This window comes from Marinovum sp. (assembly GCF_034669705.1).
Taxonomy (GTDB): domain Bacteria; phylum Pseudomonadota; class Alphaproteobacteria; order Rhodobacterales; family Rhodobacteraceae; genus Marinovum.
Genome location: NZ_JAXMOR010000011.1, coordinates 1 through 53,479, shown reverse-complemented (window position 1 = coordinate 53,479; position 53,479 = coordinate 1). Strand labels below are relative to the sequence as shown.

The window sequence follows — 53,479 nt, the reverse complement described above, 5'->3', positions numbered from 1 at the left end:
ACTGGCGCTCCTTCATGGCCGAGGCCTTCGGCCGGCAGATCGCCGAGCAGGGCGGCGCCGGCATCGCCGCCAGCCTGCGCGGCGCGCTCGAGGCCTATGCCGATGCCAAGGCCGGGGAGCGCAGGGGATGAGCGATCTGACACCGACCCGCGCCGCCCTCTTGATGGATCAGCTTGCCCGGTTGCTGCGCGACGAGATCGCCGCCATCGGACAGGGGCAGTTGGCGCGGGTCGAAGAACTCTATCCGCGCAAGGCAGAGCTTCTGGGCGAAATTGAGGCAGGCTTCGGGCAGCCGGAAAAATTTCTGCCCGGCTCCGATCCGGCGGCGGTGTCGCTGCGTGCCAAACTCGAGGAATTGCGCGGTCTGATACAGACGGACCTGCAACTTTTGCAGCGCATGACCGAAGCAACAGGGGCCGTTGCGAAGGAAATTGACCGAATTCGCGACCGTCAGAGCCTTCGCGGCCTCTATGATCGGGAGGGCGCGACAAAAACCCCGGATGTGTCGCAACCGCAACGTTTGGATCAATCCATTTAGGACAAACGCTTTTTTTCCCTTCTGCTTCGCGAGGCCCATGTTAGCCATGGTTCACGGCAAGACCGTTTTCGTCAGAAAGACGAAGACCAACGATAGAAATCGGAGCAGTAAAAAATGTCTTCAATCAATACCAACAGCAGCGCAATGGCTGCACTCTCGACCCTGCGCAGCATCAACGACAACCTGAACACCACCCAGAACCGGATCTCTTCGGGCCTGAACGTGGAGTCCGGCAAGGACAATGCGGCGTACTTCCAGATCTCGGAAACCATGAAGAGCGACAGCTCGGTCTATTCCGCGATCAACGAAGGCCTGACCGTGACCAAAAGCTCGGTCGCCACCGCCCGTCTCGGCGCCGAAACGGTCCAGGATCTGGCGCAGGAATTCCTCGACAAGGTGGCCTTTGCCCAAGGTGCGACCAGCGGCCTCGACGAGATCGAGGATGACCTTCTGGAACTGGTCAAGTCGATGGAAACCACCCTCAGCCAGTCGACCTTCAACGGCGACGACATGCTGGCGGCCGGCGACTACCCTCCGACGGCAGGCTCGATCGCAGGCGCAACCGGCGTGCTGACCTCGGCCGGTGCCACAACCGGAAACGACCGCAACGTCGTGACCGGCGTCACCCGGGCCGGCGGCACATATGCCACCACCGAGATCGTCGTCAGCGATTACGACATTGCCAACGTCGTGTCGGACTTCAAGACCATCGCCACAGCTTTCGCGACCAACGCGGGTGACGCGACCAATGGCGAGGCCTTCTTGGGCGGGGCCTTGGCTTCGACCGAGGGCGTCCTGACCAAGATCACTGACGTCGCAACCAAGCTCGGCCAGTCCGAGCGGTCGATTGAGACCCAGCAGACCTTCCTGAAGGCCGTGGTCGACAACATCGACGCGTCGGTCGGATCGATGATCGATGCCAACATGGAAGAGGAAGCCGCGCGTCTGCAGGCCCTTCAGGTTCAGCAGCAGCTGGCGACCCAGTCGCTGTCGATTGCCAACCAGGCACCGCAGAACATCCTGTCGCTGTTCCGTTAAGGGCGATAGCGGCCCCGCGTTCAGGGGCCGTGGTTCTGATACCGGAGGGGCGCCCATCGGGCGCCCCCCCTTCGCCGGAGTGACGGACAAGCCGCGCCCGGCCAAAAGAAAACCCCGCAACGTCGGGGAAAGGGGCAGAGCAGAACATGAGTGTTACGGCATACAAGAACACGATCCGCGAGAGCGCGAGCCCGCGGCAGATCGAAGCGCGGGTCTTTGCCCGCATCACCGGCGCCATGAGCCAGCATCTCGACGCCTGGGCCACCGCCGACGGCAAGCCGGCACGCGTCCTGCTGCTGGCAGGGGGGCTGCGCGACGCCATCGCGGAGAACCGCCAACTCTGGATCCGGCTGCAGGGCGACCTGGCCAATCCCAACAACCAGCTTCCCGCGGGCCTCAAGGCCAGCCTGATCTCGCTCTCGGTCTGGGTCGACCGGACCTGTGGCGAGGTGCTGGGCGGGACCGGCAGCCTGCAGGCGCTGATCGACATCAACCAGAACATCCTGGGGGGCCTCTCGGGGCGGCGCCCGGCACCCACGGCATTGGAAACAAATGGCACTCAATCTCACGCTCAAGCCGTTTGAACGGGTCATCGTAAACGGCTGCATGCTGCGAAACGGCGGCCGCAAGAGCACGATCATCGTCGAGACGCGGGCCGACATCATCCGCGAGACCGATCTGCTCAAGCCAGACGCGGCGACCACGCCGGTCAAGGCGGTCTATTTCCTGATCCAGAGCGCGCTTGTCGACGCCGAGGGTCGGGACAAGGCCGCCAAGGCCGCGCAGCAGCGGCTGGCGGTGCTGGCCACAACCTTTTCGCCAGAGTTGCGCGGCCATGTCTTCACGGCCGCCAACAACGTCAGCCTCGGCGAGTATTTCACCGCCCTGCGCGACCTGCGCCCCCTGCTGGCGCGCGAGGCGGAAGTCCTTGCGGCTCCGGCGGAGGCGCCGGCATGATCTCGATCTCCGGCATGTCGGGCAACCTGGCCATGCGGCTGGTCGACGCCACCGAAAGCAAGGAACAGGTGCTGCTGCGCAGCCAGCCGCAGAATGCCCGAGAGATCGAGTACTTCCGCGAGAACATCGACAAGGTCGACACCGTCGATGACCTGATCGGGGACTACCGGCTCTACAGCTTCGTGATGAAGGCGCATGACCTCGAGGACCAGATCTTCGGCAAGGCGATGATGGAGAAGATCCTCAAGAGCAACATCGAGGAAGACGACGCGCTGGTGAACAAGCTGACCGACAGCCGGTTCAAGGAGCTCTACAACACCATGGGCTTTGGCACCGATGGCGTCGGCAACATCAACACCATGCTGGGCAACTGGAAAAACCGCATGGTCGACAAGTTCATCGACACCCAATACGTCAACGGCAAGGCCGACGAGAACGAAGCCGTCGGGATCGCTCTGGAATTTCGCCGCAAGGCCGCCGACGTCTCCTCCGCCTACGAGATCCTTGCGGATGCCGACATGGCGACCTTCGTGCGTACCGCGCTGGGCCTGCCGGCGGTGATTGCCGGGCTCGACATCGACCGCCAGGCCGCGCTGATCAATGAACGGCTCGATCTTGAGAGCCTGCAGGACCCCGAAGCCGTGGAAAAGCTGGTCACCCGCTACATGGCGATTTCGGATGCCACCTCTGACCTGACCACCAACAACGCGGCGCTGCAGATCCTGAGCAACAATGTCACCTCCGGCAGCTTCGTGCCGGTCACCATCGACATCACGGCGGTCACCGGCTTCAGCCCCTACAAGGCGCGCTGATCACAGCACCGTGTCGTCCTCTTCGTCGTTCATCGGCAGGCGGATCTGCTCGTCTTCGGCCAGGGTGCGGGCGTAGTCCAGCGCCAGTGCCTGGGCGGCGCTCACGTCGCGGCGGCGCACCGGGCCCATCGAGTTCATCTCTTCCGCCAGCATGTCGCGCGACCGCGCCGGAAGCGAGTCGAGGAAAGCCTCGCGGGTGCCCTGGCTGGCGCCTTTCAGCGCCGTCGGCACGGTGTTACCCGGCATGCCGCGCATCACCTTGGCGAGATCCATCGGTTCGAGGCGCGCGAGGTCCTCGAAGGTGAACATCTTGGCCTTGATCGCCTCGAAACTGTCGGGCACGGATGAGGTGAGGGCAGGGGCCATGGCATCAAAGGCCACACGGTCGAGCTTGTTGAACAGGTCGGCCATGCGCTGGTGCTGCTCGTTGGTGGTGGGCTGGGCGCCGGCATTCATGACGTCGGCCTGCAGCGATTCCTCGATCTGCGCCATCATGTGTTGCGGCACCGCCTCCATGCGGATCATTCGTTCGACCACCTGGTTCATCTTCTCCTCGCCAAGCAGCGGCAGCACCTTGGCCGCGACATCGGTCTTGACGTTCGACAGGATGGCCGCGGCGGTCTGCTCATGCTCGTTCTTGAGGTAGTTGGCGATCACGTTCTCGGACAGCGCGCCGAAGCGGGCCCAGAGATCGCGCTCCTTCAGCGGACCCCGGATGTCCTTGAGGATGCTGTCGACCTGTTCGCCGGGCAGCAGCGCGCGCAGCATGTTCTCGGCCACCGAGAACGACCCCACCACGCCGCCGCCATTGGTGATCTCCTCGACAAAATCCGACATCACCTGTTCCACCGCCTCGGACGAGATCGAGCCCAGCCCCGACATCGCCCGGGTGACCTCCTGAATCTCCTGGTCGTCGAGCCGGCTCAGCAGCGAGGAGCCGCGCTTCTCGCCAAGGCAGAGAAACAGGATCGCCGTCTTCTGCGGCCCGCTGAGCTTGCGCGGCCGGGGACGGGCCTCGGTGGTGGGCTTGCGCGTGAGATCTGCAACGGCCATTGATCTGCTCCCTGTATGACGTGTCAGCCGCCGGTGATGACCGGGACGTAGCTTTCCATGAGACTTCCGGCCAGCATGTACCAGCCGTCGATGAGAACGAAGAAGATCACCTTGAACGGCAAGGAGATCAGCACCGGCGGCAGCATCATCATGCCGGCGCTCATCAGCACCGAGGCGACGATCAGGTCGATCACCAGAAACGGCAGGTAGATCAGGAAACCGATGGTGAACGCGCGGCGCAGCTCCGAGATCATGAAGGCCGGCACCAGCGTGCGCCAGTCGGCCTCTTCGGCGGTCTCGGCCAGCGGCGGCAGCTCTTCGGCCTCTCGCCCCGAGATCTCGTGAAACAGCGCCAGATCCTTTTCGCGGGTGTTGACGAACATGAAGGCGCGGAACGGGTCACCGATCCGGCGCAGCGCCTGTTCCTCGCTAATGGCGTTGTTCATCAGCGGCTGCACCCCGTCGTCCCAGGCGTCCTGGAACACCGGCTGCATCACGAAGAAGGTCATGAACAGTGCCATCGAGCTCAGCACCATGTTGGGCGGGGTCTGGTTCAGCCCCAGCGCCGAGCGCAGCATCGAAAAGACGATCACGAAGCGGGTGAAGCTGGTCATGATCACCAGCAGGCCCGGCGCCAGCGACAGCACGGTGATCGCCGCCACCAGCTGTATGATCCGCCCCGAAAGGCTGGCGCGCTCGTCCGATCCGGCGGGCGCGTCGCTCAGCGCGTCACCGATGGCGCCAAGCAGGTCGCTGCCGGCCTGCTGCGCTCCGGCGGGGGCAGCGGCAAGGCCGATCAACAGCGCGGCACCAAGGCCAGCCGGAAGGGCCCGCCGCAGGGTCATGTGTCCGACACGTAATCCTTGACGATCTCTGTCAGCGAGACGCCCAGCCGGTCATCGGCCAGCTTGACCAGATCGCCGCGCGCCACCAGCCGGTCGCTGATCACCACCTCGACCGGCTGGCCGATGGCCTTGTCGAGTTCGATGATCGAGCCGCGCGAGAGCTTGAGCAGCTGGGCAATCGGCATCTTGGCGCGGCCCAGCACGATCTGCACGTCGAGCCCGACGTTGAGCATCGCGTCGATCCCGGTGCCGCCGCCGGCCGCGGCGGCCGCGGCGGCCTGTGCGGCGGTGCGCAGGGGTTCGGGTGCGTCGGTCTCGCCGGGCTTTTCCGCGGCGGTGGCCTCGGCGGTGGTGTCGGTCATTTCGTTCATGACGTCTCTCCTGTCAGTTTCTGCCCGAGCCTTTGCTCGATGTCGCGCCGGGCCATCCCCAGCGCCTCGAGGACGCGGGCGCAGATCTCGGCGAAGCTGTAGGACATCACCCCCTGATCCCAGGCCGCGCGCAGATCGCCGGGCCGCAGCGCCGGGTCGGGGCGCAGAGAGAGCCGGCCGCCAAAGCCCGCCTCGCGCGCCGCCGCTTCCAGTTCCGGCGCCGCCGCCTCAAGGCTTTCCGGCGGGAAATAGAGCGTCAGCTGCGCCGCCCCCAGCGCCATGCGCACCGCGCCAAGCGCCTCGCGACGGGCCTGCCCCTCGGCCAGCGCGGCGCTGACATCCGGGGCCAGCTGTTCAAAGACCGAGAGCACGAAATCCACCATCTGCGACTCGAGCGCCGCGTGATGTGCCTCGTTGTCGGCGAAAAGCGCCTGCAGCACCGGCACCACCGCCTCGGCCAGTTGCAGCCTGCGGGTGGTCTCGGAGCTCTGCGCCGTCTGCTGCGCCTCGGCCCGGCCCTGCTGGACACCGGCCTCATGGGCCGCGGCGCGCGCCTCGGCGAGCGCCTGTTCGAACTGCGCCAGCGGGATCATCGGCTCGTTGGCGGGCGCCGCGCCGCGCGGGCCGCCCTCGGCTTCGGCGTCGAAGTTGCGATCGAACAGGTAGCTCATGCGCTGCGTCCCTCTGCCAGCCAGCCGCGCAGCACCTTGACCGCATCCTCGGGCTCATGCTCGATCAGCTGGCCCACGGTGTTGATCCAGCCGCGCTGCACCCCGCCCTGGACCGAGGCCAGCGCCACGGTGTCATTCTCCGCGCCGGGCGGCAGCGGGTCGAGCACGGTGCCGCTGTGGAACACCGGTGGCTCACCGGTCTCGCCCGTCGAAGCCTTGCCGATCGCCGGCGTCTTGGCGCCCTCGGCGGCCAGCCGTGCGGCCTCCGACGTGCCGGGCAGGGCCTCTGTCGCGGCGCTGCCATCGGCCAGCGCCACCGGCTCGAGGATGCGGTTGAGCGCCGGGCGCACACCGAGAAACAGCACCGATCCGACCAGCGCCAGAGCAAAGCCGCCGCGCAGCGCCGTGCCGATGTTGTCGCTCAGCATCTGGGCAATGCCGCCGCCGGTGGGCTCGCCCACATCCATCGAGTAATCCATGAACCGCAGGCTCACCACCTCGACGCTGTCGCCGCGGCCGGCATCGAAGCCGATGGCGCTCTGTACCAGCGCCTCGAGCTGCGCCAGCTCGGCCGAGTCGCGCTCCTGGTAGTCGACCGCACCGCCGCCCTGCACGTTATAGATGCCGTTGACGAGCACCGCGACCGAGACCTTCTCGATCTCGCCGGGCTCCTGCACGATCTCGGATTTGATGCCGCCGATCTCGTAGTTGACCACCTCGTTGGTGCTGTTCGAGCTGTTCGAGGCGCCGCCGGGCACATCGGCGGCCAGCGCGGCGGGGATGTTGTCATTGACGCCGACCTCGCCGCTGGCGGCGCGCTGGTCCTCGCGGCTTTCCTCGCGGGTTTCGGTCGATCGGACGACGCGCTGTGCAGGATCGAAGGTCTGCTGGTGGATGATCCGCCGTTCGGTCGAGAGGTCGACGCTGACCTGCACCCGCGCATTGCCGGCGCCGACCCGGGCGGACAGGATCTGGGCGATGCGCTGCGAAAGCCGGTCCTCGATCTGGGCACGGGCCGATTGCAGCGAGGCCTCGCTGCCCGGCGCGCCATCCTCGGCAAGGATGGTCTCGCCGGAGGCCGAAAGCACCGTCACCTGCGCCGGCATCAGATCAGGCACCGCCGAGGCCACCAGAGCGCGGATCGCCTGCGCCTGACGGGTGGCAATCTGGCGCGAGCCGCGGACGATCACCGAGGCCGAGGGCCGGGCGCGCTCGCGGCTGAAGGGTTCGCGCTCGGGCAGCACCAGGTGGACCCGCGCCGCCTCGATGCCGTCGATGGTCTGGATCGAGCGGGCCAGCTCGCCCTCCATGGCGCGCATCCGGTTGACCCGCTGCATGAAGCTGTTCATGCCCAGCCCGGTGCCGCCGTCAAAGAGCTCCCACCCCGGGGTGCCGTCACCCGGCAGACCGGCGCTGGCCAGCGCCATGCGGGCGCGTGCCAGGTCCTCGGTCGGCACGCTGACCCCGGTGCCGGCGCCCTCGGCCAGGGCGGGAATGTCGGCCTGCTCGAGCGCCTCGATGATATTGCCGGCGTCGCCCGGCGAGAGGTCACGATAGAGCGACACGTACTCACGGGAGCCCAACACCGTCAGCCCGACGAAGACCGCCATCGCCAATCCCATCCCGACCGCGCCAAGCGCGATCAGCCGGGGCCGGCCCAATGATCTGAGGTTTTCGAGAATAGCCTGCACCTGGAAATCTGCCCGCATCCATTTCTACTGGAAACTAACCACATCTATTCTTGCCTATCAAGGTTATTGTGCCGTTTTATACTTGCTTTAACGGGCTTCATTTCGCATCATGGGCAAGAACCGGATGAACTCGAAAGCATTGATCCATGGTCGCGGCGCCCTCAGACCCACCGGCAGACATCTCCCCCAGCAAGGGCAAGCGGATGCTGCGCCTGCTCGCGCTGCTGCTTGCCTGCGTCATCGCGCTGGCGGGCGGGCTGGTGATCTCGGTCGGGCCAGAGCGGTTGATGGCCCTGCTGCCCTTTGGCGATGCGGCGCCCGAGGTCGTGGACGCAGCAGAGCCGGTCGCCGCACCAGCCGAGATTGCCGGCGAGAACATCGCGGTCACGCCGTTCAAGGAAATCATCGTCAACATCACCGCGACCACCGCCACCGGTCGACAGACGACGCGGTTTCTCAAGCTCAACATCGCCATGGCCTATGATTCCACCCTTCCCGGCGCCGCGAACATCGAAGAGCGCAAGCTCTTCCTCCGCGACAGCTTTCAGGAGTACCTGCGCCAGCTCAACGAGAGCGACCTGCAGGGCAGCATCGGGCTGGTGCGGCTGAAATCCGAACTGCTGCGCCGCGCCAGGGCAATCACCGAGAGCGAGGCGCCGCAGCAATTCCTGATTGCGGACCTGATTATCCAATGAGTGCCGACACCGCCCAGAAACCCCCGCAACGGACCGCCGAGGCCAGCCCCCGATCCGGCTCTACCCGGGAGGTTCAGGAGCTGATGGTGGCGCGGGCGCGCGATTCCTTTGCCCGCCTGCCGATGCTCGAGGTCGCCTTTGACCGGTTCGCCCTGTCGCTGGCGCAGGTGTTGCGCAGCTATTTCGGCGGCGTCGCCGAGACCGAGCTGACCTCGATCGACTACCTGACCTGCCAGGATGCCGTCGCCGACCTGCCGAACGTGGCGCTGATCGCGGTGACCGACGCCGACGCCTGGGGCGGCACCATCGCTGCGGTGGTCAGTCCCGAGCTGCTGTTCAACATCGTCGAGGTCACCTTCGGTGGCCGCATGTGCCCGTCCTCGGCGCCGCAGACGCGCAATTTCACCGGTATCGAGAAACGCGTCGGCCGGGCGTTCTGTGACACCGTGCTGACCGATCTTTCCGCCGCCTTCGACAAGGTCTCGCCGGTCACCTTCCGCATCGACTATCTCGAGACCAACCCGCGCGGGCTCTTGATCGCGCCGCCGACCAGCGCCTGCGTGCGCGCGGTGATCAGTGTCCAGATCGACCAGCGGGTGGGCGAGATGGTCTTTTTGCTGCCCAATACCGCCTTTGAGCAGGTGTCGCATGTGCTGTCGCAGCATTTCACCGGCGGCCAGCTTGGCGGCGACAGCGGCTGGCGGCGCAAGATGACAGATATGCTGGGCAGCAGCAGCATCGAACTGGCGGCCGTGATGCAGCAGGTCACGCTGCCGCTGCGCGACGTGCTGTCCTGGACGCCGGGGCAGGTGCTCGACCTCGGGCTGCAGGCCGATGATCCGGTCACCCTGCGCTGCGCCGGGCTCGACATTGCCCTCGCCGAGGTCGGGCGGCGCAAGAACGGCCGCGTGGCGCTCAAGTTCACCGAAAAACTTTACCAGGACGAGGAGCTTTCAGATGTCCTTCGCGATTGATATTGCCTTGGTTGTGCTGCTTCTCGGGACGCTGGGCTATGCCTGGCTGGTTGACCGGCGGGTGCGCCGGATGATGGAGGCGCTGCGCGAGATGGAGCCGCTGATCGGCAGTTTCAGCCAGGCGGTCGATCGCAGCGAAAGCACCGTCTCGGCCTTGCGCGCCGCGCGCGAGGTTGCGCCGCTGCGCAAGCGCGCCGACACCCGCACCGAGGCCCGGCCCGAGAGCGAGGCGCCGTCGTCGGAGCCGGCCTTCCGCACCAAGCGCGAGCCCGCACCGCGCAATCCCGAGGCCACGCCGATCGCCGGCAAGTCCGAGCTGATCCGCGGCTTCTTTGACACCGTCCGCCAGCGCGAGGCCTAGATGCGCCCGACCAGTCTCATCCTTCCGGCGATCGCGGTGGTCGCCATTGCCAAGGCCACCACGACCTTTCTCGACCGGCCCGAGGACAACGAGTTTCCGGCCTTTGCCGGATTCGTCTCGGCCGCCTCTGCTGCCACCGACGAGAAACCCGCCGCGATGCCGTCGGAGCCACAGGTCTGCGAGGCGCCCGAGGCGCTGCTGGCCTCGATCCGCCGCGAGCGCGAGCTGCTCGAGGCGCAGAAGGCCCGCGGTGCCGAGCGCGCGGCCGAGCATGATCTGGCCTTCGAGACGCTGGAAATCGAGCGCCAGCGACTGGCCGACCTGAAGACCGAGCTCGAGGGGCTGATGGCCAAGATCGACGCGGCCCATACCGCCGATGTCGACCGTCTGGTGTCGCTCTACCGCAACATGAAGCCCAAGGACGCCGCCAAGATCATGAACGATCTCGATATCGAGGTTTCGGTGATGGTGATGGGCACGATGGACGAACGCGATGCCGCCCCGATCCTCGCCGCGCTCGACCCGGTGCGCGCGCGGGCGATCTCGCAGATCATCCTCGAACGCTCGAAACTGCCCGGCGACCAGCGCCTCGATGACATCCGCCTGTAAGCCACGCAGAAGGCGCGACATCACATAAGTCTGATTCCGCGATTTCCGGCTGGATCCTGCGCACGCTCGCTCACCTTCCTATGCCGGCAGGTCTCCAGGCACAGGTTTTTCAGCCGCCCAGGTCATACCTTTGCACCAGCTCGAACCGGCCGTCGGCGCGCTCGCCCACCAAGGCTACCGCATCAAGGACGAAGGGTGCGGGCAGCGGCGGCAGATGCGCCGTCACGTGCGCCTGCCACTGCGCCACGGCCTTGCGCGGCAACCGGCCGGTGAGCGTCAGGTGAAACCGGAACTCCTCCATCACGTAAGGGTAGCCCCAGCGCAGCAGCAGCGCCTCTTGCCGCTCGCTCAGCCGTGCTTTGCGACGGCGGGTCAGCTCACCCTCGGCCGGCGGCGCGCGGAAGCGGTCGAGCGCCGAGACGCAGGTGGCCGCGACGCGCGCGATGCCGGCGGTGTCGCCCTTGGGCACCAGCGCCAGAAACGACCCCAGTCGCGCCGGCTCCAGCCCCTCGGTCAGGGCCGGAGGACAGCCCGCGGCCATCTCGGCCACCGCCGCCTGCAGCCCGGCCGGATCGCAACCCTCGGCCAGCCGGAACGGCGGCTTCAGCGTGGCGTGAAAGCCGTATTTTCGCGGTGTCGCCGTGACCTCGGCCATCGCCGGCAGATCGGGCTGGGCGACTTCTGTGCCCTGCGCCACGTCCCAGCCCAGCCACTGCGCGCCGAACCGCGCCAAAGCACCCTCGGACGGCAGGTAATAGATCGCGAAACGGCTGTAGGACATGAGCGCTCCCTCCACGACCCCTGTCTGTCAGACGCGGGCGCGCTTGCCAATGGTGCCACAGTCGCAAGATGTCCCGGAATTGACCGCTCCGGCCGGGTGCGGGCGCGGTTGCCTTGGCCGGCCGCGCCGGGTATCCAGTTCACAATTGAACAGGATGAGCATTATATGAACACGGACATTCAACCCAAGAGCCCGGGCTACAGCGTTCAGCCGGTGGTGCGTGCCCTGACGGTGCTGCGCTATATCGCAGCCGGCAACCGGTGTCGCAAGATCAGCCATGCCGCCAAGGCGACCGGCGTCAACCGCACCACGCTGATCCGCATCCTTGCCACGCTCGAGGCCGAGCGCATCATCGAAGCGCTGCCGGACGAGGGCGGCTATCGGCTGGGCACCGGGCTGATCTCGCTGGCCGCCGAGGCGTTGAACGATCGCGGCATCGTGCCCACCGCGCGGCCGGTGCTGTGTCAGCTGGTCGACCAGCTCAAGCTATCGGCCCATCTGGGCGTCCGCGAAGGCCATGAGATCGTCTACCTCGCGCGCGAAACCCCGGTGTCGCACCTGGCCAGCACGGTGCGCGAAGGCACCCGCCTGCCGGCCCATGCCACCACCATCGGACGCATCCTGCTGGCCGAACTCAGCCGCGCGGACCTGCAGGCGCTCTATGCCGACTATCCGCTCGAGGCCTATACCACCAAGACCCGCACCTCGCTCGCGGCGCTGGTCGATCAGCTGGCCGAGGACCGCTCGCGCGGGGTGTCGTGGAGCGTGGCGAACTTCGAGGCCGAAATCGGCTCGGCCGCCGCCCCGGTCTACAACCACCGCGGCGAGGCGGTGGCGGCGATCAATGTCACCGGCCATGCCGGCATTTTCACCGAAGGCACCGAGCAAGCGGCGGCGATCGAGGCGGCGTTGAAATCCGCCGCGCAGCAGATCTCCGAGGCGCTGGGCTATCGGGGCTGGGCCGCCGATCAGATGTAGGCGTAGCCAAAGGCCATGCCGAAATCCTCTGGCCGCAGCGCCGCGGCGCCGCGCCTTGCGTCCCGCAGCCAGAGCCGGCCATGGACCTGCGTCTCGGCCAGATCGACCGTCTTTGGCAGGCTGGCATGATCGCACCACAGCCCGCCCAGCCACTCGCTGCCACGAAAGCTGAGCGTCCCGCGCCCCTCGACCGATTGCAGCGAGAAGTTGCCGTAACAGGTGATCCCGGCAAAATCCCCGCCCTCGGCAAATTGCGCTCCGTCGAAGCGGCCGATGCCACGAAACTCCGCACCCCGGAACGAGGCGCCTGCAAAGCGCGCCCCCTCGAAGCGGGCATCGTTCATGAAGGTCGTGCCGTCAAACCGCGCCGGTCCGGTAATCGTCACCTCGCGGAACCAGCACAGCCCGTCGAACCGCGCGCCAGAGGCGTCGATCCCGCCGGCGAGCTGCGCCCCGGACAGGTCGACACCGTCGAGCGCCAGCCCCGACAGGTCCAGCAGCTCATCGCAGCACACCCCGCGGAAATCGGCGTGGCTGCCGTGCTGCCAGGGCTGGCTCAGCCGCTGGCGTATCTCCGCCGCCGTGCTCATGCCGCCTGACCCAGCGCATCGCCGGCCATGCCGACGATTTCTTCGGCCCAGGGAAAGGCCAGGTCTTCGGCCATCTCCGCACCAGAGGCGTCATGCGCAATCCGCGCGCCCAGCTGCGTGGCGCCGCGGGCGATCATCAGTTCCGCCAGGGTCTTGGGGCCGCCGTTGAAGGTCTCGTCATATTCGCTGTCGCCCATGCCGAAGATGCCGAAATGCACGCCGGTCAGGTCTGGCGCTTTCGCCTCGAGCTTCTCGGCAAAGGGCTGGGCCGAGGCCGGCAGTTCGCCGTCGCCATAGGTCGAGCAGACCAGCAGGTAGAGCGTGCCGGCGTCGAACGCGGAGGGATCGAAATCCGACAGGTTGACCGCCGTGACCTCGTGGTCGGCCTCGAGCTCGGCGGCGATGTCCTCGGCCAGCATTTCGGCATTGCCGGTCTCGGTTCCGTAAAGCACCTGGATGTTCATTGCATGTCCTCCTGTCGGGCGAGGCTCAGCATCTCCTCGCGGGTCGTGATCTTGGCCCGGCAGCGCCCGGGCGGCGGATTGGCGGTCTCGGCGCTGTCAATGCGGCACCAGCCGTCATAGTCGGTATGGTCGCGGCCCTGCAGGATGTCAGCCCCCGGCCGGCTTGGGTCGGGCCGCAGCTCGGCCAGGATACGCTCGGCGAGGGCCTTGGCGTCGGCGCGGTTGTCGGGGATGGTGCCGCGCGGCCCGCGCCGGAACCAGCCGGTGGCGTAAAGCCCTTCGGCCAGCCGGCCCCCGCTCTCCTCGGTCAAAAGCGCGTCACGCGGCAGATCGCCCGGCGTGTCAAAGCCGATGGCGGTCAGCACCGAAGTACAGGGCAGCCGCTCTTCGCCGTCGGTCGTGGCAAAGCGCACCGCCTCGGCCCGTCCCGGGCCGTCGACCGCCAAGGGCGTCAGCCCGAAGCGGAAGGTGATCCGGCGCGGCCCGGCGCCGCCCTCCAGCGCCTTGAGCGCATCGAGCTTCTTTTGCGCCTCGGGGTCGTCGCTCTCGCCGGCCCCGATCACCCGGATCGCGACGCCCGAGAGCTTGCCCAGCTCCTTGATCATCACGGTGTCGAACTTGGCCGCCGCCGCCGGCGAGCGCCCGGTGATGGTGATCTCCTCGATGCCGCTGCCCGCCAGCCAGTCGGTCGGCCCTTGCCCCAGATCAGAGCCCTCCAGCTCGTCCGGCGATTTCGCCAGCAATCGCAGCAGGTCGATCGCCACATTGCCATTGCCGACGATCAGCGGATGCGGCCCCAGGTCGGGCAGTGCCTCGGCCTCGGGGTGCTCGTAAAGCGCCCGCGTCAGCCGGCCCGCGCCGAAGACGCCGGGCAGATCGCCGCCGGGAACCGCGAGCGCCCGGTCGGCCGACAGCCCCGCCGCAAGCACCACAGCGTCATAGGCGCTGCGCAGCGCGTCGAGCGTCACGTCGGAGCCGATGCCGACATTGCCATAGTACCCGGCCCCCTGCCGCTCGAACAGCCGGGCGAACTGGCGGGTCACGGCCTTGGTGCCCTGGTGATCCGCCGCCACGCCGTAGCGTACAAGGCCATAAGGCACCGGCAGCCGGTCGATCAGGTCGACCTGCAGCCCGGGCTCTGCCTTGAGCAGCGCCTGCGCCAGGAAACACCCCGAGGGCCCGGCCCCGATGATCGCGATCTTGCCAGTCATGATGCCCTCACCACCTCTGCGGCCCAGGGGTGCGGTTCGCCGGTCAGATCGGTGTAGATCGCCTTCTGATGCATATAGGCGCGCATTCCCTGACGGCCCTTCTCGCGCCCGATCCCGCTGGCTCCATCTCCGCCGAAGGGGGTCGAGATCGAGAACTGCTTGTAGGTGTTGATCCAGACCGTTCCGGCCCGGATCGCCCGCGCCACCCGCCAGGCACGGGGGAAATCGCGGGTCCAGATGCCGCACGCCAGGCCATAGTCGTTGTCATTGCCCTGGGCGATCACCTCGGCCTCGTCGTGGAACGGCAGCACCGCCAGAACCGGGCCAAAAACCTCGTCCCGGCAAAGCCGGGACTCATTGTCTAGCCCCTCGATGATCGTGGGCAGATAGAAGCTGCCATCGGCATACTGCGAGCCTTCCGGCGCACCGCCACCACAGAGCAGCTTTCCGCCGTCCTCCAGCGCGCGGGCCACATGGCCTGCCACCTCGTCGCAGTGATCGGCGTGTATGAGCGAGGCAACCTGCGTGCCGTCCTCGAACGGGTGACCGACCCGCAGGCGCTTGGTTGCCGCGACCAGCCGCGTGACGAATTGGCCATAGATACCGCGTTGCACGAAGAGCCGCGACCCGGCGATGCAGCTTTGCCCCGTGGAGGAAAACACCCCGAAGAGGATACCCGCCAAGGCCACCTCCATGTCCGCGTCATCAAACACGATGGTCGGCGATTTGCCGCCAAGCTCAAGGCTCACTGGCATCAGCTTGCGCCCGGCTTTTTCGGCCAGGTTGCGCCCCGTCACGGTGCCGCCGGTGAAGCTGATCTTGGCGATATCCCGGTGCTCGACCAGCAAATTGCCGATCTCGCGCCCCGATCCGGGCAGGACCGACAAGAGTCCCTTGGGCAGCCCCGCCTCGTCCGCGATCCGTGCCAGTTCGAGCGCCGTGAGGGGTGACCAGGAGGCAGGTTTCAGGATGACCGCGTTGCCCGCCGCCAGCGCCGGCGCCAGCTTTTGCGCGTCGGAGGCAATCGGCGAATTCCACGGCGTGATCGCGCCCACCACGCCCATCGGCTCGTGCACCGAGAGCGTCAGCGCGGTGCCGCGCTGCGCCGTCAGGTCTTCGTCCATAGTCTCCGCCACGGCGGCGAAATAGCGGAAGGTGCCAGCGGCAGAGGCGGCCAGCGCCGCTGTCTCGGAGAGAGTCTTGCCGGTGTCCTGCGACTGGATCTGCGAGATCCGGCCGATGTTGGCCTCGATCCCGTCGGCGATGGCGGCCAGCACCCGCGCCCGTTCATGCGGCTTCAGCGCCCCCCAGGCGGGCTGCGCCGCCTTGGCGCGGGCAATCGCCTCTTCGCCGTCCTCGGTCGAGGCACCGCGGAGCACCCGGTTGACAGAGCCATCGGCGGGAAACACCGACGCGATCTCGGCGCCGCGCCCCGTGCGCCAGGTGCCGCCGATGAACAAGGCCCCCGAGGGCAGAATATCACGTTCCATTTTCATCAGATCACCACCGGTCCTTTGCGGTTTCGGATTTCGCGCAGCACCGAATAGATCGTCGCCGCGCTGGTCTTGGCGTTGCCGTTCGAGGCCCGGTTGTCGATCCGGATCTCGTAGTCGCCGAGCGGCGACTGCACGCGATAGGCATGGCGGTTGCCGGTTGCGGCCGGATCGGCCACCAGCTCGACCCGCGTCGCATCCATTCCCGCGCCGGCCAGCGCCAAGGTCGCCGCGACGTTGGCGTTTTTCGGAAAGGTCCGCGCCACCTCGCGGGCACTGCCGGAGAAGAAGGTCGCCGCCGTGGTCAGGGCGCCAAGGTCGATGAGGTCTTCGGCCGGCGTGCCCTGCCAGGCCTGCGGCGGCTTGGTGCCGGTATAGCTCACCTCGAGCCCGCCCGCCGGCGCCATCGCCGCCAGCAGATCGATGCCGCCAATCGCCCCCGCCGGCAGGATCAGCCGCGCGCCGCCCTGCTCGGCCGCGGCATGCAGGTCCCGTTCAAGCTCCGGGTCGCTGAGCGCACCGATCGAGACCAAGACCACGTCGATCCCCGCCTTCAGCGCCGGCAGCACCGTCTCGCGCACCGCCGCGTGGCCGGCGCATTCGACCAGCAGGTCGGGCGCGGCGGCGATCAGGTCCGCGACCGTGTCGACCACCTCACCCGGCAGGTCCGGCGCCTTGCCCGGCCGCGCCAGCACCGTCAGGCGAGAGAGCTCCCCAGCGTCCAGCAGGTCGAGCAGCGACCGGCCGATATTGCCGTATCCGACGAGACCGAGATGCATGCCCTACTCCTTCTTGCCCGCGGCGCCCGCCGGCGGTCCGGCAAAGGCCTCGGCAAAGGGACCGATGGCACACATGTCGACCTCGATCAGCCGCGGACCCTCTGCCGCCAGCGCCGCCTGCAGCGCCGCTTCGAAGGCGTCAACGGCGTCCACCCTGACATGCGGCATGCCGATCGAGCCGCAGAAGGTGCCGAACTCCGGCACCGCGACCTTGGAGTAATGCCGGCGGTTGTCGTACTGCGCATCCTGAATGTTCTCGATCACGCCGTAGGCCTGGTCGTTCATCAGCACGTAGACCAGCGGCGCGTTTTCATCGACCGCGGTGATCATCTCGGCCAGCCCCAGCATCGTGCCGCCGTCGCCCAAGAGCGTGATCGCCTTCGACCCTTGCGAGGCCAGCGCCGCGCCGACGCCCATCGCCACCCCCTGACCGATGCCGCCGCCAAGCGCATGCACGCCCTGTTTCGGATCCGAGAGCCGCACGTAGCGGTTGCCGTAGGTCGAGTTCGAGATCGTCACGTCGCGCACCCAGGGGTTGCCGCCGGCGCTCACCGCCTCGCTGATCGCCTCGGCCACCACCGCATAGGGTCCGAGCGTGTCGCGCAACCGGCCCTCGGCCTGGGCGCGCAGCCGCGCAATGTCAAACCGCAGGCCATCGTCGATGGCAAGTGTCTCGGGCAGCAGCTGCAGCACGCGGCGCAGCGTATCGGCGGCATCGCCATGGGCAAAGACATCGACCGGATAGTTCCGCCCGCCTTGGCTTGCATCGGCGTCGATCTGCAGCAAGGGCCGTGGCAGCGGCATCTTGTTGTTTCGGGTCTCGTTGCCGCGCAGGCGCGAGCCCACCACCAGCATCAGGTCGCAGGAACCAAAGAGTTCCAGCGCGTCTGGCCCCATGTTGAAGGCACCGAGGTTGCCGGCCTCTTCTTCCGACACCGTGCCGCGGCCGTTGGTCGAAGTCACCACGCCCACGCCGCGGCGCATCAACTCGCTGGCCTCGGCCACCGCGCCGCGGGCGCCGCCGCCCAGCCAGATCAGCGGGCGCTTGGCGGCCGCGATCCGCCGCGCAATTTCTTCCACCACCGATTGCGGCGCGGTGGGCTTGGTGGGCACCGGCACATGCACCGCCGCCATCACCACCGCGGGGGAGCGTTGCACATCCACCGGGATCTCGAGGCTCACCGGGCCGGAGGGGGCCGAGAGCGCGTCCGAGACAGCAGCCGTCAGCGCGCCGATCGCGCCATTGGCGTCCCACATCCGGTGAACCGATTTCGATACCCCGCGCAGCATCTCGGGCTGGCGCGGCACGTCGTGGATCGCCGCCCTGTCACGGTCTGCATAGCCCAGATCGACCTGCGTCGTGATATGCAGCACCCGGCTGCCCGCGGTCAGCGCCTCGGCCTGCGCACCGGCGGCGTTGCCCGCCGCCGTGCCGGTCGAGGTGAGGCAGACGCCAAGCCCGCCCGAGACCCGCGCATAGGCGTCGGCCATGTTCATCGCGCCGGCCTCGCCGCGCGCCGGCACGAAGCGGATCCGCCCCTGCCGCGCCACCGCGTCGAGGATCGGCATGTTGTGGATCGAGATCACGCCGAACATCACCGACACCCCGATCTCGGCCAGGTAATGCGCAATGAAATCGCCGACCGTGTCGGTCTTGCTGATGGGATCGTGTTTCATGGTCCGCTTCCTCAGATATGACGGGACAGGCCGCCCGAGACTTCGAGCTGTGCACCGGTGATGTAGCTGGCCGCTCTGGACCCCAGAAAGGCGATGGCATTGGCGGCTTCCTCGGCCTCGCCCAGTCGGCCGAGCGGAATGCCCTTCTTCGCCGCCAGTGCGCCGTACCATTCGGCGCGGCTGACCGACTGGTCCTCGCGCTCGGCAAAGCGCCGGGTCCACTGGCCCGAGCCGATGAGCCCCATGAGCACGGAGTTGACCCGCACTTGCGGCGCCAGTTCGACCGAGAGCGATTTCAGCAGGTTCTGCACGCCGGCGCGCGCCGAGGAGGTGCAGACCATATGCGGCTCTGGCTGGTAGGCCAGAAGCGAATTGACCGCGACGATGGCGCCCTCGGCCTCGCGCAGCATCGGCAGGAAGGCCCGCACCGGCAGCACCTGGGAGAACAGCTTCAGCTCGTATTCGGCGCGCCAGTCGTCGTCACTGGTGTCCTCGAAGGTCGAGATCCGGCCCTGCCCCGCGTTGTTGACCAGCAGGTCGCAGCGGCCCCAGGTGTCGCGCACCTGATCGGCGAAGCCCTGCACCGCGTCCTTGTCCAGCACCGAGAAGGCGGAGGTCAGCACGTTGCCCTCGCCGAAGTCGCGCTTGAGCACCGCCGCCACGTCGTTCAACCGGCTCTCGTTGCGGGCGCAGAACGCCACCCGCGCGCCGCTTTCCAGCAGCAGCCGCACGGTGGCGAGGCCGATGCCGGAGGAGCCGCCGGTCACCACGGCCACGCATTTGTCATAGTCGTATCGCATTACGCGGCTCCTTTCGCCTTGGCGCGCAGCTCGGGAAAGCCCGGATCGGGCCGGCCCTGCATCACCGCGCGCTGCGCCGGGGTCGGCGGGCCTGCGGTCATCCACTGGTCCATCTTCTCGGGGTCGTCACGCGGCCAGACCTGCGCCTCATGGGTGGCCTCGTCGATCTGCTGCACCTCCGAGGTGAACTCGATCACGAAACCCGACGGCGAGACGAAATAGGCAAACGGATTGTCGCCCGGCCCGTGCCGCCCCGGCCCCCATGTGGGCACATGGCCCTTCTGTTTCATCCGGCCGATGCCGCGCATGAACTCATCCAGCGTCGGCATTTCAAACGCCACGTGGTTCACGCTGGCATAGTTGCCGCGCACCAGCGCGATGGCGTGGTGGTCGGTGTTGCAACGCAGGAAAACCATCTGGTCGGCGGAATAATCCGACACCCGGAAGCCCAGCACGGTCTCGTAAAACGCCTGTGTCGCCTCCATGTCCGGCGCGTTCAGCACCACGTGAGAGACCTTGCGCGGCTTGGCCCATTCCGGCTCTTCGTCCAGCGTGCGGGCATCGCAGCGGAACCGCAACCGGCGATTGTCAGGGTCCAGCACCTCGAAGCCGTAGCCGCCGGACCAGTCGTCGAACGCCATCGGAGCGCCCAAGACCGGCGCGCCCTTGGCGAGGCATTGCGCGTGCAGCGCGTCCATGGTCTCGCGGTCGGGCATGGCGAAGTGGATGTACTCGATCCCGAAGACCGGCCCGTCCTTCAGCCCATAAAGGAACGCCTCCTCGCCGGTGCCGCGTAACAGCGCCGTGCCGTCCTCGGCATGGGCCAGCTTGAGCCCCCACATGTCCTCGTAGAACGGCAGCGTCTGGGTCAGGCCGGGGCCGCGCATCATGATGCCGCGCAGCGCCTCGGTGCGAATGGTCTCAGTCATCTCGTTCTCCCTCTCCGGTCACACGACCGCCGCGGCGGTCTGGCGCAAGGCTTTGGCAAAGCGCACCGGGTCCTGTTGATAGAGCGCGTGGCCGAGGCCCGGCAGCTCCGTGTATGTTCCGCGCGCCTTGGCGTGCAGCCGGTCATGCACGCGGCGCGCGCCCTCTGGCGGGGTCACCTGATCTTCGGCACCGACGATCACATCAGTCGGCACCCAGAGCCGGTCGGCATCGTCGAGCAGCCGCCCCGAAGCCAGCATCCGCGCCGCCTGGCCATAGCCCGGCATCGAGACCCGGCGCATGGCGGTCTGCACCAGAGCCAGCGCCTCGGGATTGTCCTCGGGCCGGTGCACGAGGCGCGGCGCGCGGGCCTTGGCGAAGTCTTCCGCACCCAGCCGTTCCAGATCGTCGATCCGTGCCTGCGCCGGGGCGCTCAGCGCCTCGCCAGCCGGCACCCCGTGGCCAATGGCGGGGGCGGCGAGCGTCAGATGGCTCACCCGGTCGGCGCGGCCTGCCGCATAGGATGCCGCGATCAGCGCGCCCAGCGAATGGCCGAGCAGCGCGAACTCCGGTACCCGGGCGCGGTCGAGCAACCCGTCGAGCGCCGAAGCGTAGTCCTGCGCCTGCGGCCAAGTCGGGGCCAGCGGCGCCGACCCGCCATAGCCCGGCGCGTTCCAGGCAATCACCCGCAGGGTTGCCGGCAGATGCGGCAGGAGCGGCGTGAAGGAGGCGGCGTTCGACCCGATGCCGTGTAGCAGCACCAAGACGGGCCCGTTGCCGGGGCGTTCGAGATAGCTCAGGCCATCGGAGGTATGTGCGACCCAGCTCATGCGAAAACGAACCCGTTGTTGACCGGCAGCAGCTGCCCGGTGAGCGTCAGCGCGCCCTTTTCGACCAGAAAGGCCACCACGTCGGTGATGTCCTGCGGCGCTTGCGAACCCGGCACCGCGCGGCCTTCGGCATACTGCCGGTGCCGCGCCTCCGGCACGTAGTCGGTGCTCTCGGTGGTCAGGATGCCCGGCGCCACCGCCGTCACCCCGATCCGGTCCGGGCCAAGCTCGCGCGCCAGTGACCGCGTCATCGCGATCACCGCGCCCTTGCTCGCGACATAGGACATCAGCCGCGGCGCGCCCCAGAGCGCGGTATCCGACGCCATGTTGACGATGCGGCCCGAGCCTGACGCCTTGAGCAGCGGCGCACAGGCCCGCACCATCAGCCATGTGCCGCGCACGTTGACCCGTTGCACCAGATCCCAGCTGTCGATCTCGATCTCGTCGTAGGGAACCCCGCCGATGCCGGTGGCAATCGCGCCGTTGTTGACCAGCCCGTGCAATGTGCCGCCCGTCAGCCGCGCGACCTCTTCCCCACAGGCCCGGATCGAACCCGGATCGCCCAGATCGACCGGCACGAACCCCGCGCCGAGCGCCTCGGCCGTGGCGCGGCCCTCTTCCTCGGCGATATCCGCGAGGATCAGGCGTGCGCCCCTGTCGGCGAGCGACCGGGCGATCACTTCACCCAGACCGCGCGCCGCACCGGTGACGAGGATATGACGGCCTGCAAGGCTCATTCCGCCGCCACCTGTTCGCTCTTCAGCTCGGCCTCGATTTGCGCCTTGGCCGCGCGGGTGAGGATCTGCCGGATGCGGCTTACGCCTAGGTCATGCTGATACAGCATCTCGCGCTTGCGGGCGTCGTCGGGCATGCCTTCGAGCATCACCCGGTCCTGCTCGAGCACGTTCCAGTGGTTGGTCTCGAGCACCGCGCGATAGAGAAAGCGCCAGCTTTCGCGCGCCGTGCCTTCCACCTTGCGCATCCGCCAGAAGAACACCCGGCAGGTGGTCTCATCCACCGGCGTGGTAAAGCCGATGATCCGAAAGACGCCCCCCGGCCCCGCCGCCGGCGGATAGGGAATGTCGAGGAAACAGAACATCGAGCCGGGATGGATCTCGAACTCGGTCCAGTCGAAGTTCTCGCCGGTTTGGCCGACGCGCTCGATGCGAAAGCCCTCGTCGGTCTTGTTGAGCTGCATCAGGTCCTGCTTGGACCCGAAGGCCAGCGTGAAACTGTCGGCATGCAGGTAGCAGCCGTGCATCGGGTCGGCGAGGTTGTCGAGCGCGTAGCGGTAGTTGGTCTCCCACAGCGAGGTGCACAGGAAACCGGTCCATGCGTCGCTCGTCATCTCCTTGGGCAGCAGCAGTTCCGGCGGCTCGGGCCGGTCGGCCGAGGGCACATAGACAAAGACCGCGTCGTTGGCCTCCTGCACGGTGTAGGATTGCAGCGCCTTGCGGCCTTCGAGCGCGCATTCCGGCATCGCCGGCACCCGCTGCACCACGCCCTCGCCATCGACCACGACACCGTGGTAGCGGCAGGCGACGTTGCCATCATGCACCTCGCCATAGCTGAGCGGCGCGCCACGGTGCGGGCAAAAATCCTCGAGGCAGCGGATCCGGTCCGATCCGTCCCGCCACAGCACCAGCTTCTGACCCAGGAGCTTCACGCCATGCGGCTTCGAGGTCTTGACCTCCACCGATTTGCAGACCGGATACCACTGGCCCTTCAGGCCTTCGTTCACGCGCTTCTCGATCAGCGCCTTCTTGTCGACGACAGTCATGTGCCTTCTCCCTTGTCTTGGGTGGCCACGCGCGGTGGCCGAAACTTCGTGTAAGCTCAGTGCTCGGCGCGCGGCAGGTAGTGCAGCACCCGGGTCTCGATCCGCACCAGCGCGACATAGAGGCCGTAGCCAATCACCGTCAGCAGCAGGATCGCGTTGAACACCATCGCGGCATTGGCTTGCCCGCCGCCGTAGGAAATCAGGAACCCGAGCCCGGTGTTGCCGCCGACCAGCTCGCCCACGGTCACGCCGATCACGGCGAGGGTGGAGGCGATCCGCAGACCGGCCATCAGGTTGGGCAGGGTCGAGGGCATCTCGATCTTCCAGAACACGCCGAGCCGGCTGAGGTTGTAGGCCCGCGCAAGGTTCACCAGATCACGGTCGACGGTGCGCATCGCCTGCAGCACGTTGACCAGCACCGGGAAGAACACGATCAGCACGGTGACCAAGAGCTTGGGGATCGAGTTATAGCCGAACCACATGATGAAGAGCGGAGCAAAGGCCACCTTGGGCGCGATCTGCAGCGCCAGGATGTAGGGCGAGAGCACCTTCTCCCAGAACTCCGACATGCCCAGCAGATAGCCCAGCACCGCGCCCAGCAGGCTGCCGATCAGAAAGCCCAGCACGGTATAGAGCGCGGTCGACAGGAAGTGGCCGGTGAGCCCCTCGAACCTGAACATCCGCACCAGTTCCGACAGGCAGTCGGTCAGCGTCGGGATGATGAACTTCGGCACGTCCAGCGCGGTCGGCAGGAATTGCCAGGCCAGCAGCACGAGGACCAGCAGCGTCAGGCTTGCGTAGATCGGATTGGAAAGTCGCATGAGACGGGGCCCATCGGTTGCGGGGGCTTTCGCAGCCGGGGAAACGCCCCCGGCCACGGCCTGCGTTGCATCTGTCATTTGATGAACTCGTTGGTATAGAGCTCGTCCACCGGCACCGCCGTGCGCACGAGACCGTTATCGACGTAGAAGGCCTGCACCGCCTTGATCCGCTCTTCGCTGAAGGCACCCAGCGGCTGGTTCTCACCCTCGGGATAGATCAGCTCGGCATAGGCGCGCATGATCGCCTCGATCCCGGCGAGGTTCTCGGAATGCTGCGGCACCAGCTTGACGTATTCCTCGGCCGCGGCCTTGGGATCGGCCGAGATGTCGCGCACGCCCTGCAGCACCGCGTCGACAAATCCCTGCACCACCTCCGGTTTCTCGGCGATGGTCTTGTCAGAGGCGATGATCGCCTGCGCCATGGCCGGAAACACGCTGTCGACCGGCTGCTGGTCCATCGCCACGCCGGCGGCCTCTATCGCCGCGATCCATTCCGGCACGCCCGACATAGCGTCAAGCTTGCCGGCAATGGTCAGCTGGATGATGCCGCCGGGGCCTACGGCCTGAATATCAACGTCATTCTTGGTCAGCCCGACCGAGGCCAGCACACCCAGGAGGTTGTAATAGGTGGTGTCCTGAAACGAGAGCACGCCGATCGACTTGCCCTTCAGGTCGGCCGGGCCGGAGATGCCGGCATCCTCGCGCCAGGCCAGCTGGGTCAGACCCCGGCCGCCCAGAAGCGCCACGCCGCGGATCTCAAGGCCGTTGGCGCGCACGATGATCGGCGTGTCGCCGATGCCCCCGCCAAGCTCGGCATTGCCGAGCGCGACCTGCGTCGCCACATCGGCGCCGCCCTTGCCCACCTGAAAGGTGACGTCGAGACCGTTGGCCTCGAAATAGCCCTTGCCCTTGGCCAGCTGGAACGGCGCGAAGGCGGGCAGGAAATCGGGTGCCGGGAACAGGTAGGTGACCTTGTCGGCAGCCGAGGCAGCACCGGCGGAAAGCGCCAGGGCGGCGGCGGCGACTGTGTTCAGGATGGTATGCTTCATGGTTCGGGACTCCCTGTTCCGAGCGCCGCCTTCAGGCAGCTTTTTCTTCCAGTTTCAGATGCTTGAAGAGCTGCGCGGCATAGTCGGCCACCTCCGGCATGGTGCGGCGGTTGATCGGCTTGTCGCGCTGTGGCAGCTCTACCTTGATTTCGGCCATCACCGTGCCCGGACGTTCCGACAGCACCAGGATGCGGTCGGACATCAGCACCGCCTCGGCCAGGTCGTGGGTGATCAGCAGCGTGGTCTTGCCGGTCTCGGCGATGGTGCCGGCAAAGGAATTCTGCAGCAGCAGCTTGGTCTGCGCATCGAGCGCCGAGAACGGCTCGTCGAGCAGGATGATCTCGGGATCGATCGCCAGCGTCCGCGCCAGCGCCGCGCGTTGCCGCATGCCGCCGGAGAGCTGGTAGGGATAGTGGTTCTCGAAGCCGGCCAGCTGGCAATGCGCCAGCTCCGCCATCGCCCGTTCGCGGCGTTCGGCCTTGGCCACGCCGCGCGCCTCGAGCCCGAACTCGACATTGTTGAGGATCGACCGCCACGGCAGCAGCAGGTCCTTCTGCAGCATGAAACCGACATGCGAATTCGGCCCGGTGACCGCCCGGTCCGAGACCAGCACCTCGCCCTGGGTCGGCTGGTAGAGCCCGGCGGTCATCGACAGGATCGTCGACTTGCCACAGCCCGACGGCCCCACGACCGAGACGAACTCGCCCGGCTCGACCCTGAAGCTCACATCCGTGACGGCGGTCAGCCGCGCGCCGGAGTTGGTGGTGAACTCCTTGGTGACATTGCGGAACTCAAGCGCCATAACCGTGCTCCGCATAGGCGGCGTCGAGCTCGGCATTGGTCGCCGACAGTTCCTCGTGCAGCAGATCCGCGGTCCAGTCGGTGCGGCCAGAGCGCGGCGCCTCGACGCAGCGGTCGGCCAGTTCGGTGGCGACCGCGTCCCAGTCGTGACCGACCGCGCCATAGACCTCCATCAAGGCTGTGGCAAAGGCGGTTTCGCGCGGCTCGAGCGCACGGCCGCGGCATTGATGCGCCAGCGCCGGGCGGCTGGTGTCCGCGGCGCGCTGAGCCAGTCTGTCCTTGAATGCATCCATGACGCGTCTCCCTTGGCTGTGTGACGTCTCGCCCGACGTCGCATCTTGATGTTCAAATGCGAACACTGTGTTCACAATTGATGTTAGCTGAAAGGCCCCCGGGTGAGTCAAGTGCTTTCGCAAATATTCTCGGGGGCTCCCGGCCGGTGTCTCCTCCTGCACAACATCTGTGCAAGCCTTTGAATTTCAACGCAGATCATGATGAAATCCGAGGCGCGCGCCAACCCCTCCCAAGGCAGCGAAACGGACCTCCGCGGTGCGGCGGCTCAGACCGCCACACCGGTTATTCTTGGCCTGTCACAGGCTCAGGCGGCTTCGTAGACAACACCATCCTCTTGCGCGGTGCCGATCACGTGCCAGACCGTCGCGGCGCCGGCCCCGTCATTGCGGATCCAATGCTTGCGGCCGGCCGGGGTCTTGACCAGATCACGTGGGCCAAGCTCGACCTCCACGGTCTCGCCGTTGTCTTCCCAGCCGACGGTCAGGCTGCCTTCGAGCACCAGAAACGCATCCTCGACCTCGCGGATAAACCCTTTGATGCCGACGCGCGAGGGCACACCCCACATTTCCTTGCGGCAGGTGTCATGCTCCAGACCGCCTGCACCGACATAAACCTTGCGGGTAAAGCCCGCCTTTTCCCAGATCGTCGGCTGGTCGGCATGGCGAATGACGTATTTCGCCATTAGCTGCTGCAGCGGATGTTCGCCCTCGGGATCGAACTTGAGGGTCTCGCCCGGCTTGGCGCCGAACGCCCGCGCCAGCTCGGGGGCATGTTCCTTGGGATGGTAGTGATAGACCGGCGGCAGCGGCTTGCCGACATCGACCGAAATCGTCATCAGCACCGGCTCGACGCCGTCGACCCGAAAGCCATGGCCGATCTCGCGGGCATTCAGGATCATGTCCTTGGGCCCGAGGTTGACCTCGACCACCTCGCCATCCTTTTCCCAGCCGACGATCAGCGCACCGTCGATGATCAGAAAGCTCTCTTCGATCTCATGGCTGTGGCAGGCGGCGTATTTGCCCGGCTCCTTGTAGATCAGCGAGACGGTGAAATTGTCGGCCTTGAGGGTCGAGGTGTCGCCCACCTTGGGCGAGCCGCCGGCGCCGACATACCGCATCTGCGCGCGGGACAGGTCATCGAACCCGGCATTCGAGGGAAAGGCGTTCCAGTCGAATTCCTTGTCGGTAAAGCGGCCGGTATGGGCCTTGAGGTCTGCCGCGAGCGGCGATGCGGTAGCGCGCATGTTCATGTCGGTGTCTCCTTGGTCCGTGGCCTGCACGTGTCTGTGCTTCAAAGGTAGCGCGACCGCGTTTTGCCTGATACACACCGTTTTATGGACAAAACAGATTCCGACGAAGACCGCTATCTCGTGCCCGGGCTGATCCGGGGATTCGCGGTGCTCGACATCTTTGCCGCCGACCGGCCGGAGCTGACCCTGTCAGAAATCGCCCGCGCGCTCGACCTCAGCCGCTCGGCGGCGTTCCGCACGGTCTATACGCTGGCGCACCTGGGGTTTCTGCTGCATGACGCCCGCCGCCAGACCTATGCGCTGGGGCCGGCGGTGCTGCGGTTGGGGCATGGCTACATGGCCTCGCGCGAATTGGTGCAGATCGCCCTGCCCGAGATCGAGCGGCTGCGCGACGACACCGAATGGTCGACCCATCTGGGCGTCCGTGACGGGCGCAGCGTGCTCTACATGCTGCGGGTCGCCAGCCGCACCGGCATGGGCAGCATCGTGCATGTCGGCAGCCGGTTGCCGGCGGCGGCGACCACCATGGGACGGGTGCTGCTGACCGATCTCGACGAAGACTCGCTGGTCGCGCTTTATCGCGACGAGCAATACGACCACGCGCCAAGCGGCACGCCACAGAGCATGGCGACGCTGCTCGAGCAATGGCGGGCGGACCGTGGCCGCGAGGTGGTGGTGCAGCTCGGCAGTTTCGAGCGTGGCATGGCCTCGGTGGCGGCACCGATCCGCGACCTGTCGGGCGGCATCGTCGGCGCAATCAACGCCACCCGCGCGATCGAGGTGCCAGAAGCCCCCGACGCGCGGCTGATCGAGGCGGTCACCGGCTGCGCCCGGGCGATCTCGCGGCACCTCGGGCGGGCGTAGAGGACCGGGTCAGACGTCCTGCGGATGCAGCACGACGCGGGTGTCCATCGGCACCTGATCGTAGAGTTCGATCATCTGGTCGTTGACCAGCCGTGCGCAGCCATTCGAGACCCGCTGCCCCAGGGTCGAGGGCTCATTGGTGCCGTGGATGCGCAGGAACGTGTCGCCGCGTTCGGGATCGAACAGGTAGAGCGCCCGCGACCCCAGCGGATTGTTCAGCCCGCCCGGCATCCCGTCGGCATATTGCTGATAACGCTCCGGTTCGCGCTCCAGCATGCCCGGCGTCGGCGTCCAGCTGGGCCATTCCTTACGGGCACCGACATAAAACTCGCCCGCCTCATAAAGCCCGGGCCGGCCGACGCCCACCACATAGCGCATCGCCCTCTGGTTCGGCAGCGTCCAGTAGAGCGCGAACTCGTCCGGCACCACATGTATCTCGTAGGGTGGCAGATCGGCGAAGAAATCGATCTCGCGCGGCAGCAGCGCGGGAGGAAGATCATAGGCGGGAAGTTGCTCCGGGGGATGCGCCAGCGCGGGGGTTCCGGCTCCGAGCACGGCCGCGCCAAGCGCGCCGCCAACAAACTGTCGTCTCTTCATGGGTCTGCCTTTCTTCTAGCCTGCAGGGCTGTGAAACGCGCCGCCGCTGGTCCGGTTCCAGCAGGCCGCACCGCTGCGCGAGCCCGGCGGCCGTCTCTGGCAATCTACGCAAGATTTCCGCCGCAGCCTGTCACGTTGATGCGATGTCGCCGCGAGCGCGCCGCCGGGAAATCTGCGCCGGCCCCGGCCCGCGGCGGGAACCCATCGCGCCCTGGCTTGTTGAACCTGCGGCACCCGAAACTTGGCTCCCACCCGGGTGGACCGCGAGGGGCTGATCTCCTGTACCGGCGTGCCGCGTGACGAGTGATGTGTGAGAGATCAGCCCACGGCCAGTCCAGCGCCCGGGTGATTTGAAACAGGGAGCCGCGACGCACCCCGCAGTCGCATCCCGCAGCCAGGAGGCGCCGGAATGGCCGCTTTAGGAACTGACCCACACCACCCCGCCGTCGACGCCCGGCCCCAGCCGCCGAGCGCCGCGCTGGCGATCTTTCATGTCCCGTTCTGGGCGCATTGGCGCGGTCTCTGGCCTGCTCCGGAGGATTCGGCCTCGGAGATCACCCTCTCGCCGCACACCCCCGACGCGCCGGGCGACACCGATCCCGAGGGGCTGGCCAGGCTCGAGGGCTTCGAGGGGTTCTTTGCCGATACCGCTGAGCCCTGGCGCAAGGGCGCGTCATGAGGCCGCCGTGCGACTGACCGGCGCCTCTTGCCCCGGAAGACCAGTGTCTGGCCGGGGTTTCTCTCCGTTCATCTCCAGTGAAAAGGTACGATTGCATGACTGACCAGACCAAGGGCAACGGTGGCGAGATCCATCAAACGACCACCGAGGCCGAACGGACAATGACCACCGCTCAGGGCGCGCCGGTGGCCGACGATCAGAACTCGCTCAAGGCCGGGCCGCGCGGGCCGGTGCTGCTGGAAGATCACGTGATGCGCGAGAAGATCTTCCATTTTGACCACGAGCGTATCCCAGAGCGCGTGGTCCATGCCCGCGGCTACGGCGCGCATGGTTATTTCGAGCTGACCGACCCGATCCCGGAACTCTCCGCCGCCGACCTGTTCCAGCGCAAGGGCGAGAAGACGCCGGTGTTCACCCGGTTTTCGACCGTCGCCGGAAACAAGGGCTCGCCGGACCTCGCCCGTGACGTGCGCGGATTTGCGGTAAAGTTCTACACCAAGGACGGCAACTGGGATCTCGTCGGCAACAACATCCCCGTCTTCTTCATCCAGGACGCGATCAAGTTCCCCGACTTGGTGCATGCCGCCAAGCCCGCGCCCGACCGTGGCTTTCCGCAGGCGCAGACCGCGCATGACAACTTCTGGGATTTCATCTCGCTGACCCCGGAAGCCACGCATATGGTGATGTGGATCATGTCAGACCGCGCCATCCCGCGCTCCTTCCGCTTCATGGAGGGCTTCGGGGTGCACACCTTCCGTCTGGTCGACAGCGAGGGCAAATCGACCTTCGTCAAGTTCCACTGGAAGCCCAAGCAGGGCCTGCAGTCGGTGGTCTGGAACGAGGCGCTCAAGATCAACGGCGCCGATCCCGATTTCCACCGCCGCGACCTCTGGGCCGCGATCGACAGCGGTGATTACCCGGAATGGGAGCTGGGCGTTCAGGTCTTTGACCAGGAATTCGCCGACAGCTTCGAATTCGACGTGCTCGACGCCACCAAGATCATCCCCGAAGAGCAGGTGCCGGTGCGCATCATCGGCCGCATGGTGCTCGACAACAACGTCGAGAACTTCTTTGCCGAGACCGAACAGGTCGCCTTTTGTACCCAGAACATCGTGCCCGGCATCGATTTCACCAATGACCCGCTGCTGCAGGGCCGCAACTTCTCGTATCTCGACACCCAGACCAAGCGGCTTGGCGGGCCGAATTTCACTCATATCCCGATCAATGCCCCGCGCTGCCCGGTGCATCACTTCCAGCAGGACGGCCACATGGCGATGCACAACCCCAAGGGCCGCGCCAACTACGAGCCCAACAGCTGGGGCAAAGACGGCGGCCCGCGCGAGAACCCCAGCCGCGGCTTTCAGAGCTATCGCGAGCCGATGGAGGGCGAAAAGCTGCGGATCCGCCCCGAGAGCTTTTCCGACCACTACAGCCAGGCGCGGCAGTTCTACATCAGCCAGACGCCGCTCGAGCAGAAGCACATGGCCGACGCGCTGACCTTCGAGCTGTCCAAGGTGCAACGGATGGACATCCGCGAGCGCATGGTGGGCCACCTGCGCTGGATCGACGACGGGCTGGCGCAGCAGGTGGCCGATGGCATCGGCCTGAAAGCGCTGCCTGACAAGGCGGTGCCGGCGCGCGAGCCGGTGACCGGGTTGGCTGAGTCGCCCGCACTGTCCATCCTCAAGAACGGCCCCGACAGTTTCGCCGGCCGCAAGCTGGGCATCTACCTCGCCGAAGGCTCCGACGCCGATCTGGTCAACGCGCTGAAGGCGGCCGCCAAGGCCGAGGGCGCGATGGTTGAAATCGTGGCGCCGCATGTCGCCGGCGCGACCCTGTCGGATGGCAGCCATATCGAAGCCGACCAGAAGATCGATGGCGGCCCCTCGGTGCTCTATGACGCGGTGGCCATCGTGCTGACCGAAGCGGCCGGCAAGACCCTGGCCGAGGACAAACCAAGCCAGGACTTCGCCAGCGACGCCTTTGCCCATGCCAAGTTCATCGCCCATACCGACGGCGCATTGCCGCTTTTCAAGTCCGTGGGCGTTGCCGAAAAGATGGACGACGGTTTCTGCGCGCTGTCTGACAGTGATGCCTCGACGCGGTTCATCGAGATGTGCCGCAAGCTGCGGTTCTGGGATCGCACCCCGGTCAAGGCCGCCTGAGCGCGCTGACCCACGGGCGGTCCGGGGTCTCCTCCCCGGACCGCCGCACGTTTCCCAGCTTGGCTTCCCGTGCCGGCGCACGCTACAAGCGCCCCGACCCCCACGGACCGGAGCTGCGTGATGACCCCCTCTGCCCCACGTGACGGCTGGACGCCGCTCGAGACCGCGCAGTGCAGCGCCGCCATCGGCCCGCTGGGCGCGATCCTGCATGACCTCACCTTTCACCTGCCCGGCGGTCGCAGCTTTGCGCCCATGGCCGAGGCCGCGTGGAGCGGCACCGTCCGCCCCGAGGATCTGCCGGGACTGTCGCCGCATCTGGCCGAGCTGGGCGGCGAATGGCCCTGCGTGCCCTTCGGCACCTCCGCTCCCGACCCGCAGCACCACGGCTACGGCAGCAACGCCCGCTGGCAGCTCGATCACAGCGACGGCGCCAGCGCCCGCATGTCGATCGACTATCCCGCGGGCCATGATGTCGCCCGGCTGGAGCGCGAGGTGCGCCTGTCGTCTGACGCACCGAGAGCAGAGTTCACCCTGACGGTCACCCCGGCGCGCGACTGCCTGCTGCCGATCGGCCTGCACCCGATCTTTCGCCTGCCCGACGGCGGCGCCGGGGTCACCCTCGATTGGACCGGCGGTGCAGAGGCCAGCACCGTGCCGGCCGCGCTGGCCCCGGCGGGCATGGGGCTGCAGCCGGCCACCTTGGTACAAAAGGGCGGCAGCCTGCCCACGCGGGACGGCGGCGCGCTGCGGTTTCCCGAGGCGTTCCCGCGTCACCGCGAGGCGCTGGTGCAAATCTGGGACTGCGACGGCGAGGCGGAACTGCGCTATCCGGACGAGGGGGCCGGTGTCAGGCTGACGTGGTCGGCCGACGACCTGCCGCATTGCCTGCTCTGGCTCGCCAATCCCGGCACCGAGATCCCCGGCTTCGGGCAGTTCACCGGCATGGGCGTCGAGCCTGTCTCGAGCCTGTTTGACGGGGGCGTCACCCCCTTCGACCCCAGTCTTCAAGGCCGCCGCGCCGGGGTGCAGCTGCGCGCCGGCACGCCCTGGACGACCCGCTACGAGATCAGCGCCTTTGCCTTGACCGACAGCTGAGCGGCGTCACAGGCAGGCCAGCGTCACCCAGATCGCGGTTTCCGACACCAGCTGCGCCGCGCCCAGCACATCGCCGGTCTGGCCGCCGATCCGACGTCGCGCCTGCCAGCCAATGAGCGCGGTCACAAGCCCGCAGGCCAGAAGCGGCCAGGGCCAGAGCACCAGCGCCACCAGCGCCAAAATCGCAAGGACGCAACGCGCCGCGCGGCTGCGGCCGGCGGCCCTCCGTCCCATGCCATCGGCCCGCGCGGGCGGCAGCGCCTCCTGCAGCGCCACCATCGCCGCCCGACTCAGCACCGCCGCGACGATGAAGTCCAGGGGCCCCGGCGCGGCCTCGGCCACTGAGACTGCCCAGAGCCCCGCCACCACGATCATCGCCAGCACGCCGTAGCTGCCGATCCGGCTGTCGCGCATGATCTCGAGTGCATGGGCCCGGTCGCGCCCGCCGCCGATGCCGTCAGCATAATCCGCCAGCCCGTCGAAATGCAGCGCCCCGGTGAGCAGCGCCAGCAGCGCCAATGCAAGCAGCGCCGCAATCGCCGGCGGGGCACCAAGCGCCGCAGCGCCGGCAAAGCCCGCCCAGGTCAGCCCGCCGATCAGCGCGCCAACGGCCGGAAAGGCCCAGCGCGCCGCCACCAGCTCCGGCACGGCGCCAAAGGTCTGCCCGGCCGGCAGACGCGTCAGCAGCATCACCGCCAGCTGCACCTCGGCCAGCCGGGCGCGCAGGCTCATCCGTCCGAGACCCCGGCCTCGGCAAAGGTCGCCATGCCGTTGTGACAGGCCAGCGCCGCGCGCAGCACGCCAAGCGCCAATGCGGCGCCGGAGCCTTCGCCGAGTGCCATGTCGAGCGACAGGATCGGCCGCTGGTTCAGCGCATCAAGCAGGCGGGCATGGCCCGGCTCGCGGCTGACATGGCCCACCACGCAGTGATCGAGAAACCGCGGATCGCAGGCAAAGAGCGGCACCGTGGCCGCTGTGCAGATAAAGCCGTCGAGGATCACCGGGATGCGCCGCGCCCGCGCCTCGAGCACCGCACCGCAGATCGCCGCCTGCTCGCGCCCGCCGAGCCGCGCGAGGATGTCGAGCCCGGCGGCCCCGGCATGGCGCGCGCAGGCGCGGGTGATGGCGCCGGTCTTGCGCGCCATCCCGTCGGCGTCGGACCCGGTGCCACGCCCGACCCAATCCGCTGCCGCACCGCCGAAGGCACCCATCGCCAGCGCCGCGGCGACGGTGGAATTGCCGATCCCCATCTCGCCCAGCACCAGCACTGCGGCCTCGGGGTCAACCGCCTCGGCGCCGCGCCGCATCGCCGTCAGGGTCTCGTCCTCGGACATCGCCGGGCCTTCGGTGATGTCACCGGTGGGCCGGTCCAAGGCGAGCGCGATCACCGAGAGCGTGGCGTCATTGGCAAGGCAGAGCTGGTTGATCGCCGCGCCGCCCTGCTCGAAATTGGCCACCATCTGGGCGGTGACCTCCTGCGGGAACGGGTTCACCCCCTGCGCGCAGACCCCGTGGTTGCCGGCAAAGACCAGCGCCTGCGCCCGGTCGATCTGCGGCCTTTCCCGGCCCTGCCAGCCGGCCATGAAGATCGCCAGCTCCTCGAGCCGACCCAGCGCGCCGGGCGGTTTGGTCAGGCTGTTCTGCCGCGCCAGCGCGGCCTCGGCGGCCTCGGCATCGATCTGCGGCAGGCGGCCGGCCAGAGTGGCCACCGCCGCCAGCGTTGCGGAGTCAGAAAGTATCGTCACTCGGTTTCACCCTCATTGGCAGGCCGGCCACCGCCAGCCAGACTTCATCGCAGGCCGCGGCCACGGCCTGATTGACATGGCCGGCAGCATCGCGAAAGCGCCGCGCCAGCCGGTTCTCGGGCACGATGCCCAGACCCACCTCATTGCTGACAAGGATCACCGGCGCGGATTGCGCCGCCAGCGCCTCGACCAGCGCGTCGGTGGCGGCGCGCCAGTCGGCCTCGTCGAGCATCAGGTTGGTCAGCCAGAGCGTCAGGCAATCCACCAGCCGCGGCGCGCCACCGTCGCTGTCGCGCAGCGCCCCCGCCAGATCCACCGGCGCATGCAGCTCCTGCCAGGCCGCGCCGCGGCGGGCGCGATGGGCGGCGATGCGGTCGGCCATCTCGCTGTCGCCCGCGTAGACCCGCGCGGTTGCGATATAGATCGCGCGGCCCGTGGGCTGCAGCGCCCTGCGTTCGGCCAGCGCGGATTTGCCCGACCGCGCGCCACCGGTGATGAGTATCGACTTTTGCATTGCCGCGTGGGAAAGCATTTTCCGACGTGAAAAGAAAGCCAGAAAGCCGACCTGTTGCAGACCAATACGCCATCCAGCGGAGAACTCGTGCTGATCCGCCATGCGCCCGCCGCCGTGCCGGGGCGGCTCTACGGCTGCACCGACGTCGCGGCGCGGATCGATCCGGCGGCGATCTCCGCGCTCAAGGCGCGGCTCGGTGACGTGGCGCAGGTTATCAGCAGCCCGGCGCAGCGCTGTCGCCAGACCGCCGAGGCCCTCTTCGGCACCAGCCTTGAGGACGCGCGGCTCTGGGAGCAGGACTTCGGCGCCCATGACGGCCTGCCCTTCGAGGCGTTGCCAGATCTCGGCATCCTCAGCGCTGCGGCGCTGGCCCGCCATGCGGCACCGGGCGGCGAGAGCTTTGCCGATCTCTGCACCCGGACCGCGCCGGCGCTGGCCCAGCACGGCGCGCAGGCCAACTGGGGTGGCCCGGTTGCGCTGGTGGTGCATGCCGGGGTGATCCGGTCCGCGCTGGCGCTGGTCATCGGCAGCGTGCCCGGCGCGCTGGCCTTCGAAGTGGCACCGCTGTCGCTGACCCGGCTGCGCTGCGGGGCTGACGGCCCGGTCTCGGTGATCGAGGTCAACCGCCAATGAGGCCGGTGACGGTGCAGGGGCATTTCGGCGAATGGCTGCAGGGCCGCATCGGATCCGACGGCCCGGTGGCGCTGGTCACCGTGGTCTGCCCGGCGCTGCAGGTGACCGCGCCCGGTGACGGTGCGATGCCGTTTTCGCCAGAGGATCTCGCGGCCTTCGCCACCAGGCTCGGCCTCGGCGCCCTGCCCGGCGCCAGCCGCAATTTCGAACTGGGGATCGGCGCCGGGGCCTCGACCGCGACGCTGGTGGCGCTGGCGCGGGCGGCAGGGTTCGACGGCGCGCCCGAGGCGCTGGCGCGGGCCTGCATCGCCATCGAGGGCGCCAGCGATCCGCTGATGTTTGCCAGCCCCGACCAGCTGCTCTGGGCCTCGCGCCGGGGGCAGGTGCTGCGTGATCTGGCCCCGCCGCCGCGCGCCGTGGTGCTCGGCGGGCAATGGGGCGCGCCGCAGCGCACCGAGGCCGGAGACGCGGATTTCGACGATATCACCGATCTTGCCACCGACTGGATGGCGGCGAGCCAGAACCGCGACCTGCCCCGCGCGGCGGCCATCGCCAGCGCCTCTGCCGCGCGCTGCACCGCGCGCCGGGGGCCGGGCGATCCGATGGCGGATCTGGCGCGTGAGCTGGGCGCGCTGGGGGTGATCCGGGCGCATACCGGCTCGGCCCGCGGGCTGGTCTTTGCGCCGGGAGCCCTGCCGGCACAGGGCGCCGCGGCCTTGGCAGAGGCCGGGCTGACCGGGGTGCTGAGCTTCGAAACGGGGGCGCCATGAGCTTTGCCGCGATGATGCTGGGCGGCATGGTGCTCGACCTGGCGCTGGGCTGGCCGGGCTGGCTTCATGCCCGGATCGGCCATCCGGTGACCTGGCTGGGGGCGGCGATTTCCTCGCTGGAGCACCGGCTCAACACCGGCACACGCCCCCGGCGGCTGGGTGGTGGCGCGCTGACGGTGGTGGTCGTTGTGGTCTTGGCGGGCTTGCCGGCGCTGGCGATCCAGCGGGTCTTGCCGGGCGGTTGGCCGGGCGTGGCCCTCGGCGCGCTCTGTGCCTGGCCGCTGATCGCCCTGCGCTCGATGCACGCGCATGTGGCCGACGTTGCCCGCCCGCTGCAGGCCGGCGACCTCGCCGGTGCGCGCCGGGCCGTCAGCATGATCGTCGGCCGCGATCCTGCCCGGCTCGACGCCCCTGCCGTCGCCCGCGCCGCCACCGAGAGCCTGGCCGAGAACACCTCTGACGGAATCGTCGCGCCGCTGGTCTGGGGCGTGCTGCTGGGCCTGCCGGGGATCGCAGCCTACAAGGCGATCAACACGATGGATTCGATGATCGGCCATCGCACCGCCCGCTATGAGGCCTTCGGCAAAGCTGCCGCCCGGCTCGACGACGCGGTGAACTGGCTGCCGGCGCGGCTGACCGGGCTGCTGTTTGCGCTGGTCTCCCGCCGGCCCGGGCGCGCCGCAGGGGTGATGTGGCGCGACGCGCCGAAACACCGCTCGCCCAATGCCGGGTGGCCCGAGGGCGCCATGGCCGGCGGGCTCGCCATCCGCCTTTCCGGTCCGCGGGTCTATGGCGCGGCCGTCGCCCGCGAACCCTGGCTCAACCCCGGCGCGCCGGACCCCACGCCGCAGGACCTGGCCCGAGCGCTGGCGCTCTATCGCCGCGCCATGCTGCTTTGCGGGCTTGCGCTGGCCGGGCTGGCGCTGCTCTAAGGCGGCCATGAACATGACCCGTGATCACGGCGGCAACCTCGACGCCGCCATCGCCCGCCTCGGCGGCAGCCCGACCGACTGGCTCGACCTGTCGACCGGGATCAACCCCGACCCCTACCCCCTGCCCACGATCCCGGCCGAGGCCTGGGCGGTGCTGCCGCGCAAATCCGACATGGCGCGGCTCTGCGACGCCGCGTCCCGCGCCTATGCCACCCCGGCCCGCGTCATTGCGGTGAACGGCGCGCAGGGCGCGATCCAGCTGGTGCCCTGGCTGGCGCGACCGGGGCGGGCAGCGGTGCTGGCGCCCACCTACAACGAACACGCCGCCGCCCTGCGCGCCTGTGGTTGGCAGGTGGCCGAGGTGGCGACGCTGGACGCGCTGCGCGGCACCGACCTGGCGGTGGTGGTCAACCCCAACAACCCCGATGGGCGGCGGCATGCGCCTGAGGCGCTGCTGGCCCTGGCGCAGCAAGTGGGCCTGCTGATCGTCGACGAGAGCTTTGCCGATCCCGAGCCGGAACTCTCTATAGCCGGGCAGATGCGCGACAATCTCGTGGTGCTGCGGTCCTTCGGCAAGTTCTACGGGCTGGCCGGGCTGCGGCTGGGCTTTGCGCTGGCCCAAGGCGATCTCGCCGACAGGCTGGGCGAAATGGCCGGCCCCTGGCCCGTCTCCGGTCCTGCGATCGAGGTCGCCAGCGCGGCCTTGGCCGACCGCGACTGGCAGGCGCGCTGCATCACCCGGCTGACCGAGGGCGCGGCGCGGCTCGACGCACTGGCGGCAGAGGCCGGCTGGACCCCCATCGGTGGCACGCCGCTGTTTCGCACCTACACCACGCCGGACGCTTCCGCCGCGCAGGAGACACTGGCACGGCACCGCGTCTGGTCGCGCATCTTTCCCTATTCCGACAGCTGGCTGCGCCTCGGCCTGCCGCCGGGCGAACGCTGGGCGCAGCTCGAAGCGGCGATGCGCGCGCTCTAGAACTCCACGCCCTTCTGCGCCTTGATCCCGTCGCGGAACGGGTGCTTAACCAGCGTCATCTCGGTCACCAGATCCGCCGCCTCGATCAGCTCGGGCTTGGCATTGCGGCCGGTCAGGCAGACATGGGTCATCGGCGGCTTCCTGTGCAGCAGGAAGTCGACCACCTCGTCGATGTCGAGGTAGTCATAGCGCAGCGCAATGTTGATCTCGTCGAGCAGCACAAACTGTATCTCGGGGTCGAGGATCTGCTCCTGCGCGATCTTCCAGCCGTTTTGCGCCGCGGCGATGTCGCGTTCGCGGTCCTGGGTCTCCCAGGTGAAGCCCTCGCCCGAGACGAAAAACCGGCACTCCTCGGCAAAGCGGGTGCGGATCATCTCGGCCTCGCCGGTGATCCAGTTGCCCTTGATGAACTGCACCACGGCGCAGGGCATCTGGTGCGCGATGCAGCGCAGAATCATCCCGAAGCCGGACGAGGACTTGCCCTTGCCCGGCCCGGTATGGACCATGATCAGACCTTTCTCTTCGGTCTTGCCGGCCATCATCCGGTCGCGCGCGGCCTTGATCTTCTTCATCTTCTCGGCGTGGCGGGCGTTGGTCTCTGCGTCATTTTGGTCGGACATGGCGGCAGGGCTCCTTGACAGCGAATGGGTTTTCGCAGCATGTCGCACCCAGTTGGTGCCTGTGTAAACAGGTGAAAAGGGAATGTGCAGCCAAGGGGGAGCGCCCCCGCGGTCAGGCACAGCCGCCCCCGCGACCGTGAACCGGAGAGGGCCCCACCGCCACTGGCAGCATTGCCGGGAAGGCCGGGGACCATGGGCCAGGGCCCATATCCGCAAGCCGGGAGACCTGCCAACGCAGACGATGACGAACCGGACGGGGTGTTCCGGGCTCGGATGCGTGGCATCCTGCCACCCCCGCGCGCACCCCCTGAAATGGAGATGACCATGAGCGCGCCTGTCGAACTGCTGATCTGCGTCAAATGCCGCAGGGGGCAGGAGATCCCCGAAGACGACCGCCGCCCCGGCCAGCGTCTCTATGACGAGGTCACCGCCCGCGACCTGCCCGATCAGGTGAGCGTCACCGCCGTCGAATGCCTGCAGAACTGCGAGGCCGGCTGCACCGTGGCGCTGCGCGGCGGCGACCGCTGGACCTATCTGTACGGAAACCTCGACGAGACGTCGCATCCCGACATGCTGATCGAAGGCGCGGCGCTCTATCACGCGGCAGCCGACGGGCTGATCCCCTGGCGCCAGCGACCCGACCATTTCAAGCGCAACTGCATCGCGCGCATCCCACCCCTGACCGTAAAGGCCGCCGAATGACCGATCTCGCAAAACTCCCCGTCACCGTCATCACGGGCTTTCTTGGCTCCGGCAAGACCACCCTGGTGCGTCATCTGATGCAGAACCCCGGCGGCCGCCGGCTGGCCGTGGTGGTCAATGAATTCGGCGATGTCGGCGTCGATGGCGAGATCCTCAAGGGCTGCGCCATCCCCGACTGCCCGGCGGAAAACATCATGGAACTGGCCAACGGCTGCATCTGTTGCACCGTGGCGGATGATTTCATCCCGACAATCGAGGCGCTGATGGCGCTCGATCCGCGCCCCGACCACATCCTGATCGAGACCTCCGGGCTGGCGCTGCCCAAGCCGCTGCTCAAGGCCTTCGACTGGCCCGATATCCGCTCAAAGATCACTGTCGACGGCGTCATCGCGCTGGCCGATGCCGAGGCGGTGGCGGCCGGCCGGTTCGCGCCTGACGTGGCCCGCGTCGATGCGCAGCGCGCCGCCGATGACAGCCTCGACCACGAGACCCCGCTGTCGGAGGTCTTCGAGGACCAGATCTCCTGCGCCGACATCATCCTGCTGACCAAGCCCGACCTTGCCGGTCCCGAGGGTGTCGCCAAGGCCCGCGAGATCATCGCTGCCGAGGCGCCGCGCCCGCTGCCGGTGGTCGAAGTGGCCGAGGGCGTGGTCGATCCGCGCGTCATCCTCGGTCTGGAAGCCGCCGCCGAGGACGACATGGAGGCCCGCCCCAGCCACCACGACGACCATGACGACCACGAGCACGACGATTTCGACTCCGTCGTCATCGACATCCCCGAGCTGGCCGACCCGGCCGATCTGGTGGCCCGGATCGAGACCCTGGCCAAGAGCCAGAACATCCTGCGGGTCAAGGGCTATGCCAGCGTCACCGGCAAGCCGATGCGCCTGCTGGTCCAGGCGGTGGGCGCGCGGGTGCGCCACCAGTACGACCGGCCGTGGAAAGCCGATGAGCCCCGCCAGGGCCGGCTGGTGGTGATCGCCGAGCATGACGATGTGAACCCCGATGCGATCCGCGCCGTGCTGGGCGCGGTCGCGCAAGCCGCCGAATAACGTAGGGTGGGTTTGTAACCCACCTCCAGGACAGCCGATGCACGTCATCTTTCGCGAAAGCCATGGTCTCGACGAGACCGCCACCCCGACCGACCTGGGCCAGTCCCCGGCGGATCTGGTGGTGCTGTCGTTCTCCGACAGCGACCTCGGCGCTTTCGCGGAAGGCTGGCGGCGCGGTCAGGCCGGGCTTCCGAGCTTGCGGCTCGCCAACCTCTCGGCGCTGTGCCATCCGCTGTCGGTCGATACCTATGTCGAGCAGACGCTGGCCGGCGCCAAGGGCATCCTGATCCGGCTGATCGGCGGTACCTCCTATTGGGACTACGGGCTGCAGCAGGTGCAGGCGCTGGCCGAGCAGAAGGGCATCGCGCTGGCGGTGCTGCCCGCCGATGGAAGGCCCGATCCGCGGCTCGAGGCGGTCTCGACCCTGCCGGTCTCGACCCTGCACCAGCTGAGCCATCTTTGCGACAACGGCGGCGCGGTGGCGGCGCAGGCGGCGCTGCAGCAGCTGGCGCTGGCCGCCGGGCTCTATGCCACGCCGGTGCGCGGCGCCAAGGTGCTGCCCACGGTCGGCGGCTGGACGCCCGAGCACGGGCCGGGCTGCCCGCTGGCCGATCTCGGAGAGCCGTGGCCCCAAAAAGACAGCGCCCTGCGAGACGGGAGCGTGAAAACGCGGGGCCTGACCGGAGGGACGACCGGAAAGCTGAAAGACAGCGCGGACCCGGCGGCCGGCCAAAGCCGCATCCTGATCGTCTTCTACCGCTCCTATGTGGTCGCCGCCGACATGGCGCCGATCGACGCATTGATGCAGGCGTTCCGCGTCCGCGGCCACCACGTCCGCGCCCTCTTTGCCCCCTCGCTCAAGGCCCCCGAGGCCGCTGGCTGGCTGCGCCGCCAGGTGCGCGCCTATGCGCCCGACGCCATCGTCAACGCCACCGCCTTTTCCGGCAAGGGCGCCGAGGGGTCCTCGCCGCTCGATGCCAGCGGGGTGCCGGTGTTTCAGGCCGCGCTGGCGACCTCGACCCGCAAGGCCTGGGCCGAGGCCGATCGCGGGCTCTCGCCGGCCGATCTGGCGATGCATGTGGTGCTGCCTGAGGTCGACGGCCGGCTGACCGGCGGCACCATCTCCTTCAAGGAGCCGGAAGAGCGCCACCCCGAGCTGCAATTCGCCCGCCATGTCCACCGGCCCGATGCCGACCGGATCGCCGCCTTGGTGGCGCGGGTGCAGGGCTGGCTCGACCTCGCGGCGCGACCACCGGCGGCGCGCCGCCCGGCGCTGGTGCTCTCGACCTATCCCGGCAAGGATTGGCAGATGGGCCATGCGGTGGGCCTCGACGCCCCCGCCTCGGCCCGCGCCATCCTGTCTGACCTGCAGGGCGCAGGCTACGACATCGCGCCAGTGCCGGACGCCCTCGACACCCGCCTGCTGGCCCGCGAGATGCAGCTGCCGCTGGCCGATTATGCCGCGCTGCTGCAGTCCCTGCCGCAGACCCTCCGCGACGACCTGCAGGCCGCCTGGGGCGCGCCCGAGACCGACGCCGATTGCCACGACGGCGCCTTCCGCTTCGCCGCCCTCACCCTCGGCAAAGCGCTCATCGCCCTGCAACCCGAGCGCGGCACGCCCGCGACCCGCGACGACGACTACCACGACCTCGCCCGCACCCCGCGTCATGCCTATGTCGCCTTTTACCTCTGGTTGCAGCGACAGGCCGACGCGCTGGTCCATATCGGCGCCCATGGCACGCTGGAATGGCTGCCGGGCAAATCCGTCGCCCTGTCGCGCGCCTGCTGGCCCGAGGCGCTGACCGGCGCCCTGCCGGTGCTCTACCCGTTCATCGTCAATGACCCCGGCGAGGCGGCACAGGCCAAGCGGCGGATCGGCGCGGTGACCCTCGGCCATGTGCCGCCGCCGCTGAAGGACAGTTGCACGCCCGAGCGCTTTGCCGCGCTGGAAAGCCTGCTCGACGAGTTCTCCAATGCCGACGGGCTCGACCCGAAGCGCCGCGACCGGCTGCAGGGCGACATCCGCGCCGAGGCCCGGGCGCTGGGGCTTGAGGAGGATCTCGGTCTTGACCGCGCTAGCTCGACCGCCGAGGCGCTCACCCGGATCGACCGTTTCGTCTGCGACATCAAGGAAAGCCAGTACGGCGACGGTCTGCACATCTGGGGCCGGCCCGACAGCGCGCCCGCTGCCGAGGCGGAAACCGCAGCCGGACCCCAGAGCGCCCCCACCGCCGCGCCGCTCACCGCCAGCGCCGCGGCCGAGCGGCAGGCGCTGATCGATGCCCTCGACGGCCGGCGGATCGCGCCCGGCCCCTCGGGCTCGCCCTATCGCGGGCGGAGCGATGTGCTGCCCACCGGCCGCAACCTCTTCACCACCGATCCCCGCGCGGTGCCGACCCGTGCCGCCCATGCCCAGGGCGTGACGCTCGCCGAAGAGCTGGTCCGCCGCCATCTGCAGGACGAGGGCGACTGGCCGCGCGGGCTGATCGTCGATCTCTGGGGCTCGGCCACCATGCGCACCGCCGGCGAGGAATTCGCCATGGCGCTGCATCTGCTCGGCGTCAAACCGGTCTGGGACACGGGATCCGAGCGCGTTTCCGGCATCGAGGTGCTGCCGATCGCCGAGCTCGACCGGCCGCGGATCGACGTCACCCTGCGGGTCTCGGGCCTGTTCCGCGATGTCTTTCCGACGCTCTCGGCGCTCTTTGCAACGGCTGTCCGGGCGCTGGAGGCACGCGACGAGGCCGCCGACTGGAACCCCTACGCCGGACGGTCGGTGGGCGCGCGGGTCTATGGCCCGGCGCCGGGCAGCTTCGGGCTGGGCATGGGCCATGCCACGGAAACCTATACCGAAGACGCCCGCGCGCAGGCCGGCGAAGCCTGGCTCAAGGCCTCGTCCTGGGCGCTCGACGGCGATGCGGCGGTGCGCGACGCAGCCGGCATCCGCGACCGGGTGCAGCAGGCCGACAGTTTCGTGCACCTGCAGGACCTGCCCGAGACCGACCTGCTGCTGGCCGCCGATTACGCCGCGCATGAGGCCGGCTTTGCCGCCGCACAATCGGTCACCGGCGGGCGGGCGGCGCTCTATCACCTCGACAGCACCGATCCCGGCCAGCCCCGCGCGCGTAGCTTGCGCGAAGAGATCGCCCGCGTGGTGCAGGCCCGCGCCGCCAACCCCGGCTGGATCGCCGGGATGCGCCGCCACGGGTTCCGCGGCGCCGCCGAGATCGCCGCGACGCTCGATCACATGGCAAGCTTTGCCCATCTGGCGCGCGTTGTCGGCCCGCATCTCTTCGACGCCTACCATGACGCCACCCTGGGCGATCCGCAGGTCGCGGCCTTTCTGCGCGCGGCCAACCCGGCGGCGCATCAGGCGATGCTGGACAGGTTCCGCGCCTTGCAGGCCGCCGGGCTCTGGCAGACCCGCCGCAACTCGATCCGCGCCGCGCTGGAGGCCGACGCATGAGCGCGCCGGTGGTCAGGGGTTCAAGCGCCAAGGGCACGATCGCCAAGGGTTCAATCGTCAAAGGCCCGATCGTCAAAGGCCCGATCGTCAAAGGCTGGTGCCCCGGTGCGCATCGCCCGATGCTCTCGGGCGACGGCCTGCTGGTGCGGGTGCGGCCGTTTCGCTCAGAGCTGAACGCGGCGCAGGTGCTGGCGCTCTGCGATCTGGCAGAGCGTTTCGGCAACGGCATGATCGACCTCACCTCGCGCGCCAACCTGCAGATCCGTGGCGTCTCGGAACCCGACCACCCGGCGCTTCTGGCAGAGCTCGCCACCCTCGGGCTGATCGATGACGACCCGGCGGTCGAGGGTCACCGCAACATCCTGATGCCGGCGCTGCGCGATGCCGCCGGGCTGAGCGCCCGCCTGCATGACGCGCTGCTGGCGACCCTGCCACAGCTGCCGGACCTGCCCGAGAAGATGGGCTTTGCCCTCGACACCGGCCGCGCTGCGATCCTGACCGAGGCCTCCGCCGATATCCGCTTCGAGCTGGATGCGGTCGGCCAGCTCATCCTGCGCGCCGATGGCAGCGCCCGCGGCCGCGCGATCCCCGAGGCCGAGGCGATGGCGGCGCTGATCGCGCTTGCGCGCTGGTTCACCGAGACCGGCGGGCCTGCCAATGGCCGCATGGCCCGCCACCTGCGCCAGACGCCGCTGCCGCCGGAGTGGACCACCACCGCCCCGCGTGACCCCGCCCCGGCCCCCGCGCCGGGGCCTCTGCCCGAGGGCACCCTGCTCGGCGCCGCCTTTGGCAAGCTTGCCGCCCCGGCCCTGCGCGCCCTGATCGCGACCAGCGGCACCCCCGGCCTGCGGCTGCTGCCCGGCCGGCTGGTCCTGCTGCTGGAGGCCCGCCCCGGCGACACGCCCTTCGTCACCGCCCCGGACGATCCGCTGATGCGCGCCCATGCCTGCCCCGGCGCGCCGTTCTGCCCGCAGGCCACGGTCGCCACCCTCGACCTCGCCCGCGAGCTCGCGCCCCGGACGCGCGCCACCCTGCATGTCTCGGGCTGCGCCAAGGGCTGCGCCCATCCCCGCCCCGCCGCGCTCACCCTCACCGGGCGCGAAGGGCGTTTCGATCTTGTCCGCGACGGAGCGCCGTGGGACAGCCCTACCGCCCGCGCGTTGACCCCGGACCAAGTAAAAGAGAGCCTCTGAATGCCCTACGATTACGAAAAAGACGGCGCCGCCATCTATCGCCAGAGCTTTGCCACCATCCGGGCCGAGGCCGATCTGGCGCGGTTCGACCCCGAGGAAGAGCCGATCGCGGTGCGGATGATCCACGCCGCCGGCATGGTGGGGCTCGAGGAGCACATCCGCTTTTCCCCCGGTTTCGCCCGCATCGCCCGCGAAGCGGTGGCGGGTGGCGCACCGATCCTTTGCGATGCGCGCATGGTTTCCGAAGGGGTGACCCGGGCGCGATTGCCAGCTGACAACGCCGTGCTCTGCACGCTGCAGGCCGAGGGCATCCACGATTTGGCGCGCGAGATGGGCAACACCCGTTCGGCCGCGGCGCTGGAGCTCTGGCGGCCAAAGCTCGCAGGCGCGCTGGTGGCGATCGGCAATGCGCCCACCGCGCTCTTCCACCTGCTCAACATGATCGAAGACCCCGATTGCCCGCGCCCGGCGGCGATCATCGGCTGCCCGGTCGGCTTTGTCGGCGCGCGCGAGAGCAAGGATGCGCTCTGGGCCGATCAGCCGGTGCCCTGCTGCATCGTCGAGGGGCGCCTCGGTGGCAGCGCGATCACCGTCGCCGCGATCAACGCCATCGCGAGCCGCGCCGAATGACCGCGTTTGCCTCCAATCTTGGCCCCAATCATGCCCCCGATCTCGGCTCTGATCTCGGCCCTGATCCCGCTTCCAGGCGCGGCCCCGATCTTGGCACCATCTGGGGCGTCGGCCTCGGCCCCGGCGATCCCGAGCTGATGTCGGTCAAGGCCGACCGGCTGCTGCGCGAGGCCCGCCATGTGGCGTTCTTTCGCAAGGCCGGCCGCGAGGGCCAGGCGCGGCGCATTATCGACGGCATGCTGCGGGCGGATGTTTCCGAGATTGCGATGGAATACCCCGTCACCACCGAAATCCCGCTGAGCGATCCACGGTATAACGAACTGCTCTCGGCCTTCTACGAAGAGAGCGCCGCACGGCTGCGGGCGCTGTCGCAGGCGGGCGAGGAGGTGGTGGTGGTCTCAGAGGGCGATCCGTTCTTCTATGGCTCCTTCATGCATCTGCACAGCCGGTTGAGCGCGACCTGCCCGGTCGAGGTGGTGCCGGCGATCACCGGCATGTCCGCCGCCTGGGCCGCGACCGGCGCGCCGATCACCTGGGGCGATGATGTGCTCTCGACGCTGATGGGCACCCTGCCGGAGGCCGAGCTGGTCGACCATATGCAACGGGCGGATGCGCTGGTGGTGATGAAGATCGGCCGCAACATCGACAAGATCCGCCGCGCCCTGAAGCAGGCCGGGCGCTATGACGCCGCCTGGCTGGTGGAATATGCCGCCATGCCCGGCGAGACGGTGCAGCGGCTCTCCGAGGCCGAGGACAAGATCACCCCCTATTTCTCGATCATCGTGGTGCATGGACAGGGGCGGCGGCCATGAGCGGCAGTGTCACCATCGCCGGTCTCGGCCCCGGCGCCGAGGCCCTCGTCACCCCCGAGGTCAGCGCCGCGCTGGCGGAGGCCACCGATGTGGTGGGCTATATCCCTTATGTCGCGCGGGTTGCCGCGCGGCCGGGGCTGACCCTGCACCCGTCGGACAACCGGGTCGAGCTCGACCGCTCGCGCCATGCGCTGGAGATGGCCAGCGAAGGGCGGCGCGTCGTCGTGGTCTCCTCGGGCGATCCCGGCGTCTTTGCCATGGCCTCGGCGGTCTTCGAGGCGGTGGAGGCCGGGCCGGACGCCTGGCGCGATCTCGACATTCGCGTGCTGCCCGGCATCACCGCCATGCTCGCCGCCGCCGCCCGCGCCGGCGCCCCGCTGGGGCATGATTTCTGCGCCATCAACCTGTCGGACAACCTCAAGCCCTGGGCGCTGATCGAGAAACGCCTGCGGCTGGCGGTCGAGGCGGATTTCGCCATGGCCTTCTACAACCCGCGCTCGAAATCGCGGCCCGAGGGCTTTGTGCGCACGCTCGACATTCTGAAAGACGCCTGCGGCGACGCCCGCCCGGTGATCTTTGCCCGCGCCGTCAGCACCCCCGACGAGGCGTTGCGGGTGGTACCGCTGCCCGACTGCCGGCCCGAAATGGCCGACATGCGCACCGTGGTCATCGTCGGCAGCGCGACCACCCGGGTGATCGCGCGGGACGGCGCGCCCTTCGTCTATACCCCCCGCTCGGTCGCGCCATGAAGCCAGGCCAGCGCCGCCTCGACGGAATGCGCCTCGGCGCGCGGCGGGATCGCCGGCCGGTCGATCATGATCACCGGCAGGCCGAGCGCACGGGCTGCGTCGATCTTGGCGCGCGCGCCGCTGCCGCCGGCGTTCTTCGAGACCACCAGCTCGATGCGATGGTCTGTCAGCAGCTTCAGGTCGGCGTCGCGGGTAAAGGGCCCGCGATCGACCACCACGTGATGCTCGGGAAAAGGCAGCGGTTCGGCGGGCGGGTCGACCAGCCGCAACAGGTAGGCATGCTGCGGGTTCGGCGCGAACTCCGCCAGATGCATGCGCCCGACGGCGAGCATCACCCGCGCCGCCGGCCGGTCGAGCTCCGCCACCGCGCCGGCGATGTCGGGCACGCGGATCCAGTGGTCCTCAGGCCCTTGTTCCCAGGCAGGCCGGGTCAGCGCCAGCAATGGCACGCCGGTCTCGGCGCAGGCGGCGACCGCATTGGCGCTCATCTGCGCGGCAAAGGGATGGGTGCCGTCAATCACATGGGTCACGGCAGTCTCGCGCAGGTAGCCTGCCAGCCCCGCGATGCCGCCAAACCCGCCCGAGCGCAGCGGCAGGCCTTGCGGCGCCGGCCGCTCCACCCGACCGGCGAGCGAGACCGTGCCGCGCAGACCGGCCTCGGCCACGGCGCTGGCCAGCCTGCGGGCCTCGGTGGTGCCGCCGAGGATCAGAAGGTTCACGGTCATGGCTGAGGCTCCCTGGCTGACGATCATCGGTCTGGGCGAAGATGGCCCGGCCGGGCTCTGCGCTGCAAGCCGTTCCGCGCTGGCGACGGCGGAAATCGTCATCGGCCCGCCGCGGCACCTGTCGCTGATCGAGACCGGCGCCCGGATCATCGAATGGCCGGTGCCGTTTGCCCAGGGCGTCGCCGAGGTGATGGCCCTGCGCGGAAGGCCGGTGGTGGTGCTGGCCTCGGGCGATCCCTTCTGGTTCGGCGCCGGCACCACCCTGACCCGCGATCTGGCGCCGGGCGAATGGCGCGCCTTTCCCGGCCGCTCGACCTTTTCGCTGGCCGCAAGCCGGCTGGGCTGGCCGCTGGAGCGCACGCTCTGCCTTGGCCTGCATGCCGCGCCGCTGAGCCGGTTGCGGCCGCATCTCGCGCCGGGCGCCCGGATGATCCTGCTGCTGCGCGATGGCGATGCCGTGGCCGCGCTTGCCGCCTACCTGCGCGAGACCGGCTTTGGCGCCTCGGAGGTGACGGTGATGCAGGCGCTCGGCGGGCCGCGCGAGCGGGTGACAGACGGTTCGGCCGAAACGCTGGAGGGGGTCTTCGCCCACCCGGTCTGCGTCGGCGTCGAAGTGGCAGGGGCAGGCGCGGTGCTGCCGCGCGCCAGCGGTCTGCCGGATGCGCTGTTCGACAGCGACGGGGTGATGACCAAACGTCCGGTGCGGGCGCTGACCCTCTCGGCGCTGGCCCCGCGGCCGGGCGAGCATCTGTGGGATATCGGCGGTGGGTCGGGGTCCATCGGGATCGAATGGCTGCTGTCGGATGCGAGCCTGCAGGCCACCGCGATCGAGCCCCGCGCTGACAGGATCGCGCTGATCGAGGGCAACGCCCGCGCGCTCGGCGTCGACCGGCTGAGGGTTGTGAAGGGCAAGGCGCCCGACGCCCTGATGGATCTGCCGAGGCCCGATGCGGTTTTCATCGGCGGCGGGCTGTCGGAGGCATTGCTCGCGGCGCTGGAGCCGCTGGACACCCGCATCGTCGCCAATGCGGTGACGCTGGAAAGCGAGGCGCTGCTGGTGGCGGCGCAGGCGCGGCGTGGCGGCCGGCTGATGCGGGTGGAGATCTCCGAGACCGTGGCCATCGGGCCGAAACGCGGCTGGAAACAGGCGTTTCCGATCACCCAGTGGAGCTTTCCATGATCGTCGCGGGCTTCGGCTTTTCCACCCGCGCCACGCTGGCCTCGCTGCGTGACGCGCTGGCGCAGACCGGTGGCACGCCGGAGGCGCTGGCCACCGCCCACGACAAGGCGGCGCAGCTTGCGCCGCTGGCCGATGACCTCGGCTTGCCGCTGCGCCGCGTCTCCGCCGAGGCGTTGACCGCGCAGGACACGACCACCCGCTCCGCCGCCTCGCAAACCACCCGCGGCACCGGCTCTGTCGCCGAGGCCGCAGCATTGGCCGCGGCCGGCCCCGGTGCGCGGCTGATCGCGCCGCGCACCTTCTCATCCGACCGGCTGGCGACCTGTGCGCTGGCCCGGTCGTCCGCCCAAGGAAAGACCCCATGACCGTTCATTTCATCGGCGCCGGCCCCGGCGCGCCCGACCTGCTCACCCTGCGCGGCCGCGACATCATCGCCAGCTGCCCGGTCTGTCTCTATGCCGGCTCGCTGGTGCCCGAGGCGGTGCTGGCGCATTGCCCGGAGGACGCGCGGATCGTCAATACCGCGCCGCTGAGCCTTGACGAGATCATCGCCGAGATCCGCGCCGCCCATGACGCCGGACAGGATGTGGCGCGGCTGCATTCCGGCGATCTCTCGGTCTGGTCGGCGATGGGTGAACAGCTGCGCCGGTTGCGCGCTCTGGATATCCCCGTTTCCGTCACCCCCGGGGTGCCGGCTTTTGCCGCCGCCGCCGCCGCGCTTGGCGCCGAGCTGACCCTGCCGGGGCTGGCGCAATCGGTGGTGCTGACCCGCACGCCGGGCCGCGCCTCGAAGATGCCGGCGGGCGAGACGTTGACCAATTTCGCCGCCACCGGCGCGACCCTGGCGATCCATCTGTCGATCCAGAATCTTGAGACCGTGGTCGCCGACCTGACCCCCGCCTATGGCGCCGCCTGCCCGGTTGCGGTGGTCTATCGTGCCAGCTGGCCGGACCAGCAGATCATCCGCGGCACGCTGGCCGATATCGCGGACCGGCTGGCCGAGGGCATCACCCGCACCGCGCTGATCCTCGTCGGACCGGCGCTGGCCGGCGAAGGCTTTGACGAGAGCTGTCTTTACGCGGTGGACTATGACCGCCGCTACCGGCCGCAAAGCGCCGAGAGCGCATGGTCGGACTGGACCCCGGACACCGAGACCGAGAGCGAGACCACGTCATGAGCGCCGGGCTGCTGATCTCCGCCCCCTCCTCGGGCACCGGCAAGACCACGGTGATGCTCGGGCTGCTGCGGGCGCTGGCCGAGGAGGGGATGGTGGTGCAACCGTTCAAGTCTGGCCCCGATTACATCGACCCGGCGTTTCATCGCGCGGCCTCGGGGCGGCACAGTTTCAACCTCGACAGCTGGGCGATGGGGCCGGGGTTGTGGCAGGCGATCGCCGGTCAGGCCGCGGGCGCCGACATCTGCATCGCCGAGGGCTCGATGGGGCTCTACGACGGGGTGGCGACACGCGGCCAGCAGGGCTTTGGCTCCAGCGCCGAGACCGCGCAGGCGATGGGCTGGCCGGTGGTGCTGGTGCTCGACGTCGGCGGGCAGGCGCAATCGGCGGCGGCCACGGCACTGGGGTTCCGGCAGTACATGCCCGACCTGCCCTTCGCCGGGGTGATCCTCAACCGCTGCGCCTCGCCCCGCCACGAACGGCTGACCCGGCTGGGGATGGAACGCGCCGGGATGCCGGTGCTGGGGGTGCTGCCGCGGCGCGGCGACCTGACCCTGCCGGAACGCCATCTCGGGCTGATCCAGGCGGTGGAGCACCCCGACCTCGAAGCCGCCATCGCCGGCTATGCCAGCTTCCTGCGCGAGAACGTCGATCTGGAGGCGATCAAGGCGGCGGCGCGGGGCCATGCCCTGCCCGCGCCTGCTGCCCTGCCCCGCCCCCCGGCACAGCGCATCGCCATCGCCCGCGACGCGGCCTTCAGCTTCACCTATCCGCATCTGCTCGAAGGCTGGCAGGCGGCGGGGGCCGAGATCCGGCCATTCTCGCCGCTGGAAGACGAGGTTCCGGATCCGGGGGCCGATCTGGTCTGGCTCCCCGGTGGCTATCCCGAGTTGCACGCCGGCACGCTGGCCGCAGCCACCAGGTTCCGCGCCGCCCTGCGCAAACACGCCGAGAGCAAGCCGGTGCATGGCGAATGCGGCGGCTACATGGCGCTTGGGGCGGCGCTGATCGACAGGCAGGGGACCCGCCACGAGATGGCCGGGTTGCTCGGGCTGGTGACCTCCTATGAGACCCGCAAGTTCCACCTCGGTTATCGCCGCGCCACGCTGAGTGCACCGATGCCCGGGTTTGACGCCGGGGCGGCGCTGCGCGGCCACGAGTTCCACTACTCGACGATCCTCGACCAGCCCGACACGCCGTTGGCGCAGGTCACCGACGCCGATGGCACCCCGGTGCCCGAGACCGGCTCGACCCGCGGCACGGTCACCGGCACCTTCTTTCACCTGATCACCGGCGAGGATCCGCAATGACCGGCTTTGTCTCCTTCGTCTCTTCCGGTCCCGGCGATCCGGAGCTATTGACGCTCAAGGCGGTCGACCGGTTGAAACGCGCCGACGCGGTGCTGTTCGACGATCTGTCGTCTGGGCCGATCCTCGACCATGCCCGCAGCGGCGCCGACATGGTGGCCGTGGGCAAGCGCGCCGGCCGGCCCTCGCCACGACAGGACCATGTCAGCCGGCTGCTGGTGGATTACGCGCAGCTCGACCAGCGGGTGGTGCGGCTGAAATCCGGCGACAGCGGCGTCTTTGGCAGGCTCGAGGAAGAGATCACCGCGCTCAAGGCCGCGGGCATCCCCTACGAGATCATCCCCGGCGTGCCCTCGGCCAATGCCGCCGCCGCCGCCGCGGGCATTCCGCTGACCCGCAGGCTGACCGCCCGGCGGGTGCAATATGTCACCGGTCACGATGTCACCGGTGCCCTGCCAGAAGACGTCAATATGGCGGCACTGGCTGATCCGGGCGCGACTACCGTGGTCTTCATGGGCAAGCGCACCTTTCCGAAACTGGCGGCGCGTCTGATCGCGGCCGGCCTGCCCCCCGAGACGCCGGCGATTCTGGCCGAGGCGGTCAGCCGGCCGGACCAGCAGATCAGCCGCCACACCGTGAGCGCGCTGTCAGACCGTTTGGCGCGGGAAACCGGCGACCAGCCGGCGCTGATCCTCTACGGACCCCTGGCAGAGAGCTGATTTGACAGTTTGTGCTTGCCCCGGCCCCGTGCCGCTGGCTACACCGGAGGGGCATGGTGTCACCTTGGTGACCTCAGGGAACCGGGTGCAAGACCCGGACTGCCCCCGCAACTGTGAGCGGCGAGCGCAGAGGCATGACCACTGGCGGCGACGCTGGGAAGGGCCTTCGCGCGCAATGACCCGCAAGTCAGGAAACCTGCCATGCATCGCCGGGCCACGGCCCGATCCATCCCGCTGCCGGAGGGGCAGCACCTGTATGAAGGATTGACCATGCATATCGAACCGGGCGTTGTCGACGCCGCCAAAATGGGCCTTGCCAGTGTCACCGCCGCCGGCGCCGCCGGCTATACCGCCAAGCTGGCGCTGAGCGATCTGCGCGCCAGCAACCCCGTCGCCTTTGCAGCGCGCGCCGCGCTGGCCACCGTTGGCACCTTCCTCTGCTTCGAGGTGCTGCCGCATTTCGTCGTCGGCGTGTCCGAAGTGCACTTCATCCTCGGCACCACCCTGTTCCTGCTGCTGGGCGCCGCCCCGGCCGCGCTGGGCCTGGCCTTCGGCCTGCTGCTGCAGGGCATGTTCTTTGCGCCCACCGACCTGCCGATGTATTTCGTCAACGTGACCACCCTGCTGGTGCCGCTGTTTGCCGCCTCGGCGCTGGCGCGGCGCGTGGTGCCGGCCGGCACCGCCTTCACCGACCTGAAATACGCCGACGTTCTGAAATTCTCGGCCACCTTCCAGGGCGGCGTGGTCGCCTGGGTGGCGTTCTGGGTGTTCTACGGCCAGGGCGTCTCGGCCGACGTCATGCAGTCGGTGCTGGCCTTCGGCGGCGCCTACATGATGGTCGTGCTGATCGAGCCGCTGGTCGACCTGGCCGCACTGGCGGCGGCGAAATCCGCCCGCGACACCGGCTTTGCCCGCATCCTGTCGCCGCGGCTCTTCACCGCCGGCTGATCGGGCCAAAGGCTCTACATCCGGCCCGGACCCTTCGCGGGGTTCGGGCCGTGTCATGTCCGGAGACGACAGATGATCCAAGACCTCTGG

Annotated in this window: 60 protein-coding genes and 2 riboswitches (1 of these 62 cut by a window edge); of the genes, 32 read left to right on the top strand and 28 right to left on the bottom strand. The window is 68.6% G+C overall.

Annotation, left to right across the window (positions count from 1 at the left end; genetic code table 11):
• The 6 genes from VOI27_RS09995 to VOI27_RS09970 all read left to right on the top strand — a co-directional run.
• Positions 1–131: the 3' end of a rod-binding protein gene (locus VOI27_RS09995; RefSeq protein WP_323765192.1), read on the top strand. Its footprint begins 190 nt before the window's first position; the window shows 131 of its 321 coding nt (coding positions 191–321); the start codon falls outside the window, past its left edge; the stop codon is at positions 129–131.
• Complete coding sequence (locus VOI27_RS09990; protein ID WP_323765191.1) at positions 128–538, top strand: hypothetical protein; 411 nt, start codon at positions 128–130, stop codon at positions 536–538. The genes VOI27_RS09995 and VOI27_RS09990 overlap by 4 nt, the downstream gene beginning before the upstream one ends.
• Before the next feature lie 114 nt (positions 539–652).
• Complete coding sequence (locus tag VOI27_RS09985) at positions 653–1,576, top strand: flagellin (RefSeq protein ID WP_323765190.1); 924 nt, start codon at positions 653–655, stop codon at positions 1,574–1,576.
• Between the two features lie 146 nt (positions 1,577–1,722).
• Positions 1,723–2,160, top strand: a complete 438-nt coding sequence (locus VOI27_RS09980) for a flagellar biosynthesis regulator FlaF (RefSeq protein WP_323765189.1) — start codon at positions 1,723–1,725, stop codon at positions 2,158–2,160.
• Positions 2,129–2,533, top strand: coding sequence for a flagellar biosynthesis repressor FlbT (locus VOI27_RS09975; protein ID WP_323765188.1), 405 nt, complete (start codon positions 2,129–2,131; stop codon positions 2,531–2,533). Before VOI27_RS09980 ends, VOI27_RS09975 begins: the two co-directional genes overlap by 32 nt.
• Positions 2,530–3,345, top strand: a complete 816-nt coding sequence (locus VOI27_RS09970) for a DUF1217 domain-containing protein (RefSeq protein WP_323765187.1) — start codon at positions 2,530–2,532, stop codon at positions 3,343–3,345. Before VOI27_RS09975 ends, VOI27_RS09970 begins: the two co-directional genes overlap by 4 nt.
• Here the strand turns inward: VOI27_RS09970 and VOI27_RS09965 are convergent, their stop codons facing one another.
• Genes VOI27_RS09965 through fliF form a run of 5 tightly spaced genes read right to left on the bottom strand, consistent with a single transcriptional unit; the run spans position 3,346 to position 7,994 of the window.
• Positions 3,346–4,398: a flagellar motor switch protein FliG gene (locus tag VOI27_RS09965; protein ID WP_323765186.1), complete on the bottom strand. Its 1,053-nt coding sequence runs from the start codon at positions 4,396–4,398 to the stop codon at positions 3,346–3,348.
• Positions 4,399–4,421: 23 nt separating this feature from the next.
• On the bottom strand, positions 4,422–5,243 hold the full coding sequence (fliP, locus tag VOI27_RS09960; RefSeq protein WP_323765185.1) for a flagellar type III secretion system pore protein FliP: 822 nt from the start codon (positions 5,241–5,243) through the stop codon (positions 4,422–4,424).
• Positions 5,240–5,614 carry a FliM/FliN family flagellar motor switch protein gene (locus VOI27_RS09955; RefSeq protein WP_323765184.1) on the bottom strand — a complete coding sequence of 125 codons (375 nt, stop codon included), beginning with the start codon at positions 5,612–5,614 and terminating at the stop codon, positions 5,240–5,242. Before VOI27_RS09955 ends, fliP begins: the two co-directional genes overlap by 4 nt.
• A complete protein-coding gene (locus VOI27_RS09950; protein WP_323765183.1) occupies positions 5,611–6,285 on the bottom strand; it encodes a hypothetical protein in 675 nt (224 codons plus the stop codon). Before VOI27_RS09950 ends, VOI27_RS09955 begins: the two co-directional genes overlap by 4 nt.
• Positions 6,282–7,994 carry a flagellar basal-body MS-ring/collar protein FliF gene (gene fliF, locus VOI27_RS09945; RefSeq protein WP_323765182.1) on the bottom strand — a complete coding sequence of 571 codons (1,713 nt, stop codon included), beginning with the start codon at positions 7,992–7,994 and terminating at the stop codon, positions 6,282–6,284. Before fliF ends, VOI27_RS09950 begins: the two co-directional genes overlap by 4 nt.
• Before the next feature lie 185 nt (positions 7,995–8,179).
• Here fliF and VOI27_RS09940 point away from each other — a divergent pair, with 185 nt between their 5' ends.
• The 4 genes from VOI27_RS09940 to VOI27_RS09925 are packed head-to-tail and all read left to right on the top strand — an operon-like array spanning position 8,180 to position 10,615.
• Positions 8,180–8,671, top strand: coding sequence for a flagellar basal body-associated FliL family protein (locus VOI27_RS09940; RefSeq protein ID WP_323765181.1), 492 nt, complete (start codon positions 8,180–8,182; stop codon positions 8,669–8,671).
• Positions 8,668–9,645, top strand: coding sequence for a flagellar motor switch protein FliM (locus tag VOI27_RS09935; protein WP_323765180.1), 978 nt, complete (start codon positions 8,668–8,670; stop codon positions 9,643–9,645). Before VOI27_RS09940 ends, VOI27_RS09935 begins: the two co-directional genes overlap by 4 nt.
• Complete coding sequence (locus VOI27_RS09930; protein WP_323765179.1) at positions 9,629–10,006, top strand: flagellar motor switch protein; 378 nt, start codon at positions 9,629–9,631, stop codon at positions 10,004–10,006. Before VOI27_RS09935 ends, VOI27_RS09930 begins: the two co-directional genes overlap by 17 nt.
• Positions 10,007–10,615 (top strand): hypothetical protein, encoded by a 609-nt coding sequence (locus VOI27_RS09925; RefSeq protein WP_323765178.1) that lies wholly within the window; start codon positions 10,007–10,009, stop codon positions 10,613–10,615.
• Positions 10,616–10,724: 109 nt separating this feature from the next.
• Here the strand turns inward: VOI27_RS09925 and VOI27_RS09920 are convergent, their stop codons facing one another.
• Positions 10,725–11,396, bottom strand: coding sequence for a DUF1045 domain-containing protein (locus VOI27_RS09920; RefSeq protein ID WP_323765177.1), 672 nt, complete (start codon positions 11,394–11,396; stop codon positions 10,725–10,727).
• Between the two features lie 165 nt (positions 11,397–11,561).
• Here VOI27_RS09920 and VOI27_RS09915 point away from each other — a divergent pair, with 165 nt between their 5' ends.
• On the top strand, positions 11,562–12,374 hold the full coding sequence (locus tag VOI27_RS09915) for an IclR family transcriptional regulator (RefSeq protein ID WP_323765176.1): 813 nt from the start codon (positions 11,562–11,564) through the stop codon (positions 12,372–12,374).
• Here the strand turns inward: VOI27_RS09915 and VOI27_RS09910 are convergent.
• The 16 genes from VOI27_RS09910 to VOI27_RS09835 form a co-directional block, all read right to left on the bottom strand.
• The gene (locus VOI27_RS09910; RefSeq protein WP_323765175.1) at positions 12,365–12,964 is read right to left on the bottom strand and encodes a pentapeptide repeat-containing protein; all 600 of its coding nucleotides are present in this window, start codon (positions 12,962–12,964) and stop codon (positions 12,365–12,367) included. The two genes, VOI27_RS09915 and VOI27_RS09910, sit on opposite strands and share 10 nt — an antisense overlap.
• Entirely contained in the window at positions 12,961–13,428 is a 468-nt protein-coding gene (locus VOI27_RS09905) for a flavodoxin domain-containing protein (protein ID WP_323765174.1), read from the bottom strand. The genes VOI27_RS09910 and VOI27_RS09905 overlap by 4 nt, the downstream gene beginning before the upstream one ends.
• Positions 13,425–14,639, bottom strand: coding sequence for an FAD-dependent oxidoreductase (locus VOI27_RS09900; RefSeq protein ID WP_323765173.1), 1,215 nt, complete (start codon positions 14,637–14,639; stop codon positions 13,425–13,427). The genes VOI27_RS09905 and VOI27_RS09900 overlap by 4 nt, the downstream gene beginning before the upstream one ends.
• Positions 14,636–16,135: an aldehyde dehydrogenase gene (locus tag VOI27_RS09895; protein WP_323765172.1), complete on the bottom strand. Its 1,500-nt coding sequence runs from the start codon at positions 16,133–16,135 to the stop codon at positions 14,636–14,638. Before VOI27_RS09895 ends, VOI27_RS09900 begins: the two co-directional genes overlap by 4 nt.
• A complete protein-coding gene (locus VOI27_RS09890; protein WP_323765171.1) occupies positions 16,135–16,911 on the bottom strand; it encodes an aspartate dehydrogenase in 777 nt (258 codons plus the stop codon). Before VOI27_RS09890 ends, VOI27_RS09895 begins: the two co-directional genes overlap by 1 nt.
• 3 nt (positions 16,912–16,914) lie before the next feature.
• Positions 16,915–18,588, bottom strand: a complete 1,674-nt coding sequence (locus VOI27_RS09885; protein WP_323765170.1) for a thiamine pyrophosphate-binding protein — start codon at positions 18,586–18,588, stop codon at positions 16,915–16,917.
• Between the two features lie 11 nt (positions 18,589–18,599).
• The gene (locus VOI27_RS09880) at positions 18,600–19,388 is read right to left on the bottom strand and encodes an SDR family oxidoreductase (RefSeq protein ID WP_323765169.1); all 789 of its coding nucleotides are present in this window, start codon (positions 19,386–19,388) and stop codon (positions 18,600–18,602) included.
• Positions 19,388–20,317, bottom strand: coding sequence for a VOC family protein (locus VOI27_RS09875; RefSeq protein WP_323765168.1), 930 nt, complete (start codon positions 20,315–20,317; stop codon positions 19,388–19,390). Before VOI27_RS09875 ends, VOI27_RS09880 begins: the two co-directional genes overlap by 1 nt.
• An 18-nt stretch (positions 20,318–20,335) precedes the next feature.
• Positions 20,336–21,145, bottom strand: a complete 810-nt coding sequence (locus VOI27_RS09870; protein ID WP_323765167.1) for an alpha/beta hydrolase — start codon at positions 21,143–21,145, stop codon at positions 20,336–20,338.
• Entirely contained in the window at positions 21,142–21,882 is a 741-nt protein-coding gene (locus VOI27_RS09865) for an SDR family oxidoreductase (RefSeq protein ID WP_323765166.1), read from the bottom strand. The genes VOI27_RS09870 and VOI27_RS09865 overlap by 4 nt, the downstream gene beginning before the upstream one ends.
• Complete coding sequence (locus VOI27_RS09860) at positions 21,879–22,925, bottom strand: aromatic ring-hydroxylating dioxygenase subunit alpha (protein ID WP_323765165.1); 1,047 nt, start codon at positions 22,923–22,925, stop codon at positions 21,879–21,881. The genes VOI27_RS09865 and VOI27_RS09860 overlap by 4 nt, the downstream gene beginning before the upstream one ends.
• A 56-nt stretch (positions 22,926–22,981) precedes the next feature.
• Entirely contained in the window at positions 22,982–23,746 is a 765-nt protein-coding gene (locus VOI27_RS09855) for an ABC transporter permease (protein WP_323765164.1), read from the bottom strand.
• A 74-nt stretch (positions 23,747–23,820) separates the two neighbouring features.
• Positions 23,821–24,795 carry an ABC transporter substrate-binding protein gene (locus VOI27_RS09850; protein WP_323765163.1) on the bottom strand — a complete coding sequence of 325 codons (975 nt, stop codon included), beginning with the start codon at positions 24,793–24,795 and terminating at the stop codon, positions 23,821–23,823.
• A 31-nt stretch (positions 24,796–24,826) separates the two neighbouring features.
• A complete protein-coding gene (locus VOI27_RS09845; protein ID WP_323765162.1) occupies positions 24,827–25,597 on the bottom strand; it encodes an ABC transporter ATP-binding protein in 771 nt (256 codons plus the stop codon).
• Positions 25,587–25,889: a recombinase-like helix-turn-helix domain-containing protein gene (locus tag VOI27_RS09840; RefSeq protein ID WP_323765161.1), complete on the bottom strand. Its 303-nt coding sequence runs from the start codon at positions 25,887–25,889 to the stop codon at positions 25,587–25,589. Before VOI27_RS09840 ends, VOI27_RS09845 begins: the two co-directional genes overlap by 11 nt.
• 305 nt (positions 25,890–26,194) lie before the next feature.
• Positions 26,195–27,139: a cupin domain-containing protein gene (locus VOI27_RS09835; protein ID WP_323765160.1), complete on the bottom strand. Its 945-nt coding sequence runs from the start codon at positions 27,137–27,139 to the stop codon at positions 26,195–26,197.
• 84 nt (positions 27,140–27,223) lie between these two features.
• Between VOI27_RS09835 and VOI27_RS09830 the strand changes: the two genes are divergently transcribed.
• A complete protein-coding gene (locus VOI27_RS09830) occupies positions 27,224–28,003 on the top strand; it encodes an IclR family transcriptional regulator (RefSeq protein ID WP_323765159.1) in 780 nt (259 codons plus the stop codon).
• Between the two features lie 9 nt (positions 28,004–28,012).
• Here VOI27_RS09830 and VOI27_RS09825 read toward each other — a convergent pair whose 3' ends face one another.
• The gene (locus VOI27_RS09825) at positions 28,013–28,600 is read right to left on the bottom strand and encodes a L,D-transpeptidase (RefSeq protein ID WP_323765158.1); all 588 of its coding nucleotides are present in this window, start codon (positions 28,598–28,600) and stop codon (positions 28,013–28,015) included.
• A 409-nt stretch (positions 28,601–29,009) separates the two neighbouring features.
• On the opposite strand from VOI27_RS09825, the gene VOI27_RS09820 reads away from it, so the two are divergent.
• The 3 genes from VOI27_RS09820 to VOI27_RS09810 all read left to right on the top strand — a co-directional run bounded on the left by VOI27_RS09820 (position 29,010) and on the right by VOI27_RS09810 (position 32,539).
• On the top strand, positions 29,010–29,279 hold the full coding sequence (locus VOI27_RS09820) for a hypothetical protein (protein ID WP_323765157.1): 270 nt from the start codon (positions 29,010–29,012) through the stop codon (positions 29,277–29,279).
• Positions 29,280–29,374: 95 nt separating this feature from the next.
• Positions 29,375–31,444 carry a catalase gene (locus VOI27_RS09815; protein WP_323765156.1) on the top strand — a complete coding sequence of 690 codons (2,070 nt, stop codon included), beginning with the start codon at positions 29,375–29,377 and terminating at the stop codon, positions 31,442–31,444.
• A 120-nt stretch (positions 31,445–31,564) separates the two neighbouring features.
• The gene (locus VOI27_RS09810; protein WP_323765154.1) at positions 31,565–32,539 is read left to right on the top strand and encodes a hypothetical protein; all 975 of its coding nucleotides are present in this window, start codon (positions 31,565–31,567) and stop codon (positions 32,537–32,539) included.
• Between the two features lie 6 nt (positions 32,540–32,545).
• Here VOI27_RS09810 and cobS read toward each other — a convergent pair whose 3' ends face one another.
• Genes cobS through cobU form a run of 3 tightly spaced genes read right to left on the bottom strand, consistent with a single transcriptional unit; the run spans position 32,546 to position 34,798 of the window.
• A complete protein-coding gene (gene cobS / locus VOI27_RS09805; RefSeq protein ID WP_323765153.1) occupies positions 32,546–33,271 on the bottom strand; it encodes an adenosylcobinamide-GDP ribazoletransferase in 726 nt (241 codons plus the stop codon).
• The gene (gene cobT / locus VOI27_RS09800; RefSeq protein ID WP_323765152.1) at positions 33,268–34,284 is read right to left on the bottom strand and encodes a nicotinate-nucleotide--dimethylbenzimidazole phosphoribosyltransferase; all 1,017 of its coding nucleotides are present in this window, start codon (positions 34,282–34,284) and stop codon (positions 33,268–33,270) included. The genes cobS and cobT overlap by 4 nt, the downstream gene beginning before the upstream one ends.
• Positions 34,268–34,798 (bottom strand): bifunctional adenosylcobinamide kinase/adenosylcobinamide-phosphate guanylyltransferase, encoded by a 531-nt coding sequence (cobU, locus tag VOI27_RS09795; protein WP_323765151.1) that lies wholly within the window; start codon positions 34,796–34,798, stop codon positions 34,268–34,270. Before cobU ends, cobT begins: the two co-directional genes overlap by 17 nt.
• A 54-nt stretch (positions 34,799–34,852) precedes the next feature.
• Between cobU and VOI27_RS09790 the strand changes: the two genes are divergently transcribed.
• The 4 genes from VOI27_RS09790 to cobD are packed head-to-tail and all read left to right on the top strand — an operon-like array spanning position 34,853 to position 38,112.
• Complete coding sequence (locus tag VOI27_RS09790) at positions 34,853–35,431, top strand: histidine phosphatase family protein (protein WP_323765150.1); 579 nt, start codon at positions 34,853–34,855, stop codon at positions 35,429–35,431.
• Entirely contained in the window at positions 35,428–36,201 is a 774-nt protein-coding gene (locus tag VOI27_RS09785; protein WP_323765149.1) for a propanediol utilization protein, read from the top strand. Before VOI27_RS09790 ends, VOI27_RS09785 begins: the two co-directional genes overlap by 4 nt.
• Positions 36,198–37,133 (top strand): adenosylcobinamide-phosphate synthase CbiB, encoded by a 936-nt coding sequence (gene cbiB, locus VOI27_RS09780; protein WP_323765148.1) that lies wholly within the window; start codon positions 36,198–36,200, stop codon positions 37,131–37,133. The genes VOI27_RS09785 and cbiB overlap by 4 nt, the downstream gene beginning before the upstream one ends.
• Positions 37,134–37,146: 13 nt before the next feature.
• Complete coding sequence (gene cobD, locus VOI27_RS09775; RefSeq protein WP_323765263.1) at positions 37,147–38,112, top strand: threonine-phosphate decarboxylase CobD; 966 nt, start codon at positions 37,147–37,149, stop codon at positions 38,110–38,112.
• Here the strand turns inward: cobD and cobO are convergent.
• On the bottom strand, positions 38,109–38,732 hold the full coding sequence (gene cobO, locus VOI27_RS09770; protein WP_323765147.1) for a cob(I)yrinic acid a,c-diamide adenosyltransferase: 624 nt from the start codon (positions 38,730–38,732) through the stop codon (positions 38,109–38,111). The genes cobD and cobO overlap by 4 nt on opposite strands.
• Before the next feature lie 36 nt (positions 38,733–38,768).
• Positions 38,769–38,981, top strand: a riboswitch (cobalamin riboswitch).
• 75 nt (positions 38,982–39,056) lie between these two features.
• Between cobO and VOI27_RS09765 the strand changes: the two genes are divergently transcribed.
• From VOI27_RS09765 to cobJ, 7 genes are read left to right on the top strand one after another with little or no spacing between them, the layout of a single operon-like run.
• Positions 39,057–39,434 (top strand): DUF1636 domain-containing protein, encoded by a 378-nt coding sequence (locus VOI27_RS09765; RefSeq protein ID WP_323765146.1) that lies wholly within the window; start codon positions 39,057–39,059, stop codon positions 39,432–39,434.
• Positions 39,431–40,486: a cobalamin biosynthesis protein CobW gene (gene cobW, locus VOI27_RS09760; protein WP_323765145.1), complete on the top strand. Its 1,056-nt coding sequence runs from the start codon at positions 39,431–39,433 to the stop codon at positions 40,484–40,486. Before VOI27_RS09765 ends, cobW begins: the two co-directional genes overlap by 4 nt.
• Positions 40,487–40,523: 37 nt before the next feature.
• Positions 40,524–43,952 (top strand): cobaltochelatase subunit CobN, encoded by a 3,429-nt coding sequence (gene cobN, locus VOI27_RS09755; protein ID WP_323765144.1) that lies wholly within the window; start codon positions 40,524–40,526, stop codon positions 43,950–43,952.
• The gene (locus VOI27_RS09750; RefSeq protein WP_323765143.1) at positions 43,949–45,145 is read left to right on the top strand and encodes a cobalamin biosynthesis protein CobG; all 1,197 of its coding nucleotides are present in this window, start codon (positions 43,949–43,951) and stop codon (positions 45,143–45,145) included. The genes cobN and VOI27_RS09750 overlap by 4 nt, the downstream gene beginning before the upstream one ends.
• Positions 45,146–45,775 carry a precorrin-8X methylmutase gene (locus tag VOI27_RS09745; protein WP_323765142.1) on the top strand — a complete coding sequence of 210 codons (630 nt, stop codon included), beginning with the start codon at positions 45,146–45,148 and terminating at the stop codon, positions 45,773–45,775.
• A complete protein-coding gene (locus tag VOI27_RS09740) occupies positions 45,772–46,587 on the top strand; it encodes a precorrin-2 C(20)-methyltransferase (protein WP_323765141.1) in 816 nt (271 codons plus the stop codon). Before VOI27_RS09745 ends, VOI27_RS09740 begins: the two co-directional genes overlap by 4 nt.
• Entirely contained in the window at positions 46,584–47,336 is a 753-nt protein-coding gene (cobJ, locus tag VOI27_RS09735) for a precorrin-3B C(17)-methyltransferase (RefSeq protein WP_323765140.1), read from the top strand. Before VOI27_RS09740 ends, cobJ begins: the two co-directional genes overlap by 4 nt.
• Here cobJ and VOI27_RS09730 read toward each other — a convergent pair.
• Complete coding sequence (locus VOI27_RS09730) at positions 47,309–48,061, bottom strand: cobalt-precorrin-6A reductase (RefSeq protein ID WP_323765139.1); 753 nt, start codon at positions 48,059–48,061, stop codon at positions 47,309–47,311. The two genes, cobJ and VOI27_RS09730, sit on opposite strands and share 28 nt — an antisense overlap.
• On the opposite strand from VOI27_RS09730, the gene cbiE reads away from it, so the two are divergent.
• From cbiE to VOI27_RS09700, 6 genes are all read left to right on the top strand, one after another.
• Entirely contained in the window at positions 48,060–49,241 is a 1,182-nt protein-coding gene (gene cbiE, locus VOI27_RS09725; RefSeq protein ID WP_323765138.1) for a precorrin-6y C5,15-methyltransferase (decarboxylating) subunit CbiE, read from the top strand. The genes VOI27_RS09730 and cbiE overlap by 2 nt on opposite strands.
• Complete coding sequence (locus VOI27_RS09720) at positions 49,238–49,606, top strand: cobalamin biosynthesis protein (protein ID WP_323765137.1); 369 nt, start codon at positions 49,238–49,240, stop codon at positions 49,604–49,606. The genes cbiE and VOI27_RS09720 overlap by 4 nt, the downstream gene beginning before the upstream one ends.
• Complete coding sequence (gene cobM / locus VOI27_RS09715) at positions 49,603–50,418, top strand: precorrin-4 C(11)-methyltransferase (protein ID WP_323765136.1); 816 nt, start codon at positions 49,603–49,605, stop codon at positions 50,416–50,418. Before VOI27_RS09720 ends, cobM begins: the two co-directional genes overlap by 4 nt.
• Positions 50,415–51,725 carry a cobyrinate a,c-diamide synthase gene (locus VOI27_RS09710; RefSeq protein ID WP_323765135.1) on the top strand — a complete coding sequence of 437 codons (1,311 nt, stop codon included), beginning with the start codon at positions 50,415–50,417 and terminating at the stop codon, positions 51,723–51,725. The genes cobM and VOI27_RS09710 overlap by 4 nt, the downstream gene beginning before the upstream one ends.
• Positions 51,722–52,441 carry a uroporphyrinogen-III C-methyltransferase gene (gene cobA / locus VOI27_RS09705; RefSeq protein WP_323765134.1) on the top strand — a complete coding sequence of 240 codons (720 nt, stop codon included), beginning with the start codon at positions 51,722–51,724 and terminating at the stop codon, positions 52,439–52,441. Before VOI27_RS09710 ends, cobA begins: the two co-directional genes overlap by 4 nt.
• Before the next feature lie 37 nt (positions 52,442–52,478).
• A riboswitch (cobalamin riboswitch) is annotated at positions 52,479–52,660 on the top strand.
• A gap of 51 nt (positions 52,661–52,711) precedes the next feature.
• Positions 52,712–53,389 carry an energy-coupling factor ABC transporter permease gene (locus VOI27_RS09700; protein WP_323765133.1) on the top strand — a complete coding sequence of 226 codons (678 nt, stop codon included), beginning with the start codon at positions 52,712–52,714 and terminating at the stop codon, positions 53,387–53,389.
• Positions 53,390–53,479: the final 90 nt, after the last annotated feature.

Excerpts from the sequence above, each read along its gene's own strand:
- VOI27_RS09870 (WP_323765167.1), bottom strand. The coding sequence starts at position 21,145 with ATGAGCTGGGTCGCACATACCTCCGATGGCCTGAGCTATCTCGAACGC.
- cobM (WP_323765136.1), top strand. The coding sequence starts at position 49,603 with ATGACCGTTCATTTCATCGGCGCCGGCCCCGGCGCGCCCGACCTGCTC.
- cobW (WP_323765145.1), top strand. The coding sequence starts at position 39,431 with ATGACCGATCTCGCAAAACTCCCCGTCACCGTCATCACGGGCTTTCTT.
- cbiE (WP_323765138.1), top strand. The coding sequence starts at position 48,060 with ATGGCTGAGGCTCCCTGGCTGACGATCATCGGTCTGGGCGAAGATGGC.
- VOI27_RS09865 (WP_323765166.1), bottom strand. The coding sequence starts at position 21,882 with ATGAGCCTTGCAGGCCGTCATATCCTCGTCACCGGTGCGGCGCGCGGT.
- VOI27_RS09750 (WP_323765143.1), top strand. The coding sequence starts at position 43,949 with ATGAGCGCGCCGGTGGTCAGGGGTTCAAGCGCCAAGGGCACGATCGCC.
- VOI27_RS09900 (WP_323765173.1), bottom strand. The coding sequence starts at position 14,639 with ATGACTGGCAAGATCGCGATCATCGGGGCCGGGCCCTCGGGGTGTTTC.
- VOI27_RS09985 (WP_323765190.1), top strand. The coding sequence starts at position 653 with ATGTCTTCAATCAATACCAACAGCAGCGCAATGGCTGCACTCTCGACC.
- VOI27_RS09890 (WP_323765171.1), bottom strand. The coding sequence starts at position 16,911 with ATGCATCTCGGTCTCGTCGGATACGGCAATATCGGCCGGTCGCTGCTC.
- cobA (WP_323765134.1), top strand. The coding sequence starts at position 51,722 with ATGACCGGCTTTGTCTCCTTCGTCTCTTCCGGTCCCGGCGATCCGGAG.
- VOI27_RS09880 (WP_323765169.1), bottom strand. The coding sequence starts at position 19,388 with ATGCGATACGACTATGACAAATGCGTGGCCGTGGTGACCGGCGGCTCC.
- cobD (WP_323765263.1), top strand. The coding sequence starts at position 37,147 with ATGACCCGTGATCACGGCGGCAACCTCGACGCCGCCATCGCCCGCCTC.
- VOI27_RS09740 (WP_323765141.1), top strand. The coding sequence starts at position 45,772 with ATGACCGCGTTTGCCTCCAATCTTGGCCCCAATCATGCCCCCGATCTC.
- VOI27_RS09730 (WP_323765139.1), bottom strand. The coding sequence starts at position 48,061 with ATGACCGTGAACCTTCTGATCCTCGGCGGCACCACCGAGGCCCGCAGG.
- VOI27_RS09700 (WP_323765133.1), top strand. The coding sequence starts at position 52,712 with ATGCATATCGAACCGGGCGTTGTCGACGCCGCCAAAATGGGCCTTGCC.
- VOI27_RS09825 (WP_323765158.1), bottom strand. The coding sequence starts at position 28,600 with ATGAAGAGACGACAGTTTGTTGGCGGCGCGCTTGGCGCGGCCGTGCTC.
- VOI27_RS09860 (WP_323765165.1), bottom strand. The coding sequence starts at position 22,925 with ATGACTGTCGTCGACAAGAAGGCGCTGATCGAGAAGCGCGTGAACGAA.
- VOI27_RS09845 (WP_323765162.1), bottom strand. The coding sequence starts at position 25,597 with ATGGCGCTTGAGTTCCGCAATGTCACCAAGGAGTTCACCACCAACTCC.
- VOI27_RS09920 (WP_323765177.1), bottom strand. The coding sequence starts at position 11,396 with ATGTCCTACAGCCGTTTCGCGATCTATTACCTGCCGTCCGAGGGTGCT.
- cobN (WP_323765144.1), top strand. The coding sequence starts at position 40,524 with ATGCACGTCATCTTTCGCGAAAGCCATGGTCTCGACGAGACCGCCACC.
- VOI27_RS09765 (WP_323765146.1), top strand. The coding sequence starts at position 39,057 with ATGAGCGCGCCTGTCGAACTGCTGATCTGCGTCAAATGCCGCAGGGGG.
- VOI27_RS09875 (WP_323765168.1), bottom strand. The coding sequence starts at position 20,317 with ATGACTGAGACCATTCGCACCGAGGCGCTGCGCGGCATCATGATGCGC.
- VOI27_RS09930 (WP_323765179.1), top strand. The coding sequence starts at position 9,629 with ATGTCCTTCGCGATTGATATTGCCTTGGTTGTGCTGCTTCTCGGGACG.
- VOI27_RS09955 (WP_323765184.1), bottom strand. The coding sequence starts at position 5,614 with ATGAACGAAATGACCGACACCACCGCCGAGGCCACCGCCGCGGAAAAG.
- VOI27_RS09835 (WP_323765160.1), bottom strand. The coding sequence starts at position 27,139 with ATGAACATGCGCGCTACCGCATCGCCGCTCGCGGCAGACCTCAAGGCC.
- VOI27_RS09935 (WP_323765180.1), top strand. The coding sequence starts at position 8,668 with ATGAGTGCCGACACCGCCCAGAAACCCCCGCAACGGACCGCCGAGGCC.
- VOI27_RS09950 (WP_323765183.1), bottom strand. The coding sequence starts at position 6,285 with ATGAGCTACCTGTTCGATCGCAACTTCGACGCCGAAGCCGAGGGCGGC.
- VOI27_RS09895 (WP_323765172.1), bottom strand. The coding sequence starts at position 16,135 with ATGAAAATGGAACGTGATATTCTGCCCTCGGGGGCCTTGTTCATCGGC.
- VOI27_RS09710 (WP_323765135.1), top strand. The coding sequence starts at position 50,415 with ATGAGCGCCGGGCTGCTGATCTCCGCCCCCTCCTCGGGCACCGGCAAG.
- VOI27_RS09815 (WP_323765156.1), top strand. The coding sequence starts at position 29,375 with ATGACTGACCAGACCAAGGGCAACGGTGGCGAGATCCATCAAACGACC.
- fliF (WP_323765182.1), bottom strand. The coding sequence starts at position 7,994 with ATGCGGGCAGATTTCCAGGTGCAGGCTATTCTCGAAAACCTCAGATCA.
- VOI27_RS09830 (WP_323765159.1), top strand. The coding sequence starts at position 27,224 with ATGGACAAAACAGATTCCGACGAAGACCGCTATCTCGTGCCCGGGCTG.
- cbiB (WP_323765148.1), top strand. The coding sequence starts at position 36,198 with ATGAGCTTTGCCGCGATGATGCTGGGCGGCATGGTGCTCGACCTGGCG.
- VOI27_RS09940 (WP_323765181.1), top strand. The coding sequence starts at position 8,180 with ATGCTGCGCCTGCTCGCGCTGCTGCTTGCCTGCGTCATCGCGCTGGCG.
- VOI27_RS09910 (WP_323765175.1), bottom strand. The coding sequence starts at position 12,964 with ATGAGCACGGCGGCGGAGATACGCCAGCGGCTGAGCCAGCCCTGGCAG.
- VOI27_RS09925 (WP_323765178.1), top strand. The coding sequence starts at position 10,007 with ATGCGCCCGACCAGTCTCATCCTTCCGGCGATCGCGGTGGTCGCCATT.
- VOI27_RS09745 (WP_323765142.1), top strand. The coding sequence starts at position 45,146 with ATGCCCTACGATTACGAAAAAGACGGCGCCGCCATCTATCGCCAGAGC.
- VOI27_RS09990 (WP_323765191.1), top strand. The coding sequence starts at position 128 with ATGAGCGATCTGACACCGACCCGCGCCGCCCTCTTGATGGATCAGCTT.
- cobU (WP_323765151.1), bottom strand. The coding sequence starts at position 34,798 with ATGCAAAAGTCGATACTCATCACCGGTGGCGCGCGGTCGGGCAAATCC.
- VOI27_RS09965 (WP_323765186.1), bottom strand. The coding sequence starts at position 4,398 with ATGGCCGTTGCAGATCTCACGCGCAAGCCCACCACCGAGGCCCGTCCC.
- VOI27_RS09970 (WP_323765187.1), top strand. The coding sequence starts at position 2,530 with ATGATCTCGATCTCCGGCATGTCGGGCAACCTGGCCATGCGGCTGGTC.
- VOI27_RS09820 (WP_323765157.1), top strand. The coding sequence starts at position 29,010 with ATGGCCGCTTTAGGAACTGACCCACACCACCCCGCCGTCGACGCCCGG.
- VOI27_RS09855 (WP_323765164.1), bottom strand. The coding sequence starts at position 23,746 with ATGCGACTTTCCAATCCGATCTACGCAAGCCTGACGCTGCTGGTCCTC.
- VOI27_RS09785 (WP_323765149.1), top strand. The coding sequence starts at position 35,428 with ATGAGGCCGGTGACGGTGCAGGGGCATTTCGGCGAATGGCTGCAGGGC.
- VOI27_RS09885 (WP_323765170.1), bottom strand. The coding sequence starts at position 18,588 with ATGAAACACGATCCCATCAGCAAGACCGACACGGTCGGCGATTTCATT.
- cobJ (WP_323765140.1), top strand. The coding sequence starts at position 46,584 with ATGAGCGGCAGTGTCACCATCGCCGGTCTCGGCCCCGGCGCCGAGGCC.
- fliP (WP_323765185.1), bottom strand. The coding sequence starts at position 5,243 with ATGACCCTGCGGCGGGCCCTTCCGGCTGGCCTTGGTGCCGCGCTGTTG.
- cobS (WP_323765153.1), bottom strand. The coding sequence starts at position 33,271 with ATGAGCCTGCGCGCCCGGCTGGCCGAGGTGCAGCTGGCGGTGATGCTG.
- VOI27_RS09840 (WP_323765161.1), bottom strand. The coding sequence starts at position 25,889 with ATGGATGCATTCAAGGACAGACTGGCTCAGCGCGCCGCGGACACCAGC.
- VOI27_RS09905 (WP_323765174.1), bottom strand. The coding sequence starts at position 13,428 with ATGAACATCCAGGTGCTTTACGGAACCGAGACCGGCAATGCCGAAATG.
- VOI27_RS09810 (WP_323765154.1), top strand. The coding sequence starts at position 31,565 with ATGACCCCCTCTGCCCCACGTGACGGCTGGACGCCGCTCGAGACCGCG.
- VOI27_RS09915 (WP_323765176.1), top strand. The coding sequence starts at position 11,562 with ATGAACACGGACATTCAACCCAAGAGCCCGGGCTACAGCGTTCAGCCG.
- cobO (WP_323765147.1), bottom strand. The coding sequence starts at position 38,732 with ATGTCCGACCAAAATGACGCAGAGACCAACGCCCGCCACGCCGAGAAG.
- VOI27_RS09850 (WP_323765163.1), bottom strand. The coding sequence starts at position 24,795 with ATGAAGCATACCATCCTGAACACAGTCGCCGCCGCCGCCCTGGCGCTT.
- VOI27_RS09975 (WP_323765188.1), top strand. The coding sequence starts at position 2,129 with ATGGCACTCAATCTCACGCTCAAGCCGTTTGAACGGGTCATCGTAAAC.
- VOI27_RS09720 (WP_323765137.1), top strand. The coding sequence starts at position 49,238 with ATGATCGTCGCGGGCTTCGGCTTTTCCACCCGCGCCACGCTGGCCTCG.
- VOI27_RS09980 (WP_323765189.1), top strand. The coding sequence starts at position 1,723 with ATGAGTGTTACGGCATACAAGAACACGATCCGCGAGAGCGCGAGCCCG.